Source organism: Streptomyces sp. NPDC059743, assembly GCF_042732975.1.
Classification (GTDB): Bacteria; Actinomycetota; Actinomycetes; order Streptomycetales; family Streptomycetaceae; genus Streptomyces.
Genome location: NZ_JBHWGS010000016.1, coordinates 1 through 57190 on the forward strand (window position 1 = coordinate 1; position 57190 = coordinate 57190).

Genomic DNA, 57190 nt, shown 5'->3' on the forward strand with positions numbered 1-57190 from the left:
CATGCCGGGCACGCCGATATCCTGCGCGAGAGCCTCGACGGCCGGACCGGGTTGCGCGCCGAACACGAGAAGCAGATCGACGAGGAAGCCCGTGCTGCCTACTGCGCGAAGATCGAGCAGGCCGCCAGGTCGGCCGCACCAGTCAAAGCTTAGAAGTTGTCTCACGTGACTTGATGTTCGTGCGGCATGATGCCGGTCGTGGGTGCTGATCTGTCGAAGCGTCTGGTTCCTGATGAACTCTGGGAGCTGGCCGCCCCGTTGCTGCCGTCGTTCGCTGCTCGTCCGCAAGGTGGTGGAACCGCTCCGTGTGACGAGCGGGCCGTGTTCACGGCAGTGGTGTACGCGCTGACCAGCGGCTGTGCCTGGCGGCATCTGCCGCCGACGTTCGGCACGTCGCCCGCCACCGCGCATCGCCGCTTCACGGTATGGACCGAGGCCGGCCTGTGGCGCCGGCTGCACCGGGCGGTGCTGGACGAACTCGGGGCCCGGGGCGAGGTGGACTGGACCTCGGCGATCGTCGACGCGGCCTCCGTCCGCGCCAAAAGGGGGGATCGCTGACTGGGCCGAACCCGGTCGATCGCGGCAAGAAGGGCAGCAAGCTGCACGTGCTGTCCGATGCCCGGGGCATCCCGCTCGCCGTCGGCGTGTCCGGCGCGAACATGCACGACAGCCTCGCCCTCAAGCCGCTCATCCGCGGCATACCCGCCGTCCGGTCCCGCCGGGGACCACGGCGGCGCCGACCCGTCAAACTCCGCGCGGACAAGGCGTACTTCTCCGCCGAACACCTGGCCTGGCTGCGCGAGCGCGGGCTCGTCGCGCGCATCGCGCGGCCCGGCATCGAGTCCGGCGAACGCCTCGGTCGGCACCGCTGGAAGATCGAACGGTCGATCGCCTGGCTCTTCGGCTACCGCCGCCTCACCGTCCGATACGAACGAAAGGACTCGCACTTCCTCGCCTTCCTCGGCCTGGCCGCCGCCCTGACCTGCTACAAGAAGCTCGCGAAACTTGCCACGTGAGACACCCTCTTAGTGTCAGGTATCACGCGTCTACTGGTTCTGCAGGGGCGATATTTCACAGCGACGATGGCGCTCAGTACGCATCGAAGGATGTCGCGAACGTGTGCCGTGAAAACGGCGTGACCAGATCACGCGGGGCGGTCGGAACCTCGGCGGACAAGGCCGGGGCCGAATCCTTCAGCGCAAGCCTGAAACGGAGACATCACAGGGAAGGAAACACTGGCCCGGAGCGCGTGAGGCCCGTCTTGCCGTGTTCCGGCGGGTCACTCGCTACTCGCCCACTGACGAGAACCTGTACCGATCTCAATCCGGGGGACCACCACAGCAAAGAAATCGCCCTTCGCACTCATGGGACGAATTCTAATCAGATCCGCCGGCCCAACCCCTAGACTATTCCTGGCACATGCTTGCATGATCCTCTACGTCGACAGGTGTTGCCCGGCAGGCGCAGGGGCGTGGACGGCGTCCGGCCCGCCACCTGCTGAGTACGCCGCAGCGTCTCCTGCGGTCGCAGTCTCATGCCAAACCCGGAAGACCCCCACTCGTGCAAGATCGCCCCAGTCATGGTCACGGCATCCCCTGCAGATGGGCAGGGGCAGTCTGCTCGTTTGGGAGCCGTGTCAGTCATCTCCCTGCATCTTCCCCGGTTCATGGCACGGTTCGAACCGAGGATGAGCGGCGTCGTGGGCGAAGACTCATCGCGAATCCCCAATCCCGACGCTGCCCGACAACGCCGCCGACACCGCGCAGTTGCTCCCTTCTGTCTGTGCATGGATCGCTCGGCATCCGAAGGCCGGCCCGCGGTCCCTGGCCACCCGACCCGGAGCCGTCCAGGCATCGGCTGCACCGACCCTCATCTTCAGTCCTGACGGTTCTGGAGATCAATCACGATCCGAGCCGAAGACTCTCTCGCGGGCGTCCTTCCCTGAGCGGGGCAGACGCCGGAGCAGAATCATGCAAGAGGAAGGGAGGATAGTTCTACCATTTCTCCAGGTCAGAGCGATTCAATGGAATCACCCGTCCTCCTATGGAGCGGGAAATTGCCTGTCCACCTGCAAATCCCACCACATCGCAAGGGTCACAGCATGAAGACGGTTCTGATCACTGGTACCTCATCCGGATACGGGCGGGCGACCGCCCTCTACTTCCACTCGCAGGGGTGGAACGTCATCGCCACGATGCGCACGCCGCGTGCGGACGTCCTGCCCGAGTCGGAGCGGCTACGCGTCGTCGAACTCGACGTGACCAAGCCCGAGTCCGTCACCGCCGCGTTCGAGGCAGCGGGGCCCATCGACGTCCTGGTCAACAACGCGGGTGTCCCGTCGATCAGCGTGTTCGAGGGCACCCCCATGGCCCGGGTGCGGGAAGTTTTCGAGACCAACACGTTCGGCGTGATGGCGACGACACAGGCGGTGCTGTCCCAGTTCCGCGAGCGCGGCTCCGGCGTGGTGGTCAACGTGACCTCCAGCGTGGTGCTGGGACACATGCCGCTCTCGGCCGTCTACAAGGCGAGCAAGATGGCCATTGAGGGGTTCACCGCATCCCTCGCGCTCGAGCTCGCGCCCTTCGGTGTGCAGGCGAAGACCGTCGAGCCGGGAGCCTGCCTGACGACAAACTTCGCAGCCAACGCGATGAACGGCATGCCGCTGGACGAGCTGGTTGCGGCGCCCTACGCACCGTGGGCGAAGAAGACCATGGACGGCTTCACGGGCCAGGACTTGTTCACCAAGGAGAGCGACGTCGCCGAGACTGTATGGCGAGCCGTGCACGACACGACCGGCCAGCTGCGATTCCCGGCCGGTCCCGACGCGCTCTGGCTCGCCCAGGCAAAGTGATCAACCAGCTCCAGCGGGCCGTCGCGGCCGAAGGTGTCGACCTCGGCATCTTCGCGACCGCCCTCGTCGAGGCGAAGCTGTCGCGGCCTCCGTACCTCACGGATCCCGTCGTCGCACAGTTTTGACCAGCAGTCGGCCCACTGCGGAATCCGCTACCACCTGGACACGGCACGGCTCTGAGACATCCGTACACCCAGGAAACCGAGGCCGTGCCGACCTCGCCGTCGCCGGAGCGAGACCGGCGTGATACCGGTCAGCGCGTCGCTGCACGCGCGGGTCGATCTCTCCTGAGCGTCGGCCCGCGCAATCTGCCCGCGCCACCTCATCGGCAACAGCGTCATCCGCCTCCTGCGCCACCCCGACCGCTGCCATGGATCTCTTGAACGCACCCTGCTGCCCCGACCTGTGTCGACCCGGCAGAGGCCGACGCGGAGATCAAGTAGCTGCCCGAAGCGGGGTGGCCAGGGGCGCGGGCGGCCTTGCGGATCTGGGCCGGGGACCCGAACCGTTCCAACAACGTAAGCGCGGCCGGATGCTGCGACTGCGGCCCCCGTACTCGTTCCAGCGGGGGGATCCTGGGTCAGCCGGCCGTGGAGCCGGTTCGCAACCCGGGTGGCCTCGCCGGCCATGTCGTCATCGAAGCCGACGATCATCTCCAGCTGGGCGACCGTCTCGTCCTCACCGTCGATACGCGGCTGCCACTTACGCGGCGGCGGCGTCCACCAAGCCGTCCTCGGCGTGGCCCGGCTGCGCGACCTGACCCTCGCCGGGTAGCCCCACCTTCAGCTAGCGCCACTCCCACGCCTTCTTCGACGTCCAGTCGCGTCCCGGCCGATCATGGTCGTGTCATGCGCTTTGTGCGTGCGCCGTGGCCGTGGTGGCGCGGATGGGCAGGTGGCCGTCGCGCAGTCGGCGTCCGTTGCGTCCGTTGTTCACCGCGACGAGCTCGGCGAGGATGGACAGGGCGCTCTCGGCGAGGGAGGTTCCGCCGAGGTCGAGGCCTGCCGGGCCGTTGAGGCGGTCCAGTCCCGGGATGTCGGCCAGGCGTCGCAGGCGTTGTGCGTGGGTGGCCCGGCTGCCCAGGGCGGCGATGTATCCGGCCGGGCCGGCCAGGGCGGCGCGGATGGCGCGGTCGTCGATGCGCGGGTCGTGGCTGAGCGTGATGACCGCGTCGTCGGCGTGGAGCGGGTGGCGGGTGATCCAGTCGTCGGGCCAGGCGCGGATGGTCGTGACGGTGTCGGGGAAGGCCCCGGCGGCGATGTGGCCTGGCCGGGGGTCGAGGACAACGGTCCTGCGGTGCAACGGGCCTGCCAGGGTGGCCAGGATCGCTGCGAGATCCGTGGCACCGACCAGCAGCAGCCGCGGCCGTCTCGTCAGCTCTTCCACGAAGGCGGGTCCGTTGTGGGGCAGTTGATCCGTGCCGGCGGCCACCGACCAGGTGTACGGGGGCTGAAGAGCGACCCGTACCGCGAGTGGACGGTCCTCGGCCAGTGCCGTGGTGATCGCGGAGTGAACCGGCTCGGGCGGCGCGGCGGCGATCTGGACCCGCAGTTCTCCGGCACAGGCCGGCGTGTCCTCCCAGGGCAGCGGGTGCTCTGGTTCCCGATGACGGCTTCGGCTTGCCGGCCCGTCGTTGCGGGTGAGAATCTCCGCAACGCCCCACGCCCGTACCCAAAGCAAAGAAGACACGACCCACTCGTCAGACTCAGGATCGCCGGCTGTCGGGGCGTCCGCATTCCCTGCAGAGGAATTCCGTATCACCCTCCACGCTTTTCCTCTACGTGTACGAGCACCGCGCCGGGCAGTACCTCGTCGGTCGGTCGATCTGTCCGTCACCGGCCACTTCGCGAAGGGCGATCGAGGAGTTCATCGGACGCGTCGCCGGCAGTGAGGGCGGGCGGTGCGGTGTCGTTGTGTGCGAGGGCACCGAGAGCCGCTTGCACGTCGGCGATGACCGGCGGCTGAAGCAGCAGGCCGAAACCAGGGCCGGATGTTCCGGCTCCATGTCGGGTTGGTGGGGTGTGGGGGCTGGTCGGCATGCGCGCGTGCTTCACGGCAGGAAGCGGGCGTTCATTCTCAGGCTGGAGAGAATCGTGCAAGGGCCCGGGAGCATCTGTCTAACGTTTCCGCAGGTCATGTGGGTTGAATGGAGTCACTGGAATCCAGGAGCAAGCCACTGGGCTCGCCCTCCAGGACACACATTCACATTCCTCCGCCCGCAGAAGAAGGTAGTCATGAGCGTCAACTACGGATTCAGCGCCACCCTGACCGCGAAGCCCGGGCTGGGCGATGAGTTGGTCGGTCTGCTGCTGACCGGGCTGGATGAGGGCAGCCCGGGTGCGAGTGAGTACTGCGTTGTCTACCTCGTCTCCCGTTCCGCCTCCGACTCCGACGTGGTCCATGTCATCGAGGGCTGGACCAGCGAGGAGGACCACCACCGGGTCTTCGCCGGTGAGGCCGCCCAGGCCATCGTGGCGCGGATCGACCCGCTGCTGGCCAAGGAGTCCGAGTACACCGACCACGTACCGGTCCGCGGCAAGGCCACCTTCTGAAGACGGCCGGCCGGTTCTTCCTCGGCCTTCGCGATCCGGCCCTACGGCTCCGCGAGTCCGAGGATCCCTCGGGTCCGGCGGCTGCGCTGCTGCCGGATCCCAGCCCGCCTGCGGGCACGGTCAACCGGCGACAGCACGTGTTGACCGGCCCGCTTCCTTCCCGATCACCTGGCACAACCCGACGAAAGGTACCCGCCATGGCCTCGACACGACCCGGCCTGGATTCCGAACTGCGCGCGCTGCTCGCCGACATGCCCCTGCGGTCCGAACTCGACTCCGAAGCGCTCGCACAGATCCGCCCCTACTCGTCGATGCCGGTCGAGCCCCTGCTCGTAGATCGTGCAGTCGAACGGCGTGACGTCACCGTATCCGCCGCGGACGGCGCGCGGATTCCGCTGTCGGTCTTCAGCCCCGCCGGAACCGAGAGCTCCACCGGGGCACCGTGCGTCTACTGGATGCACGGCGGCGGGATGGTCATGGGGGACCGCTTCTCGCAGATCGACATTCCGCTGGAGTGGCTGGACCTGTTCGGCGCGGTCGTCATCTCCGTGGACTACCGGCTGGCGCCGGAGGCCACCGGCACAACCCTGGTCGACGACTGCTACCAGGGACTGCTCTGGATCGCCGAACACGCCACCGAACTGGGCATCGACCCCGCCCGCATCGTCGTCGCGGGCGCCAGCGCCGGCGGCGGCCTCACCGCCGGGGTCACCCTCCTGGCCCGCGACCACGGCACGCCAGCGATCGCCGCCCAGGTCCTGATCGGCCCCATGCTCGACCACCGCAACACCACCACCTCCAGCCGGCAGTACTCCGGCACACCCGGCGTCTGGACCCGCGAGATGAACGAGTTCGGCTGGCGCTCCGTACTCGGCGACATCGAGGACGACCAGGTGCCCGTCTATGTCTCACCCGCGGTGGCCGACGACCTCTCAAACCTGCCGACCACCTACATCGACGCAGGCTCGGCCGAGGTCTTCCGCGACGAGGACGTCGACTACGCCACCAGGATCTGGGCAGCCGGCGGCCAGGCAGAACTGCACATCTGGGCGGGAGGCTTCCACGGATTCGACGCCCTGTTCCCGAAGGCCGCGGTCTCCGCCGAGGCGCGACAGACGCGCAACGACTGGCTCACCCGAGTCCTGACCCCCGCCCCCGCCAGCGAGACCGAGAAGGACTGAAAACGTGGGGGCCCGACAGCCCCGCACCACAGTCAACGACAAGCCGGCCGACGGATCGAGCGCCGGCCGACTCCGATGCCCCGCCGCCGAGCGACATCGCCTCGCGTCTCCTCACCTCGCAGTGCCTGCAACCAGCGTCCATCAATGACGCCCGCTGTTTCCCGACACGCACCACGAACGTTCTCCAGCACCCTCCCGGAAGATGCCGTAGGCATGGGAGATGTCGGTGGAAAAGCCCTCTGTGACGACGCTCTCCCAACGCATCCGCATTCGGCAAGTACGGCGGCCACAGAATCTCAAACCACGCGCCACCACATGCATAACCGCATGACACCAGATACAGAACCAGATCTCCTGTTCTCGCGCAGTCTGTGGCACCGGTCACCGACACGCATACACCCCCGTCCACGACATCGCACTCCACAAACGGATCCTCACACTCCCACGCGTGCAGCCCCAACCCGCTTATACCGCCCAAATAGTCAAATACCCTCACGAGGACAAAACGCTTTTTAGGTATTAAAGGTGAGTGCGGGAAGCCGGACGGCGAGGCCTGCGGGATCAGGCAAGCATCCGCCAGCTTTAGGCAGCATTTTCTCCCCCCGAGCTGGTTAAATTTCAATCGACAACCGCCCGTCCAGTACGGCCAGTTGGCTTGTGTGGGCGGCTCGTACGTCGATCGGACCCGTTCGAAGCGGCACAGATCGACTTCGAATAGAAGGAGGTACTGCTGTGAAGCGAACAAAACTCCGGACAGTTAGTCTGGGGCTCGCAACGGTTGTTGCAAGCCTCGGCCTCATGGTGCAGCCCGCCACCGCCTCGGCAAGCGTCCAACCCGTCTCGGCAAGCACCGGGGACGCGGGGGTCATGGGGACCGTCTACTATATCAAATGGAACGGTTACGAAGGGCAGATCGATCTCTCGCCTGGTAACGGTAAGGAAGCCTGGGTCTGGGCTTATAACGGCGGCAGGTACCCGGTCGAGGTCCGCTACCAGTTCTACAGCGGCAACGTAGCGTCGACGGTCACCACTCTGTTCCCCGGCGAATCAAAGGCGCTGGACAGCAACTCGGACATCTGGCGAATGAGGTTCACTGAAGCCAACCCCTTCGCGAGGGACAACAAGGATTCCGGCTGGCTCGGAGGAAGTAGTTAATGCCGACGGCGTTTGACTCAGTGTTCGCGGCCTGGAGTTTCGCGGCTGCGGAGGTCTGGAATAAAAGAGATTCCTCATGACCTCCACTTGAGCCTGCAGAGCCGCCGAGTATGGCTTTGGAAGCTGAGCCAACAATAGGCACCGGATCCGACGAAGACGATCAGGCAGGCACGCTACGGGGGAGCACGAATTTGAGTTTCGTACCACCAAATTCATGACACCCACGGTGGTCTGTTCGCGCAGCAAACTGAACTACGGGTCGCCGTCGGTCTGAGAGTACGGCGAAGCCCCGTCAACTCCCTCCATGAGAGTTGATGGGGCTTTCGATTTGAAAACGGCCTCGGACATGGATACCGAGGCCGTCCATCCATGCCCCGGCCCGCCGCACCGTCAGCTCGAGGTCCTTGACGCTCACACTGACCTTGCCATCCCGCACGGTCTCATCTGCATGCGCAGCCATCGCGGTTCCGGCGACGGCGAGGCCATGAAGATCACCCGTACCGGGCCGGCGGCAGTGCGCACCCCGGCAGGGCGGGTGTCGTTGCGCGGGCACGCCGACGCGCGTCAGGTACGGCGATGCCGACCAGATCGTCGGCGGAACCAAGGCCGTAGACCTGGTCCTCCCTCACCTCACCGGCACCCCGCCCGCCATGTCTGCCCTGGCCTCGACCACGATGGACTACACGGAGCAGGAGGCGGAGGGCCTAATGGTGGACGCCGTACTACTGGACCCCGGCTTCTCCGTGCACACTTGCGCGCTCATGCCACCCGCAGGGCTCGCCTGGCTGGAGACCGCCCCCATGTCTCCGCCCGTGGAAGTCGCCGTACGGGCACTCGCCGGCGACGGGGACGACCGGCTCTCCAACCTGCCCCCGCCGCAGCAGATCACCGCGATCGCCGATCCGGCCGACGCGGTACGGCACCTGCGACAAATTTGCGCCGTCGCCTCCCGCCCCTGACCACCAGGCCCGTCCCGGCAAGGCCCGGAGCGGTCAGGGCTTCCAGCGGTGGTTTGTTGACGGCGGGTCATGGCCGCAGTGGGCCGGTAGCAGAGGAACGTCGCCTCGCCGCCTGGGAGCTGTGATGACTCGCCGTGTACCGTGTCCGCCCGCTCCAGGCCCGCTGGAAGCATACGCTGCACGCTTCGATGACCTGTTCTCCACCCTGGCACAGCGCCGCGGCTTTCGGGAGTATCTCGCGGGGCTCCTGCTGTCGCGGGACCGCAACAAGACACTGACCTGCCTGGCTGGCACCGAACCCGTCGTCGGTGCCCAGCACGCCTCGGTGCAGCGCCTGCAGTTCTTCCTGTCCGAGTCGACGTGGGACCACGAGCAGGTCAACACCCGCAGGGTGGAACTGCTGCTGACCGATCCCGCGACCGCGCCGCACCCTGGCGGCGTGCTGGTGATCGACGATTCGGGGGACCGCAAGGACGGGAAGATGACCGCGCACATCGGTCGGCAGTGGCTGGGCCGCCTGGGCAAGACCGACAACGGCATCGTGACGGTGACCACCTGCTGGGCCGACGAGAACCTCTACTACCCGCTGCACGCCGTGCCCTACAGCCCCGCCCATCACTTCCCCAAGGGCAAGAGTGACCCCGGCTTCCGCACGAAGCTGCAGATCACCGCCGAACTGGCCTGCACAGCCAAGGCCGCCGGAGCGACCTTCCGAGCCGTGGCCGCCGACTGCGCCTACGGCGACCAGGACGGCTTCCGCAGACAGCTCGCCGCGGCGGGACTGCCGTTCGTCATGGCCCTCAAACCGAGCTACGGCACCTGGGCCTACGGCAAGGACACCTACACCCCCGCCGACGCTGCCCGCGCCCTGACCTGGAGGGACCCCGAGAATCCAGGGGACTGGACCCCGGTCGAGCGGACCTTCTGCGACGGACGTGCCGAGACCTGATGGGCCGCCGACGCCCGCCTCGGCTGGTGGGGTCCCGACGGCAACGTCCGCCTGGTCGTCGCGACCACCGACCCGGCCGCACTGCCCGCGCAGGCCACCCACTTGATCTCGCCGTCAACAAACCACCGTTAGTAGGGCTTGGTCAGGTTCGCTCTGTGGTGGTGTGTCTGTTTGATCGGGTGTGTCGTTGAGCGGGTGTGATGGGTGGGGAGTTGGCTGCGGTCCGGTGTGATCTGGAGGACTTCGCGGCGGAGGTGTTCGAGCCGTTCTCGCGGGCGGATCAGCGTCGGTGGGGCGGGGTGTATCTGCGGGGATTGCTGCTGGACGCGGCAGTACATGGGCACTGCGGGCAAGGTCACCAACTGCCAGGCCGGGGTGTCGCTGCACCTGGCCTCCGACCGTGCCTCGGCGGCCGTGGACTGGCGGCTGTTCCTGCCCGAGAGCTGGGACCACGCCTCGCCGAAGGCGGACCCCGCCAGGACAGCCCGCCGCGCGCAGTGCGGCATCCCCGCCGGGGTCGGCCATGTCGAGAAGTGGCAGCTGGCCCTGGACATGATCGACGAGACCCGGTCCTGGGGCATCGATGTCCCGGTCGCTGTCGCCGACGGCGGCTACGGCTACGGCGATACGGCAGCCTTCCGGCTGGGCCTGGAAGAACGCGGGCTCAGTTATGTGGCGGGAATCTCCACCACGACCACCGCCCACCCGCACCAGGCACGGCCGCACACCCCGTCCTACAGCGGCCGCGGCCCGAGGCCCCAACCCGTCTGCCCCGAGCCGGCCAGGACCGTGAAGAACCTGGTCATCGCGGCCGGAAAACAACCTGCCCGCCGACACACCGCCAGCCACCCTCGTGCGCACCGCGAAACTGCGCCGGCGCATCGAGCACGACTACCGCGAGATGAAACAAGCCCTGGGCCTGGCCCACTTCGAAGGACGCACCTGGAGAGGCCGACACCACCACGCCACCCTCGTCTCCGTCGCACACGCCTTCTGCACCCTCCAGCGCATCACCCGGTCCCCAAAAGAGACGGCGCCAGCCTGAACCTCTACCGGGTCGCTCGCGAAATACAGCTTCTTCTCGCGGTCTGGACCGGCGCCTGCCCCACATGTCACCGCAACACATCAGAACCCATACCAACCTGACCAAGCACTACTAGGCCGTGTTTCAGAAGTAGCGTCGTCCGCCCGCAGGGCGGGCCCCGCGGCGTCCGGTGCGTGCGATCGCAAGGCGGAGGATCGCCCGTGTACTGGACGTACTCGGGCGACTCCGACAACGCAGCGAGCGTGCGTGCCGGGCGTCGCGGGGCAGACGGGACTTCTGAAACACGGCCTAGTACTTGCTGATCTCCCAGAAGCGGAAGACGGTCGAGGCGTCCAGGGTCCACTCCAGGCCGGAGATGTCGTCGTGCGTCACCGCGTACTGCTTGCCCTGCCACAGAGGCAGGATCGGCAGGTCCTCGGCCACGTGGTCCTGGAGCTCGCCGAAGGACTCCTTGGTGGCGCCCCGTTTGGCGTGGGCGGCGGTGTCGGGGATGATCCGGCCGGTGATGTCGTTGTTCACGTAGCCGTTCTGCAGGACGCCGTCCTCGCCGAAGAACGGCTGGGTGAAGTTCTCCGGGTCGGGGTAGTCCGGGACCCAGCCCTTCACGTAGACGCCGAGCTTGCCGGCCGCGATCTCTTTCTCGTACTGCTCGAAGGGCAGAGACCTGACCTCCGCGTCGATCAGTCCGCTCGCGTTGAGCTGCTTGGCGATCTCCCGGAACTCGCCGTCGGTGGCGGGGCCGTAGCGGCTCGGCGTGGACCACAGCGTGAGCTTCACCTTGTCGGTGACGCCCGCGTCACGCAGTGCCTGTTCAGCTTTGGCCGGCTGCGGGGCGCTGCCGTACACGTCGAAGAACGCGGTGTTGTGGGCCGTGATGCCGGCCGGGATGATCGAGTACAGGGGGATGGCCGTGGAATGGTAGACCTCGCTGACGAGGGCGTCACGATCCAGCAGGTACGCGATGGCCTTGCGCACCGGGAGCTGTCCGGCCACCGGGTCCTTCATGTTGAAGACCAGGTGCTGCACCTCGGCGCTGGTGCCTTCGACAACTTCGATGCCCCGGTCCGCCGCGGAGGTGGAACCTTCCAGCTGGGAGATGTCCCGCGCGGACAGTCCGCGGTAGGCGACATCGATGTCACCCTTCTGCAGCGCGGACGCCAGCTTCTTCTGGTCGCCGTGGAACAGGTCGAGGGTGATGCCCGAGTTCTTCACCCGCGCCGTACCCCGGTAGCCGGGGTTGACCGAGAAGACCGCCTTCGACGTGTCGAGGGAATTCAGCATGTAGGGCCCCGACCCGACGGCCTTGCCATCCTCACGCAGGCTGTCCGCCGGGTACTTGCTGTGGTCCACGATGGAGCCGGCTCCCGAGGCGATCTTGTTGGGGAAGGTGGCGTCGGGAACCTTGAGCTGGAAGACGACCGTTCGCGGGTCCGGGGTGGTGATCTTCGCGATCGTGGAGAGCAGCGGCGCGGGGCCGGCGGGGTCGTTGATCCTGATCGCCCGGTCGAAGGAGTACTTGACGTCCTCGGAGGTGAGGCTGTTGCCGTTGGTGAAGGCCAGGCCGTCGCGGAGCGTGCACCGGTAGGTTCTGCTGCCGTTCTCGAACGCACAGGACTTCGCCGCTTCGGGCTGGGGGGTCGAGCCCCCTCGGGGAAAGCTGAGCAGGGACTGGAAGACGTTGTTGAACAGCAGCCAGGACCCCGGGTCGTAGCCCGAGGCCGGATCCGCTGCCAGGATGTCGTCCGACATGCCCACGACGATTGAGTTGTCGGGCTTGTCAGTGCCTCCTCCGGTCTGGAAGCCGCACCCGCTGAGCAGGGCCACCGCGAGACCAGCCCCGATGGGAGCACTTGTCCACCGTTTGCGTACGTTCACAGAACTGCCTCATGCTTTCTGTCGGCCGTGCGAGGGCTCGCGCGTGGCCGGAATTGATCTGGTCCGGCGTGGCGACCGCCTCGGCGTTTTCCGTACCCGATGCCGCCGTGACCTTCAGCTGGATCTCGTTGTAGCGGCTACTCAAGACGGCCAAGGAATCGGCCAAGTCCGCAAGGTCACCATGTGCCTCCATCAAGCCCATGCAGAGCCTTCCTCGACGCACCCCTTCAAGAGCATCCAGCTGGGCCTGCGCATTGTCGACGTCCGTCAAGATCCGCTGCGCCAGTGGTACTAGCAGTTCCCCAGCAGCCGTGAGGTGCACCACTCGGGTGGTGCGATTGAACAAGACGGCTCCTACGTCCTTCTCCAAATTCGCGATCCGCTGGCTCAGGGATGACTGGGTGATGTGGCTCTGCGCGGCCGCCTGAATGAAGCTGCGCGCCTCCGCGAGGGCCAGAGAATCCCTTAAACGTCGTATTTGCATTGCTAGCAAAAATCTCCGTGAACACAGGAATACGTGGCTCCCCAGGCGTGGCCCGACTCGTCGGCAAAGCCACGTCACTGCTATGGGAAGTCAATCCGATGAGGCTTACACCTCTGGTGACCACCGAAAGCCCTTCCTCGGCACAGCGTGCCTCACATGAAGTCGTGAGGCACACCTGGCCCTTCCCGGCTCAATACTGGTGACGGTGGTCATGGTGCGGTGCTTCTCCTTACGGTGGTCTGAATGACGAGCGTCCGTGTTGCCCGAAAAGGCATCACAATCGGTGTTGAATCCAGAGACAGGTTCGCCTATTTGGAGTTCCCTACGCTTCTGTCATCGGTTATGGAACTGCCCCGTCTTGTCGGATTCGGCGGCGGACGGACGTCGGGCATCACGCGCGTTGCCCTGCGAAAATAATCAGCCGGTTGAGGTGGAGACAGAAAGAAGCGTATCCAACCCGGGGGGAGAAAGTGCTGCCCAAAATTGCCGGATGCTTGCCTGATCCTGCTGGCTTCCCTCCGGCTTCCCCGTGGCCGCCGAGTTCACTGCAACGCTTAAAGAGCGTTTTGTCCCGGCGGAGGTGTTTGGTAAGGCCGCGCCCGGCCACCGCAGCACAGACGTTCAGGTGACCGCGCATCCCTGTGCCGGAGAGAGCGATTCGACGCGCCGGCACCTGGGTCATACCCCTGGTTCCATGATCGACCGATGTTCCCACCGGAGCCGGCCACCACATCGGCTACGGCAGCCCGTCCCAGCTCAGCCGGAAATACCGCCGCCGTCTCAGCACGCAACCTTGGGAGTATCGATTCCCGCGAAGGTGGTGAAACGATTTCTTCTGCATCTTTACCGGTGGGGTGTAAGCCCTGCTGCGTTCGCTGCCCAGCGAATGACGTCCTGGCTTGGCGGTGCGCCGAACTGACGGCGATATTCCCGGCTGAACTGGGATGGGCTTTCATAGCCGACACTGTAGCCAATATGTGCGATATCTTTAGGGTGGGACGCCAACAGAAGACGAGCCTCGTGGAGCCGTATCTTCTTTTGGAACTGTATGGGGCTCATCCCTGTAACAGCTTGAAAATTACGGAAGAAGGCGGAGGAACTCATACCAATGAGTTCTGCCACGTCCTCCACTCGGAACGAATCTCTATAGTTCTCCCGAATCCACTGTACGGCTTTGGAGATGTGGGAAAGCTTGCTGTCGGCGAGACCGATCTGGCGGACCGTCGCGCCCTGCTCGCTGGTGATCAGCCGCCACAAGATCTCCCGTTTGATGAGCGGTACGAGCATGTCCATGTCGCGAGGTTGATCGAGCAGGCGCAACAGTCGCACGACGGCATCGAGGAGTTCATCGGACGCGTCACTTACAGCGATGGCGGGCGGTGCAGTGTCATTGTGCGGAAGAGCGCCGGGAGTCGCTTGCATTAGCACGTCGGCGACGGTCGACGGCTGAAGCAGCAGGCCGAAACCCAGGGCCGGATGTTCCGGGTCGCCCTCCGTGAAGTGGCCGGTGACGGGCAGATCGACCGATGCGACGAGATACTGCCCGGCGCGGGCGTTTGGCGCCTTGAGCGATCAGCGCCATGAGCGTTCCGGTCATCGATGCCGACGGCGAGTCAGACTTTTCCGCGCGCCCGATCAGCACGCCCTCAATGGAGGTGGTTCCGTCGGCTTGGGCGTGACGGGCCAGCAGGGCGCGAAGCTCATTCAGCAACATAGCTTGATTTAAACATTCCGGTAGAGGCCGAGTCCAGCAATCTATCCTCAGGAAAGAGTGCCGGAGAGGGAAAGGAAGGGGCCGATACAGAACCCGACTGTGGGTACTCCAGACCGCCAACCTGCCCGCGTGTCGGCAAGTATGCATGAGTCGCCACCGAGAGCGGGGAGTACGAACGCGGATCCCTCGTGAAGCGCCGCGAGAACGGCACGCCCCTTCGGGGGGGGGGGGTACGTAGCCGCACTTCTGCTGTGCCGCTTTAGGCACGCATCGATCCCAGCAGAGAGAAGTGAAGCTTGCCGGAACGAAGAGCTCGGTTAGACATACTAAATTTCTCAACCAATCAGGGGCGGGAAATAGTGCAATGGTTCCGCGATTTAGCCCCGTGTCCGTTTGGCGGTTCAATGAATAAGTAGCCCGAAACACCAGGTCGGGCACCGATCATTCTGTCCCAGAGAGACCTCGTGGTCGACAGAGGCGGTCCCGTGGGCACACCACCGGAATCCGCATTCCCATGCAATTGCGCTCACCAGGAAAAAGGTAGAACAATATCCGGGTCTCCTTGCAAGGTTCTCTTCCATCCTGGGGAGTACCGGCCTGATGCCCCGCCACGCCAGGAAAGGAATCCCCGTGGTGGTGAGGACGGCAGGGCGCAGGGATGTGGCACCCTAGGCTCGCCGCCCTCTGTTCCAATCCAGATTGCCGGCCTGTCAAGAATTCTGATGACAACGCTGGAGGGCGCCCGCGGTTCCTGACCCGGCCGCGCTACTCGCGCCAGAGCCAGGTGGTCCGCTCGTACAGCGGCCGGAAGCCGGTGCGCAGCATGTTGTGGAGGGAGGTGTTGTGGTCACCGGGAGATTCCGCTCCGGTCTCAGCCACGAGCCATCGGCAACCTGCCGCCTTGGCTGCCCAGGCACGGATGGCGAGCAGTGCCGAGTGCGCGCCGCGGCCGCGGCCTTCCGGGAGCGTCGCTCCGCCGAACATGTCGGCACAGTCTCCGTTGATGAAGATGCTCCCGACGGCGATGATCCGCTCACCGTCCCGAACGGCGTACTGTTGCCAGTTCGGCTTGCCCACACAGGATGCGGCCATGTCGATCATGTCGGGCATGTCAAAACCGTAGGCGGTCATCATGACGGTGGCCCACTCGTTTGCCTGGTGTGGTTCGACCAGTCCGACGTGCAAGCTGGGATCGAGCGCGGCGATGCCGTCGCCCGCGGTCAGCATGGTCTCCGTGTCGCAACCCAGCTTGACGTAACTACGTCCGTTCGTGAGGTCCAGCTCGGCGACGGTCGAGGCCCAGTCCGGTGGCAGCAACGGCGGCGCGATCATGAACGCGCCCTGGGACACACCCTGCTTGCGGTAGAAGTCGCAGACCTGTGCCAGAACGTCGGCGGTGATCGCCTCGCCGTCGCCGAACCCGCCGGCCCGGTTGAAGAAGCGGCTCGGGTCCTCGCGGACCGCCAGTGCGAGCACCGAGCCGATACCCAACGAGTCGATACCCAGCGCCTCCCGTACCGGCGCCGGCGCGCCGGCCACGAAGTCGACGTATGCCCCGATCTCGGTCTGCTCGGCCAGGCTGAGCGGCACAGTGGCTTTCACTTCCGGTTTCCCATCTCTTGTTCGTGTATGAACTCCAGCACAGCGGAGGCGAATTCGTCCGCCTGCTCGATGTGCCCAAAGTGGCCGCTGTCGCGCAGCTCGCACAGCCGTGCGTCCGGCATTCCGGCGTGCATCTCGTACGCGAAGCGGGGCGGGCAGACGAAGTCGGAGGTGCCGACGATCACCAGTGTCGGCACGTTGATCGTGCCGAGCCGGTCCCGTACGTCCCAGCTGGCCGGGAGCCGGTTCGGGTCGTGGGTGACCGGCAGGGCGAGCTCGCCTACCCGTTCCACCGTCTTGCGGTAGTCGGCGAAGTAGGCGGGCAGGATGCCGTTCATGTAGCGCCCGAACGACTCGTCGTCGGCGATCTCCATCGTCTGTGACAGATGGACCGCATCCCACATTCGGCCTGCCTCGACCGCCTCCGGCCGATCCGCCCAGCGCTGGGCAAAAGACGCCATCTCCTTGGTCGCGGCCGCTCTCTCGTCCCGCCCGTTCGCGGGCACGGTGTCGTGGAGGATCAGACCATCAACACGGTCAGGGTGGTCGAGGCCGAACTGGAGGGCGACGAAGCCGCCATGTGAGTGGCCGAGGAAGTACCCGGTGGGGGCGCCGATGTCGTCGAGTACGGCTTCGGCGAAACGCGCATAGCGGGACACGGAGTAGTCACTGTCCGGCAGCAGGTCACTGTCGCCGGAACCGACCGGGTCCAGGTACACCAGCGTCAGTCCGCGTTCCAGCCCGGGTATCCGCAGGTACCCCGGGTGCACACCCGGACCTCCGGAGTGCACAAGGCACACGGGACCCTCACCGGCGATGCGGTACACCTGCCGCACGCCGCCGACAACGACGGTCCGTGCCTCACCTACAGCGGCCCCCGCACGCCGCCCGGCGCCCGGGACTGTGGTTGTTGCTCTCATACCCACAAGATGCGGTGAGGACCGGGAAAGTTCGATCGCTCCCCGGACTCGTTTCAGCGGCGGCGCGGATGGTAAAGGCGCACCTTGGTGACGCGGCCCCGGTCGAGGAAGTGCACCCACACGACACCCGGTGGGCAGTGGAACGGGTTCTCCCGCGGGTTGAGCAGGGCAGCCTCCCAGATGACCACCTCGCGGCTGGCCACCACGTTCCGCAGCTCGTGCCGTACTCCGGCGGACACATCACGATCGAACGCGGCGGGCAGGTAGTCGATGCCCGTGCGTTTGCCCGTGGGCCATGTCACATCCGTCTGTGGTGACCACCGGTCGGAGAGTGCCGCGGCGAGTTCGCCGCGGTACGCAGACATCATGGTTTCCTCGGCCAGCTTGCGGTGCTGTGCGTTCAGGGCGGTGGCATCGTCGTGCACCCGATCGGCCGAGTTCAGCAAAGCACCCGCCAGCTTCGTGCGCGCCTGGTTGAGCCGGCTGCGCACGGTGCCGACCGGCGTGGCAGACAGCGCCGCGATGTCCTCGTAGGACGTGACATCGGTGAAGTAGCGCAGCATCGTCACCAGCCGCAGGCCGGGAGACAGGTCCTCCAGCGTGGTCCAGAGCCAGTCCCGCAGCGCGTGTCGGTCGAGGACCTCCGCCGGGTCCGGTGGGCCGCCCGACTGGTCCATCGCGACGGCCTGTGCGGGTTCGGCTATCGGAACCGCCGACATCTTGCGCAACTGCGCTCGACATACGTTGCGCACCACCATCCGCAGCCACGGACCAACCGCATCCGGATCCCGTACATCCCCTATACGGCGCAGCGCGATAAGCACCGCCTCCTGCACAGCATCCTCGGCGTCCTGGCTGTGACCCAACAAGCCCAGCGCGACCGCGTGCATACCCGCTCGGTGTCTGGCGAGGAGCAGGCCAAGACAATGGGCGTCGCCCAAGTGTGCTGCGCGCACCAGTTCGGAGTCCTGAGGCGCTCCGCTCTTCAGAAGGTCGTCCACCCCGCAATAGTACGCAAAGGCTTTACCAAATCCTCGTCATGTGCGATGCCTGGGGGATGCAGCGGCCGGCCCCAGCCCCTGTCCAACTGGGACGCACTAGATGTCGTAGCGGCCCGGGACGCCGAGGTTGACGTGCTTCATCGGAGATAGCCTGGTGGGTCCTCGTGCAGGACGTCGTGCCCACGCTCCAGCGCGGGCAGCGCCCGCAACTCGGCCTGGATGTGAACAAGTTGTGAGGCGCGCCGATTGATGCGTCAGCCCGCACATGTCCATCAGCCTGTGCGGCAGCTCCTCGTCCGCCCAGAACTCCCCCGTGACCGCCACCTGCACCGACGCACGCGGCTCCTCGATTGAATCGGCGCACGATGCGTTCATGTACTACGGCGCCCAGTCCACTCGCCCACAATCTGCGATCAGCAAGGTTCCCGCCTATATCGACACCACCGACGGATCCGGCCATGAGCCATGGCTAGCTCTGTTGCAGTACTAGGACTCGCGTTTAACCGAGGTGTCCAGAGGCGACACGGCCTGCGAGTTACAGCCACCAGCCCGTCGGCGGAAGCACAGGAAGCGGGGATATGAGATGGCTAAGGGATGCTCGGACTCGCGGAGCCGTAGGGCCGGATCGCGAAGGCCGAGGAAGGACCGGCCGGCCGTCTTCAGAAGGTGGCCTTGCCGCGGACCGGTACGTGGTCGGTGTACGCGGACTCCTTGGCCAGCAGCGGGTCGATCCGCGCCACGATGGCCTGGGCGGCCTCACCGGCGAAGACCCGGTGGTGGTCCTCCTCGCTGGTCCAGCCCTCGATGACATGGACCACGTCGGAGTCGGAGGCGGAACGGGAGACGAGGTAGACAACGCAGTACTCACTCGCATGCCCGGCCCGACGGGGCCACCGCCATCAACGGCGTCCTCGTCTCGAAGGTCGAACGATCAGATCCGTCGATGCCCTCAATGTCCGGCACAGTCCTGGCGGTCATCGCCCAGGGCGCCAAACGCCGTGCCCTGGGTGACCGGGTATACGACTACGGGCCCGGGCAGTACCTGGTCGCGTCCGTCGATCTGCCCGCCACGGGGCAGTTCACCCGGGCTGCCCCCGAGGAGCCGGCGCTGGGGTTCGGTCTCGTGCTGGAACCGTCCGCCATTGCCGAGCTGCTACTTGAAGCCGGATCCGGAGACACGCCCCGCGCCAGTGGCGGCGCACCGTCGGGAATCTCTGTGAGCGACGCTCCGCCGGCACTGCTCGACGCGGTCATCCGGCTGCTGCGCCTACTCGACGAGCCCCACGACCTGGCCGTACTGGCCCCGCCAGTCAAACGTGAGGTCCTGTGGCGTCTGATCAGAGATGAGCAGGGCGCGACGGTCCGGCAGCTCGGCCTGGCCGACAGCAGCCTCAGCCACGTCTCGCGCGCCGTGCGCTGGATCCGCGAACACTACGCGCAGCCCTTCCGGGTCGAAGACGTGGCGCAGCGTTCCGGCATGAGCGTCTCCGCCTTCTACGGCAATTTCCAGGCAGTGACCGCGATGAGCCCTATCCAGTTCCCAAAGCAGATCCGGCTGCAAGAGGCGCGGCTGCTGCTCGCCACCCACCCCGGCGACGTCACCGGAGTCGGCCACCGTGTCGGCTACGACAACCCCTCCCAGTTCAGCCGGGAATACCGCCGCCAGTTCGGCGCACCCCCGAGCCGGGACGCCGCCCGCATGCGGAGCGCCGTACGCACACCCGCAAGCGTCCTTCCCTGAGCCGAGCATGCCGCACAGGAGGATCGTGCAAGGGTCAGCGAGGATCGGTCTACGTTTTCCGCTGGTCACAGCGGTTTGATGGCAACGCTGGCTCTCCTGCAGAGCAGGAAAATGCCGCCCCGTCCCTGGATCCCATCCAACCGCAAGGTCACAGCATGAGTGAAACGGCCCTTTTCGCACGTGAGTTTCTGCGCAGCCCTCTCCGGACGGCTTCCTTGATCCCGAGTTCGGCCAGCCTCGTCGAGCGGCTCGTCGCCGCTGTGCCGGAGCGAGGTGAGCCCGTGGTGGTGGAACTCGGTCCAGGCACAGGACCTGCCACCGAGGCGATCCAACGCAAGCTGGCAGGCCGTGGCCGTCACATCGCGGTCGAGCTGAATGAGAAGCTTGCTACGCATCTGGTTCAGCGGTTCCCCGACACCGAGATAGTCACTGGCTCTGCCTGGGATCTCCCCCGCATCCTCGCTGACCGGGGCGTGCACACGGCGGACGTGGTGGTGAGCAGCCTGCCCTGGTCGGCGTTCACCGGCCCGCACGGCCAAACCCTCGTACCGAAGATCGCTTCGCTTCTCTCCGAGAGCGGCGTGTACACGCAATTCGCCTACACCTTCGCCCGCTGGGCACCTCCGAGCCGTGACCGGCTCGCGCAGTTGCGGCGAGTGTTCGAAGAAGTGGTCGCGGGCAGGACGGTGTACCGCAACCTGCCTCCCGCCCTGGTGTATTCCGCCCGCAGACCGCGCATGCGGTGAAACGGACGTAGCGCTTCACCTCAAGCCGCGCGACGGTATCCGCTTCACCGGGCCAAAACTGACATCCCACGTGATCAGGGCCCTTGGCGTCAGCGTCAGCCTGCAAGAGCTCCAAGATCCGCTTCCACGTACCGTTGCGCTGCCGGCGCCGAAACAGGTCGGACGCCCGATCCCAGGGCCCGTACCGTCCAGGCGCCTCTCGCCACGGCGCATCAGTCCGAGTCCGCCACCGTATGCCGTCGATCAACTGTCGCCGCGTCCAGATCGGCGGCCGACCCGCCTCCTGCCCAGCGGCAGCAACCCCTCAAGCCGAGCCCACTGGCTGCCCGTCAGATCACCACGCCCCACGAGACATGACCAGCTTTCGCAACAGACCCTGGTCATAGCTAACTGCGCGGACGTGGTGCCAGTTCGAAACAACGGAGTCCGTCAACTCTTCAGGGCCCGGGGCGAGGACATCCCGCTTACTCGGCTTGTGATACCGCTGCGTGTGATTGACGAACTTGATCGGCAAAAGTACGGTCAGGGTGACCTCGCCCGGAAGGCCGCTACGGCTATTCGCTACCTGGAGCGCATTCTCAAGGACTGCCAACCCGGTCAGGGCACCGTCCTCGATTACTTGCCTACGTAGTAAAGGCTCAAGTAGATGCCGATGACGCTGGAAACATGCCTCCTTTCCTTCTCCTACAGGCGGCCTCATCAGGGCAATGCTTGACCTAGGAATCGCTGGCGGATGCCGTGGACGGATCCAGCTCCAGGTCGCTGACCAGCGTAAACGCGGGTGGCGTAATGCGGAAGCAGTGACCAGGTCCGGATAGAGGTTCGCCTCTATCCGGACCTGGTGTTTTCCGAAGCCATACGTTCCTTGTATGCCGAGGCTGCGGTAGACGGCGGCCTTAGCTCCGGGAGCGATGGAACGACTACCTCACCCGCCAGGGCATCCTCATCACCAGGGGCGCGGCCGGTTTCAGCGTCGGGCGGGGCCACTGTCGATCGGAAGGCGGAAGAGCGTGTACGGCTTGCGCCGGAGATCGACGCCTCCGTGGTAGACCGCCTGACGGTTGAGCTGGTTGGCCATGACGTAGAGGTAGTGGTTGTAGGCGACCGACAGGGTGTCCGGCCAGATCAGCCGGTCGTCGCGGACGAGGACGCGGTACTGCCCGTCGGTTTCACGGCGGACGAGCGCGTTTCGTTCGATGTCACCCCCGTAGACACGTCCCGCGCTGTCCGTCTCCAGACCGTCGGACATGCCCTTCCTGCCGAGATCGCGGATGGTCGCCGCGACCTGTGCGTCGGTCCGGCGGAAGTCGGTGAGCGCCTCCGTGCTCACGGCGTACAGGGTGCGGCTGGAGAGCGGGCAGTAGTACAGCCACTTTCCGTCGGGGCTCAGTGCGATCCCGTCGGCACCGACGTTGATGGGGCTGGTGGGCCCGTTCGCCGGCCGGTTGAGCAGGGGTTGTCCCTCGACCGTGGGCACGAAGTCGGGAACGGGGCGGGTGGAGGGGTCGTTGTTCAGCCGGCGCCGGGACTCACCGGTGGCGAGGTCCACGACGATGAGAGCGTTCGGACCGTCCGTGGACGCGTCCGTGAGGTACGCGGTGCCGGCCTTGCCCCGGGTGAGGTCGAAGCGGACGTCGTTGATGAAGCTGCGGGGCCCCGCCACGCTGGCGGGAAAGACGATGGTGCGGACCACCTTGTTCGTCCGCAGATCCACCGCGACCAGCTTCGGGCCCCCGACGGGGGCGTCGGCCCATTCGATACGTCCTGTGTCCACGACCCACAGCCGGTCGGAGGCGTCGACCACGACGCTCTGGACGCCGAGGAAATGCCGGACGGGGTCGCCGGTGTCGGCGACGTTGATCGCCTGGTCCGGGTAGGGGACAGGCTTCCCGTCACGGATCTCGGCGACCGAGTAGGGGACCTTGTCCCCCCAGTGCGGAAAGTTCACGAAGATCCTGCCGGTACGCGAGACAGTCACCCCGGTCGGCATGGCACCGTAGAACGAGGCGACGGGCTCCAGCCGCTCACCGGCTGCGCCGCCACCGAACGCCTTGGGGACGGCCCGGGGCGCGACGGCCGTGTCGAGGGTGCAGCCGGACAGCAGCAGTGTCAGAGCCACGGGGGCCGCCGCCGAGACGAGGACACGGCGTGCGGCAAGGGTGCGACGTCGTAGAAGCATGTCTCCGCCCTTCTGTGAAAAGGCGATCAGGATGCTTGCTCCTCCACCAGCAACGCTTCGGCCGAGCTGTTCTCGGGTGAACGTCGCCGAGCCTGGCTCCGACGTTAAGACGCCGACTCGTCGACGGCAAACGCTCAGCCACCGATCAACGGCCCAGTGTGACCGGAGGGCATCGATTGGGCGCGCTTCGTCTGGGCGCGCTTCGTCTATGCATGACGAAGGCGCGTACCTCCGGTGTTCGTCAGCGACTTGGTACCAGTGACGCGGAAGCCGAATCAGCCCTCCGCCCCCGACGCCGGGTGAGCCGTTCGCTTCCCGGTCATGGTGGACCGGGCGCGGGGTCGGGCGTTCGCCCGTCGTCGGCTCGGTCCGAGCCGGTTCAGCGAGCGACGACGACCTTGCCGGTGGTGCGGCCGGACTCGACCAGCCGGTGGGCCTCGCGCATGCCGGTGGCGGAGAAATCGTCGACGGTCGTGGTGAGGGTTGTACGGATCCGCTTGCCGTCGACCAGTCCGGCGACGGTCTCCAGGAGCTTTCCCTGCTGGTTCATGTCCTCGGTCTGGTACATGGACCGGGTGAACATCAGCTCCCAGTGCCAGGCGATGCTCTTGGGCTTGAGCGGGAGCAGGTCGAGTCCCTCGGGCTCGTCGATGGCGGTGATATGGCCGAAGGGCCGTACGATCCGCGCGAACGCCTCGATGTTCCCGCGTGAGTGCGGGGTGAAGAGGTAGTCGAGTCCTTCGGGGGCTACCTCGCCGGCGGACTCCACAAGACGGTGGTGGTCGACGATCCCGTCGGCGCCGAACTGCCTCACCCACTTCCGTGACTCCGGCCGGGTGGCAGAGGCCAGCACACGGAGCCTGGTGAGTTCCTTTGCGAGCTGGATCATGACCGACCCGACGCCGCCGGCCCCGCCCAGCGCCAGCAGGGTCCCGGTGGAGCCGACGGTCAGCCCGAAACGCTCGAAGAGCGTCTCCCACGCGGTGATCGTGGTCAGCGGCATGGCAGCCGCCTCGGCGAAGCTCAGAGAAGCGGGCTTACGGGCGGCGATCCGCTCGTCCACGGCGTGCATGGTGCAGGTGTGCGATGTCGTCTCCATCCACGCGCCGCTCGTACCCGCCACCGAGGAACTGTTCGACGGCGAACTCATCGGCTCGATGAAGAAGGGCTCCTACATCGTCAACCCGGCCCGGGCGGAGATCGTCGACCGCGACGCGATAGTCCGCGCCCTCAAGAGCGGTCAACTCGCCGGATACGCGGGCGACATGTGGTTCCCCCAGCCCCCGCCGGCCGACCACCCCTGGCGCACCATGCCCCACCACGGGATAACACCGCACATATCGGGCTCGTCGCTCCCGGCGCAGGCCCGGTACGCAGCCGGAACCCGGGAGATCCTGGAGTCCTGGCTGGAGGGCCGTCCGATCCGTGACGAGTACCTCATCGTCGAGGGCGGCAAGCTCGTCGGTATGGGAACTCGCTCCTACAGTACCGAGAACACCAAGACGTGATGGCCATCGTGGGTCTGGGGTCGCTTGGCGTTGCTGGGTGGACAGCAGGTCGCAAGATCGCCACCGTGGGCTGGGCACAGCAGCTGACAGGCACGGGGTTCGAGCTCAACGACAAGGCGCCCTGGGGTCTGGGCGCGGATCCAGCTCCAGATCGCTGACCAGCGTAAACGCCGGTGGGGTAATGCGGAAGCAGTGACCAGGTCCGGATAGGGGTTTGCCTCTATCCGGACCTGGTGTTTTCCGGGGTTGTACGTTCCTTGTATGCCGAGGCTGCGGTAGACGGCGGCTTTGTCCTGCGGTGTGGCGCCGTTGATCGCAGTGGCGATGTCGCCGAGGCCGGTGATGAGTGCCTTGATGTCTCGTTTCGATGAGGCCGCCTTCCGGGATATGGCTCGCAGGCGTTGCGCCTGCCGAAAACCTCATCCGCCCAGTTCAGGCGGCATGTTGGCACTCGTGGAGGATGCCGCCGAGTCGTTGGCTTCGTCGTATGTCGAGGTGGGTGATCTGCTCGGGATCGGTGATCGGCGTCGGCAAGGGGTGCAGCGGGCGGGTGTTGGCGATGCCCTGATGGGGCCGGTGGGAGTTGTAGAAGTCTTCGAACTCGCTTAGCGCGTGGAGCAGATGACGCTGGTTCCAGATCAAGGTGCGGTCCAGCAGCTCGCGCCGGCAGGTCTGCACCCATCGCTCCATGATCGAGTTCATGCGCGGCATCCTTACTCCGCTGAGCACTGTCTCGATCCCCGCATCGTTGAGGACGGTGTCGAACAAGGCAGGCGTGCTCGATCACCGCGAACACATACATCCGTGCCCCGGACAGGGTGACCGTTCCCAGGAAGTCGCATGCTAGCAGGGCGTCGGCCTGGGAGCGCAGGAAGTCCGCCCACGTGCTTGTAGCGCGTTCGGGTGCCGGGTCGATCCCGGCCTCCTGGAGGATCTCTCAGACGGTGGAGGCGGCCACCGTGACGCCCAGAACGAGGAGTTCGCCGTGGATGCGGCGATATCCCCAGTCGGAGTTCTCGCGGGCGAGTCGCAGCACCAGCAGCCGGATGGAGCGTACGGTCCGCGGTCTTCCCGGGCGCCTGGGCCGGGAGCGGGCAGCGTGGCGGCATGCGACCCGATGGCGGTGCCGGCGCAGTACCGTGTCGGGGCGCACCACCAGCCGTATCCTGCGCAGCACCTGCGAGGGCAGGCGGTGCAGCAACGCCGCCAGGAAGGCCCGATCGCTCGGGGAGAACCGAACCTTCTCGCCACCGAGTTGGCGCTCCAGCACCGTGATCTGATGGCGCAGGGCGAGGATCTCCGTGTCCTTGTCCCGGTCACTCATGGGCCGCAGGCGCAGCACGGCGAACGCGTTCGTCACGGTTCGCAGCAGCACGACCAGCCATCATGCCGGGTGATCGCCAGCCGTGCGAGAGTACCGATTCGGGTGTCCGCGCTCGAGACCCCGCGCATCCCGCATACTGGCTCCCACCTGGGCGGATGAGGTTTTCGGCAAGGGCACCGTCGGACATGTCCGGTCTCCCCTCCGGGAGGTGCCCTTCCCGGCCTCATTGTGTCGACCATGTTCCGATGCCTGAGAAGGCGGTCGCGTTCACACCTGGTGTTCGTCGTCCCGACGATCCTGACGACCCCAGCGCCCCCGGCGCTGCCTGCTGTAGCGCCGGTCCCAGCGGTCCTGGCGGTCCCGCCGGTCGCGGTATTCCCGGTAGTCGGAGTAGCCTCCGCGCCCTCCGGCGCCCCCACCGCCCCGGCCGTAGTGGAAGACCCCGTAGACCACTATGGCCGCAGCCATCCACCAGATGGGGTTGACGAACCCAAAGCCGAACAGGACGAGGACGAGAACAAGAAGCAGGATAATCATTGCGGGCCTCCCGGAGCGGAACTGGGCATCGCCGCCGGGGGCCGGGGCCGCACTGAACAGTGTAGTCCTGTCTCAAGGTTGCGGACAGCATCCGATACCGGCGCCCGAAACCGGGGCCTGGATGGCTACTTGACGCCTGTTCAGGAACATTCCAGAGGGCTAGCGTTCCAAAGGCCGCCCCGGTCCCTGGCAGTGCAGTGGTTGTCGCGCTCCTCCGGGATCGCACCCTGCGCATCGCTGCCGATGCGCCCCATGCGGGCAGGAATCCCCGCCCGCCGGTGTTCCATGCCATCGCAACAGGCGGTCCACATGTACGCGCTGATCGTTTCGGCCACGTCCCCTTTTGTTCTGCTGGTCGGCGTCCTGGGCTTGTCCTGGTGGGAGGACCACATCCTGCCGTCGGACGAGCCGTCCGAAGTTCCTGTCGAAATCCCCCTTGAGGCTCCTTTCATCCCAACGCTCCTGCGCATCCCACCTCGACCTGCTCACGGGCCGACGGCCGGCCTATGACAGTCACCCTTCCCGTTTCGCCCGGACCCGGCGAAGCCCGGGGAATTCCCCGCACCTCGGAGGCCCGGCAATGCTCTTCTGGACCCTTGTTCTTCTGCTAATCCTGTTCGCGTTCGGGAGCGTCGGCTTCGCCATGGCCGGGCTCGGCCATGGCAGCAGGCGTACCGGCGCACGCCGCTACGGCCGCAGCCACAGCTAGGGCGTCTCACGGGTCACGGTGCGGCCCGAAGATCGAGCGCGGCCGCATCTTTCTTGGCGTCACCACCGCAGCGGTCTTCATCCGGCTCCGCTCATGATCCACCGGAGACGGCCTACCGATCCCGCGCGCAGAGGTCTATGGTGCCAACTAAGCCCCAGCCCCCGGCGACCTGACCGTACGGCCGCAATGGGTGGAGATCATCGCAGTGGGCACCCTGGAACAGGACACCTTGAGCCGTGTCGGGACCGGCACGGATTCCCGCGTACGACAGGTCGGCCAGGAGCCGGTCGACGGCTCGTCGGTGATACCGGAGATGTGCGACCGGCACGCGCGGACCCTTCGCTCATGGGCGCCGCTTCCTGGCGAGCCCGATGCCCTGTGGCACTGTCCGGCCTTTCCGCCCCGTCGGCGGCCCGGCAACTGCACTGAGTCCTGATCGTCGGACGCACCGCCACCCCGTACGCGCGGTCAGCGGAGTACGCCGTTCGTCTCTCCGCCGAACGCACCCCCGAACACGAAGTCACAGGCGTGCCACAGCAGTACTCAACACGAAGGTAACGACGTGGCGATTGCCGCACAGTCCACAGGAGCCTCCATACAGCCGAGCGCTGTCAGGCCGTCAGCGCAGGTCCGCTCCCCTGCTCATGCTTTCACCGGTCGACTCCCGTGGATCGAGAACGCGGGGAAGATCGCGTCGAAGGACGCCCGGGTTCTGTCGAAGCTGTTCTTCGACCGGCTCCGGGCACTGGAAGAAGGCACGCCCGCTCACCAGTACGCGCGCAACACGCTCATCGAGATGAACCGGTCCCTCGTACGGTTCGCCGCGAGCCGGTTCCGTAACCGGGGCGGCGGCGACATGGAGGACATCGTGCAGGTCGGCACGATCGGCCTGATCAAGGCGATCGACCGGTTCGATCTGTCCCGCGAGGTCGAGTTCACCAGCTTCGCGGTCCCGTACATCACCGGAGAGATCAAGCGGTACTTCCGCGACACCACCTGGGCCGTCCACGTACCCCGCCGGCTTCAGGAACGGCGGGTCGAACTCGCCAGGGCCAAGGAGCGGCTGGCCATCGGCCTCGGCCGCGAGCCCACGGTGGCGGAACTCGCCGCGAACCTGTCGCTGAGCGAGGAACAGGTCATCGAGGGCATCGTCGCCGCCAACGGATACACCGCCAGTTCTCTCGACGTCCCCGCCGAGAGCAGTGACGACGGGTACGTCAACAGGGGCGGCCGTACCTATGCCGACACCTTCGGTCACATCGACGCGGCCATGGACCTCGTCGAGGACTTCCACGCCCTCGCGCCCCTCCTCGGCCGACTCGACAACCGTGAGCGCCGCATCATCGAAATGCGCTTCGGCCGGGAAATGACCCAGTCCCAGATCGGTGTCGAACTGGGCGTCTCCCAGATGCACGTCTCACGCCTCCTCTCGCGCACGCTGGCCCGGCTCCGAACCGGCATGCTCGCAGACCGGTAACCGGCGGCTGTCAACCGACCATTGGGAGGGTGCACCGCCGTGGCTTGGGGGCCGCGGCGACACCAAGGAATGTGGCAGCGCCGTGACCGCGCCAGGGGGCCAGGTCACGGCGCTGCCACCCTTTCTGTACAAGTTCCGGTCTGTGCAAGTTCCGGCTGCGACTTCTCGGTGCGAGCCCCCTTGAGCCCGGCCGACCACCGCGCCTTGCGAGCGGCGTCTATGCTGAGGCTCAGACATCTCAGCCCCCGACTTCGCCCGGACCTTGGCCCCGGCACGGGCACTGGTTCTCCGGAACCGACCAAGCGGACGCCCCCACCGCGGCCTCACACCCTGGGCCGCCAGGACGGGAGGTGACCGCCAGTGATCAGTCCCGGGATGACCGAGATCCTGCGACTCCTTCACGCGCGGGCCGGACCGCGGTTCGCCGAAGACTGCGCCTCCGTCCTCGGCATGGATCATCTTGTGGTCTCCCTCGTCGTCGAAGGCCAGGTCACCGAGCAGCTCTGGTCCTCCGGCAGGACGGGCTCCGTCTTCGAGGACCTCCAGTTCACACTCGGCGAGGGCCCTGGCCCGGACGCCCTCCGTACCCGCGTGCTGATCCTGGAGCATGACCTGTCCGCGGTACGGGCCGACCGCTGGCCCGCCCTGCTCCCGGCCATGACCCACCTGCCGATCCGGGCCGTGTTCTGCTTTCCACTGTCCCTCGGCGGCATCACGGTCGGAGTCCTCACCGCTTTGCGTTCCACCCCCGACCCCATGACGGGACAGGAGATGGACGACACCCTGGCCCTCGCCACGGCTCTCACCCTGCGATTCCTCGGCGGCGACGGCGTACAGCTCGAATCCTGGATCGATCCGCGGCCCGACGGCGAGCTGCACCGCGCCGTCGTCCACCAGGCGACCGGCATGCTCAGCGTCCAACTCGGACTTCCACTCGGCCGGGCACTGCTGCGACTGCGCGCCTACGCCTACGCCCACGACAGGTCCATCATCGAGGCGGCGGAGTCCATCGTGTCCAGGCAGGTCCGTCTGGACCACGACAGCCCCGAACCCGACTCATCCGAAGAAACGAGGGGATGACTCCCATGTCCCGCGAACAGCAAGTGTCAGCGGTCTTCGTGCAAGTCGCGGACTCCCTGATCGACAACTTCGATCTCCTCGAATTTCTCGACCAGTTGTGCGCGCACTGCGTCAGCCTTCTCGATGTCACCGCCGCCGGCATCCTGCTGGCCAACGAGAACGACACCCTCCAGACCATCGCGGCCTCCGACGAGAACACCCATCTGCTGGAACTCTTCGCCCTCCAGCACGATCAGGGCCCCTGCGTGGAGTGCTACCGCACCGGCACTCCACGCACCAACATCGACCTGAACAGCCCCACCGCCACCAGCGCCTGGCCCGCGTTCGCCACCCGGGCCCGCCGAAGCGGCTTCCACACCGCTCATGTTTTCCCGCTCCGCCTGCGCAACCGTGCCATCGGGGCGATGAACCTCTTCCACGCCAGCCAACAGCCTCTGAGCCCCCAGGACGCCTCACTCGCTCAAGCCCTCGCGGACATCGCCACCATCGCCCTTCTCCAGCAGCGCGACCTCGACCAGGAACAGACGGAAAAGGCCCAACTGCAACGGGCCCTGACTACGCGCATCACCATCGAACAGGCAAAAGGCATCCTCGCCGAACGCTGGAACACCAGCCCCGACACCGCGTTCACCGCCCTGCGCGCCTACGCCCGCGCCCACCAACTCCGTGTATCCGACTGCGCCCGCCAGATCATCGACCAGACCCTCGACACGGACCACATCCCGCACCCGTAGGACCACGCGCAGGATCACCTGTGAAATCCCCGCAGGCCCCTGTCACCGCTCGTGACCGTTCGTTCTATTCGTCACCCTCCTGCTCGGACCGGGGTGCGGTGGCGTGATCTGCCGGAACGTTCGGGCCGTGGAAGACGGTCTGTAAACGTCAAAGGGAGCCGAGCCACCAGAACATCAAGGCGAAACACCGTGGCAGAGCCTGCACGGCGGCCTGGTGGAGGTGGTGCACCAGGTGAGCGCCTGGGCCGCTCGCGGGGCGGGTTCACCGCCAAGCTCCACCTGAGCGCGGACGGCCGCTGCCGTCCCCTGTCCCTCATCGTCATGGCAGGACAGCGGGCGGACTGCACCCGGTTCGAGCCGGTTCTGGAGAAGATCCGCGTCCCTCGCCCCGCACGGGGCCGACCTCGCAAGAAGCCCGTCAGCCTGGCCGCCGGCAAGGCATACGGTAGCGGCCCGCGCCGCCAGTACCTGCGGCGCCGGGGCATCCGGCACTCCATCCCGGAGAAGACCGACAGCCAGGCCGCCCGGCAGCGCAAAGGCTCACGCGGAGGACGGCCACCGGGCTTCGACGAAGACCTGTACAAGAAACCCAACGCCGTCGAACGAGTGGTCAACAGGCTAAAACAGTCCCGGGCCGTGGCCACCAGGTATGACAAACGTGGCTACGTCTACCTCGGTACCGCCACAGCGGCAGCCCTCATCAACTGGCTCCGCACGTGATCGCCCGGACAAGTCCTAGTCCAAATAGGCACCGGACAAAAGCAGCGTCAAACCCGAGCGCGATCAGGCCCCTGTTCGACGCTGGGGTGGGTGGTCCGCTGCGGGTTGTCGATCATGGCGTCGAAGTCGGCCCGGCTGGTTTCGGGCTCCAGCCACTGGTTGCCGCAGGGGCAGCGGACCCAGACGTGGCGGCCGTGGTTGATCAGGAGCCAGTCCCGGCGGGCACGGAGGGCCGAGCACCTCACGGGGATCCCGCGCAGAGCCGGCTCCTGCGGGTGGCCGACACAGCGGGGCGATGTTCGACCTCAGGAATCTTTGACCGATATCTCGGGCGGATCCAGCTCCAGGTCGCTGACCAGCGTAAACGCCGGTGGGGTAATGGTTCGTGTCCCCCCTCGGACACTTTCGCAACGCACATGGATGGTGACGGTCGAGTTTCGGCCGTCACCATTTCTGTTTCGTGGTCAAGTACAGACGGGCTCGGGCGACGGTTGAGGGCGACACAGCGAGGTCGAGGCGTTCGCGCCGTACGTGAACACCTGCGTTCGTCCGTCGGGCCGATGCGTCGACGGACCTGCCGCGGACGTCTCACGGAGCCCGGAGGTGGGTCGCCGCGAGGTCGGCGAACTCGCTGATCAGACGGCTGCGACGCGTAGCGTCCCAGGCCAGCGCGACGCGGCTCGGGCCGATGTCGGCGATCGCGATCGCGGTGATGTCGGGGCGGTGGTAGAAGCCGGCGGTCGACTGCGGCAGGACAACGACGCCGCGCTCGGCGGCGACGTGCTCCAGCTTCTCCTCGACGGCCAGCGCGGCTGGAGGCTCACTCGGTGCGGTATCGCCCGTCATCGCTTGCCATTCGGGGACTGCGCCGTAGGGCTGGAGAAGTGTTTCACCGGCGAGGTCGCTCAGGTGGAGCTCGCTCTTGCATGCCAGGCGATGCCCGGTGGGCAGCACAGCGACGCGGGGTTCGTCGAACAACGCCGTGACCTTCAGTCCGCGCTGGTCGATCGGCAGGCGTACGCAGCTCACGTCTGCCCGCCCGTCACGCAGGACTTCCACCTGGTCGGCCCAGCTTGTCCGCAGCACATCGACCGCCATCTGCGGGTGAGCGGCCGTCAGCGCGCGGACGGCGCCGGTGACGATCAGTCCGGGCATGAAGGCGACAGTGAAGCTGTCGGCTCCGCGGGCGGCCCGTCCAACGCGGCGGCGCAACGCCTCGGCGCCGGCCAGCAGCGGTGCCGCGTCCGTGTACAGGGCCTCGCCGGCCGCAGTCAGTTCGGTACGGCGCCTGTCGCGCGTGAATAGCTGGACGCCGAGTTCGGCCTCAAGCGCCCGGATCCGGCGCGAAAGTACGGGCTGGGCGATGTGCAGATCCCGGGCCGCGCGTCCGAAGTTCAGCTCCCGCGCGACGGCCGTAAAGTACCGGATCTTGCGAAGGTCCAGGTCCGTGTACGCCTCCTGGGCACCTGTGATGCCTCGAAGGTATCACAGCGGTCACAGAGGGTCTTGGACACTGACCGGGTTCGGAACGGATCGTTGAGGTCGGCACACGGAAGAGCTACGGAAGAGCTGGAGAAAGGAGCCACCGCCATGAGCTTCAGCGGACAGCGGGTCGTGGTGATCGGCGGGACGTCGGGCATCGGGCAGGCCGTCGTGCAGGCGGCAGCCGAGCGCGACGCACAGGTCGTGGTCGTCTCCGCGCGGCAGGCGAGCGTGGAGCGCGCCCTGAGGGAATTGCCACCCGGCGCGACCGGCCACGCGGTCGACGTACGTGACGCCGACGCGCTCGACGCCGTCTTCGGGCGAATCGGCGAATTCGATCACCTGGTGTACACCTCGGGAGAGGCGCTGACCCTCGCGCCGATCGCGGATCTTGACGTGGATACCGCCCGCCGGTTCTTCGAGATCCGGTACTTCGGGGTGCTGGCCGCGGTGCGGGCGGCGATGACGCGGCTGAGCCGGGACGGGTCGGTGACGCTCACCGGTGGCTCGGCGGGCCCGCGTCCGGCTCCGGGTTGGGCGGTGGCCGCCAGCATCTGCGGCGCGATGGAGGCCCTGACCCGCGAGTTCGCTCTCGAACTCGCCCCAGTCCGTGTCAATCTGGTGCGTCCGGGCGTGGTCGAGAGCCCATTGTGGTCGGCCCTGGGAGAGAGGGACCGCGACGCGCTGTACCAGGCCACCGCGAAGACCGTGCCGGTCGGGCACACCGGCCGGGTCGAGGAGGTTGCGCTCGCCTACCTCTACTGCATGGAGCAGACCTATGCCACCGGCGCGATCATCGGTGTGGACGGCGGCGCGGTACTGGTCTGAGGTCTCGCCTCAGGCCCATTCCGACACCGGGCGTTCGCCGAGCCGGGCTCTCTCCACGACCGTCTGCCCCACCGAACGTCGCAGACCCCGCTCGACAACCGCTCGGTATCGGTGCCGGGCCGCCAACGCGCGCCCTGCCCCACTGCGGGGCTTGCCCGCTCGTGTGCGAACCGCCGAGTTGACGCCTGGGCCCGGCAAACAGGCTACTCCTGGACGATGGCCATGGACTGCAGCCGTACCGCGTCCTGCCCTGGTGGGGCGCCGAACATCCGCCGGTACTCACGGCTGAACTGCGAAGGGTTGTCGTAGCCGACGGCGTATCCGATCGCAGCCACGTCGCTCGGCGCGGAAATGAGCTCGATTCGGGCCTTCTGCAGCCGGATCTGCTTCTGGTACTGCAGCGGGCTCATTGCGGTCACCGCGCGGAAGTGCCGGTTCAGGGTGGACACGCTCGTGCCGATGGCCGAGGCGAGGTCGTCGATGCGGATCACCTGGTCGTACCGGGCCCTGATCCACCCAGTGGCGCCGGCGACGAGGGCGAGCCGGCTGTCCGCCGCCCCCGCCTGCCGGATCAGGGCCCCCTGAGGCCCGTTCAGCAGCCGCCAGTGGATCTCCCGCCGCACCCCGTCCCCCAGCACCCGCAGATCACGCGGGTCCTCCAGCAGCCGCGTCAACCGGACCAGAGCGTCCAGGAGTTGGTCGTCCGCGTGGCTGATCGCCATGCCAGGCCCGTCGTGCGGCCTGATGGAGGTGGGTCCGCCGTCCACGAGTAGCTGCGCGATCGTCGAGGGCGCGAGCCGCAGTCCGAGCCCGATGAACGGCTCTTCGCGGCTGGCCCGGAAGATCCGTCCGCTCAGCGGGAGGGCGACGGTCACCACCACGACCTGGCCGGGATGATGCTCGAACACATGCTCGCCAAGAGCCGTGCGCTTCGCCCCCTGTACGACCAGGCCGAGCATCGGCTCGGTGATTGCGCTGATCGTCTCGGTCCTGTGCTCACTGGCCACGACCTGCACGTCCTCGACCCATCTCGGGCCGGGATGTCCCGCGGCGAGCCGAGTGATACGCCGACCGAGTTCCTCCAGATGACTCACCCTTCGAGTGAACCACGACCGGTGGGCGCAGGCCCACCACCATCGCCGCAAGATTGAGCGGATCGTGCAAGTCATCGGGCGCAATGGGCTAGGTGTTCGGACCTTTCGCGGTTTGCATGGAGAGGTACTCGAAACCGCTTCCACAGGGTGTGAAGCATTCCCCCAGCACGGAGGACCACGATGTCACTCGATTCCTACGTCACCCTCGGCCGCTCGGGTCTGCGGATCAGCCCCCTCACCCTGGGCACGATGACGTTCGGCAATGACTACGGGTGGGGGGCCAGTCCGGAGGAATCGGAGAAGATCCTCGCGACCTACCTCGACCGCGGCGGCAACTCGATCGACACCGCCAACATCTACACCAACGGCCACTCGGAGAAGATAATCGGCGACTACCTCGCCGGCCGGTCGTCGCTGCGGGACCGACTCGTACTCGGCACGAAGTTCTTCTGCAACCTCTACCCGAACGACCCGAACGGCGGGGGACCCAGCCGCAAGGCGATCGTGCAACAGGTGGAGAACTCGCTGCGCCGCCTGCAGACCGACTACATCGACATCTACTGGCTGCACAACTTCGACCCGGTCACACCGGTCGAGGAAACGCTTCGCACGCTGGACGACCTGGTCAGCGCCGGCAAGATCCGCTACGTGGGCTTCTCCGACGTGCCGGCCTGGGCGACCGCCGAGGCAGCCACCATCGCGCGGCTGCGAGGGTGGGCCCCGATCATCGCGCTGCAGTTGCAGTACTCCCTCCTTGAGCGGACCTCGGAGGGCGAGCTGATCCCGATGGCCCAGTCCCTGGGCATGGGCGTGCTGCCGTGGTCTCCGCTGCACGGAGGCATGCTGTCGGGCAAGTACTCCAGCGCGAACCCGACCACCACCGACACCGCCCGCACATGGGCCGCCGCGCCGACCGAGGCCGAGCTTGTCGTGATCGACGCCGTCAACGCTCTCGCGGAAGAGGTGGGTGCCACACCCGCCCAGACCGCCCTGGCCTGGACGCAGGGACAACCCGGCATCACCTCCACCCTGATCGGCGCGCGCCGGATCGACCAGTTCGAGAACAACCTCGGCGCCCTGGACGTGGACCTCACCGAGGCACAGCGCGCCGCGCTGAACGAGCTCTCGGCGCCGAAGCTGAACTTCCCCGCCGAGAACAACCGGCAGTTGGCACGGATGCTGCAGTTCGCGGGCGCCACTGTGGACGGCAGTCCCTCGGCCGCCTACCCGTCGCTGGTCGAGAACGACACCCGCTACTGACCGCCGCTCATCGGTCAGGGGAGACAAGCCATGACGCGGCAGTTCGCAGGCAGGATCGCGCTGGTCACCGGGGGCGGCTCGGGCACCGGACGCGCCACCGCCCTGGCGCCGGCCGCCGAGGGCGCGCTGGTGACGGTCGCGGGGCGCACCGAGGACACCTTGAACGCGGGGTGCACCGCGGACACCTTGAAAGAGACCGTGGGGCTCATCGAGGCCGACGTCGGCAACGCCCGGTACGCCGTCGCCGACGTGAGCGACGAGCCGGCGGTCCGGTACGCCGTCGAGACCGCGGTCGGCGACACCGGCCGTCTCGACTTCGCGGTTGAAGTCGCTCCTGGCGGCCCATCCGGTGGGCAGGATCGCCCAGGCGCACAAGATCGCGGACGCCGCGGTCCGGCTGTGCTCCGAAACGACCACGCAGCAGATCGGCGTGCCGGACAACCCGCGCCCAGCGGGGGTTTGTGAAGGGACCCACGCAGGGGCCCACGCACTCGCCCGCATCCGACGGCCCCCTCCTCGGCCACCACTCAAGGAACTCCCATGAGCAGAAGCACACCCGCGTTCAGCGAGTCAAAGCCCCTGGAAGCCAGGAAGAACGCGACCAGCACCGCGATCGGCCGACTGCTGGGGCTGCCGGCCAAACGGAACAAGGTACGTGTGGAACGGGCCGTCAACGTGCCGATGCGGGACGGGGTGACGCTGCTCGCCGACCACTACATCCCCGTCACCCATGAGCCGGCACCCACCATCCTGATTCGTTGCCCCTACGGCCGGGGATTCCCGTACGACCTGATGACGGGCCTGCCCTTCGCCGAGCGCGGCTACCACGTCCTGCTCCAGAGCACCCGCGGCACCTTCGGCTCCGGCGGCACGCACAGGCCGGGCGCCGACGAGCCCAACGACGCGCAGGACACCGTCGCGTGGTTGCGTACCCAGGACTGGTTCGACGGAAGGCTCGCGACGGCCGGCGGCAGCTATCTCGGCTTCACCCAGTGGGCGCTCGCGATGGACCCGCCCCCCGAACTGACCGCGATGGTCGTGATGATCGGCGTACACGACCTCGGCCTCGCCGGCTACTCGCAGGGGCCGCTGGATCTGTTCAACATACTGAGCTGGTGCGATCTGCTGTCGCACCAGGAACAGGTCGGCCCGATGCGGGGCCTGCTCAGGATGGTGCGGGCCGAACGGCGACTGGCCCCGGTGCTGAACCGGATGCCGCTGCGCGGCGCGATGGACGACACCAGCGGCAAAGCCACACCGTGGTTCGACGAATGGGTCGACCACACGGACCCGAACGATCCGTACTGGGAGCCGTACCGCATGGCTGATGCCCTCCAGCGAAGCACCGTGCCCACGTTGCTGATCGGCGGCTGGCACGACTTCTTCCTGACCCAGACGCTGCAGCAGTACGCGTCGTTGCGCTCGCGCAACGTCGACGTCGACGTCGCACTGACTATCGGCCCATGGACCCATCTCAACGTCGACAACAAGATCGCCATGCCGCAGGCCATCGCGTGGCTGGACGCCCACACCGCGGGCCGTGCGCCCGTACGCCGTGACGCACCGGTGCGCGTATTCGTGGGCGGCGCCAAGCAGTGGCAGGACCACCAGTCCTGGCCACCCGACGACGGCCGGAGGACGACCTGGTACCTGCAGAAGGACGGCAGGCTGGCGGACTCCCCGCCCACCGCGGCATCGAGCACCACGGGCTTCCGCTACGACCCCAAGAACCCCACACCCTCGGTCGGCGGCCGCCTGATGGCGCTCAGCGGCGGCGCGCAGGACAACCGGAAGCTCGAAGCGCGCGACGACGTCCTTGTCTTCACGACGGATCCGCTCACCGCTCCCTTCGAATTCCACGGCGCGCCGGTCGTGGAACTGCACATCACCTCGGACAATGCCGACGCCGACCTGTTCGCCCGGATCTGCGATGTCGACCCCGTCGGCCGCTCGGTCAACGTCACCGACAGGATCGTCCGCTGCACCGCCCAGGACACGGCCCCGGGCCATGTCAGGACGGTACGGATCACCATCGACCCGGCGGCCCACCGGTTCCTGGCCGGGCACCGCGTCCGGCTACAGGTCTCCGGTGGCGCGTTCCCTCGATTCGCCCGCAACCTCGGCAGCGGCGAGGCCCCCGGGACCGGTACGAAGACCCGGACCACCACGCACCTCATCCACCACGACACGGCGCATCTGTCAGCCCTCACGCTGTAGGGGCAGTTCGACCCGGGAGCCGGACCGTCCGCTGCAGCAGCCGCTGAAGCCGGCGTGCTGTCCCCAGGGCGGGGGCCGGGGCGCAGGGCCGCCGGATCACCGGTGGCCCGGGCCGGGCGCGGGTGGCCGACGGCGCGTCAGCTCTGGTCGCGGGCCGCGCCGCCCGCCTCGTCATACTCGGCGAAGACCTCGCGCGCCACGGCGTAGCTGTCGAACGCGCGGGCGACGCCCGCGTAGACGGCCATCTGGATGAAGGCCTCGACGATCTCCTCCTTGGTCACGCCGTTGCGCAGCGCGATCCGAAGCTGGCCGCGGAGCGGCTCCAGGATTCCCAGGCTCGCCGTGATGGTGACGGAGACCAGCGCGCGGGAGCGCAGGTCGAGGTGATCGGTGCGGGGCCAGGCGTCCTTGAAGGCGTGCTCGGTCGCGATCCGGGTGAAGTCGTAGGCGTTGGCCGGCTCGGACGGCCGGGGGTCGACGAACGGCGCCAGGCTGAAGCCGAGGATCCGCTCGGCATTGTCCAGGGCGCGGGTGTAGTCAGGGGTGTGCTCGGTCATACCGCGATTCTGCACCCGTACGACGGGGTGGCAGTACACCGGAAGCCCCGGAGCACTGCCACCCCGCCGTCGCACGGTCGCGCATGAGTTCATGGAACCTGCTGGAGAAAAGGTCGGGTCATCGCCCTGGTCCGCCCCGGTAGTCCGGCCGACCTGACTGGTGCCGATCCCGTCGGCGCTCAGTCGCCGGCCGTGGACGGCAATACCGCCCACATGCGTGCCACCCGGTCCTTGAGCAGGTAGCCGATGCCTGCTGCGCCCTCGGCCAGCAGTTCGGCGGCGTTGGTCTCTTCGACGTACTGGGAGAGCATCAGCACGGGCAGACCGGGCAGTCGTCTGCGGGCCTCGATCGCGGCGCGCAGGCCATCATCGCGGAAGCCGGGTGGGAGTCGGACGTCGAGGACCGCGGCGTCGGGACGGTGTTCCAGGAGGAGCGGGAGGATGTCCGGGCCCGTGGACGCGGTGGCCACCACCTCGTGTCCGACGTCGTTGAGCAGCAGGATCAGGCCCTCTCGGAGCAGCGCGTTGTCCTCGGCGATCACGAGCCGCATGGCAGGTTCACCTCGATGGTGGTTCCGGCTCCGGGGCGGGAGTCGAGCCGTGTGGTGGCGTCGAGGGCGGCGACCCGCTGGCGGATTCCGGCAAGTCCGCTGCCCGCGGCGGGGTCGGCTCCGCCGTGGCCGTCGTCGCGTACGAGTATGCGCAGATCGGCTCCGGTGTGGTGCACGGTGACCTGGGTGTGGGCGGCATCGCTGTGCCGGGCGAGGTTGGTGAGGGCCTCGGCGACGGTGAAGTAGGCGGCGGCTTCGACGGCGGCGGGTCACTTCCACCATCCCGCCGCGGGTGGACTACGACCTCACGCCGTTGGGACGCGGCCTGTACGACCTGCTCTCCGGCGTCCGCGACTGGGCAGGGGAGAAAGAACATCGAGGATGTGAACGACGCCCGGAAGCGCTACGACACAGGAGCACGCCGCCCCCCAGCCGTAACGGTACGGCCGCGAGCCGGTGCAGCCGTGGGCACACTGCCGACGCGAGGGCCTCACCACTCAAGGCCGGTGAGACCCTATGGCGTGTGACGGGGCAGGGTGTGCGGACGGGCCCGATCGCGTGAGTGCAGTCGGGCCATGGCGAACACCGGCTACGTCAGCCGCAGCGTGCCCCGCAGCACCAGCGTGTACGTATGGTTCGTGTCGGTCCTCGGACACGAACCATTACCCCACGGGATGATGCGGAAGCAGTGACCAGGTCCGGACAGAGGTTCGCCTCTGTCCGGACCTGGTGTTTTCCGGGGTGGTAGGTGCCTTGTATGCCGAGGCTGCGGTAGACGGCGGCCTTCTCCTGAGGCGTGGCCCCGTGGATCGCAGTGGCGATGTCCTCGGGGACCTCAAACATCGCATCGGCTTCGGGAGGGGAGTGCATCTTGGAAACGGCAGCGCTCACCCTACGTACCGGCGGCGGAACTGGAGCTGGCTGAGCAACTACCTTACGAGGCCCTCTCGCTGAGTAGCTGTGCGCCGCTGCGGTCGGCGGCGATGCGCTGGACGGTGCGGGCGAAGGCGATGACCTCGGGCCGTGCGGTCTTCGGGAGCCAGCCGAGGGCCAGCGTGGTCGCGGGCAGGTCCGCCACGGGGACGGCGACGACCTCCCGTGTCAGGCGGTCGGCGGCGGCCGAGCCGACGACGGCGATGAGCCGGCCCAGTGCGACCCGGTCGACGATCTCGTCCAGGCCGATGGGCGGGCAGCGTTTCAGGTAGGCGGGCTCCTGGCGGAGGTCGGCGGTGCTCACCACCGCGCGACGGGCAAGGGGATGGTCGTGCGGCAGGAGGGCGACGGGGTATTCCTCTGCGACCTCGGTTGTCTGCAGGTCGGTGAGGTCGGCACTGTCCATGCAGAGGATGGCGACGTCGGCCGTTCCGTCGCGCAGCGCGTCTGCCTGGTCGTCGGTGAAGACGAGCTCGGGTTCGACCCCGTCATGGGATCGCAGGACCTGCGCGAGCAGTCCGGAGCCGGTGCCGGGACGGACCGCGATGACGAGCCGTGCGGGGCCGGCCGCCCGCCGGGTGTGCTGCACCGCGGCGTCCAGTCCTCGCAGCAGTCGGCGGCACTCGTCGAGGAAGACGGCTCCGGCGGGGGTGAGCTCCACGCGGCGGCTGGTGCGCTCCAGGAGGCGCACTCCGATGCGTCGCTCCAGCCGGGACACCGCCCGGGACAGCGGCGGCTGCGCCATCCCCAACCGTTCCGCCGCCCGGCTGAAGTGCAGTTCCTCGGCCACCGCGACGAAGTACACGAGCTCTCGGGTTTCCAACTGATCCATACCTCCAGAGTATCGCTTGGTGTCGGAACGGTCATGGCTCCCCGAGCTGCTCGCTGCTTCGATTAAGAGAGCTGCAGCGGGGTTCTCTCCCCGCCGGAGAGCGCTCCGCCGGGCATTGGCCGGGTGTCCCGGATGCGGCGATGAGACAACGAAAGGAAACAGCTCTCATGAGCGACGAGCGCAAGGTGCAGGAAGTTCTGGCCCGCTACGTCCGGGCGACGGACCGGCGCGACGGCAAGACGCAGGGCGCCCTGTTCACCGACGAGGCGATCGTGTCGATCCAGCTCAAGACCGGCCCCGACAGCTACGAGCCGTTCGGCGAGCCCCTGATCGGCGGGGCGGGCGTGGAGTACGCGGTCACGAACATCATGTCCCCGCACCCGGAGGGCGGCTCCAGTCACCACACCACGTTCGACCACATCATCGACGTCGACGGTGACGACGCCCACCTGAACGCCCAGTTCGTCGTCTACAAGGTGCAGGCCCTCACGCGCCCGGCCGACGGCCGGCCTGCCGGGACCTTCGGGCCCCAGGCCACCATCCGACCCGTCGAGTCCGGCTACTACGACACGGACCTGCGCCGGATCGACGGCGAGTGGAAGATCGTCAAGCACACCGTGCTCATGGACATGCCGATCGCGGTTCCGGGGGCCTGATGCGCGCCGTGGTCTACCGCCGCTACGGCGGTCCTGAGGTCCTGGAGCCCGCTGAGCTGCCCGAGCCCAAGACCCATGTCGACTCGGTCCTGGTCCGGGTGCGGGCGGCCGCGCTGAACCCGGCTGACTTGGCGATACAGGCTGGGGCGCTCGACAGTGCCGTCGAGACGTACTTCCCGGTTGTACCTGGCTGGGACATCGCGGGTGTGGTGGAGCGCTCCGGTCCCGGGGCCCCGGAGTTCGCCCCGGGGGACGAGGTCATCGGGTACGTCCGCGGCGATGTGCAGCGCGCCCACGGTGGCCTGGCCGAACTCGTCTCCGCCGACCCCGGCACCCTCGTGGGCAAGCCCTTGAGCATGGGCTTCGCCGAGGCGGCGGGCCTCCCGCTGGCGGGCCTGACCGCGTACCAGGCGATCGTCCACACCCTGAAGGTCCAGTCCGGCGAGATCCTGCTCGTGCACGGCGCGGGCGGCGGGGTGGGGTCCCTCGCCGTCCAGATCGCACGGTCCCGCGGAGCCAGGGTCATCGGCACCGCCTCGGCCCACGACCACGACTTCGTGCGCACGCTCGGCGCGGAGCCGGTCGCCTACGGCGAAGGGACCGTGGAGCGGGTGCGGGAGCTTGCTCCGGGTGGCGCGGACGTGGTCTTCGGCGCCGTCGGCGGTGTGCTCGCCGCGACGGCGGCAGCCGGTCGCCGCGGTGCACGGATGGCGTCCATAGCCGAGATCGGTACTCCGGGCGTCACCTCGGTGTTCTGCCGCATGAATCGCACCGATCTCACCGCCCTGACCGAGCTCGCCGAGACCGGCCGGCTCACCGTGCGGGTCGGCGCCACCTACCCCTTGGAGCGCGCAGCCGACGCACAGCGCGCGCTCGCCGCCGGCGGAACCCGCGGGAAGGTCGTCGTCGAGATCCGCTGAGCCGTCAGCTCGGCCTCGTCCTGGTCCCACTGCGCCCTCGCTCGTCTCGGCGCACCCCCTCTCTTCGGTGACCGCACTGCGGGCGCGATGTTCCGGGGTGCGCCAGGCGCGTAGTCGATCACCCCTCAGCAAGCCGACCGCAACACGTGGTCACTGTCCCTGGGACGGACTCACATGACAATCGCTACATCTCGCCGCCGCGCCGTGCGGACGACCATGATCGCCCTGGTCGCTGCGGGGGAGTCGGCCTCGTCGGCGTCGGTATCAGCAACGCCGCCACCAGCGGACCTCCGCCGGCCGCGGTGGCGACCCGTGCCGACGACTCCGCTCGCGCCGACGTCCAGCAGGTCCTGGCGCGCTACGTACGCGCCACCGACCACCGGGACGGCGCATCCCTGTCCGCGCTCTTCACACCACAGGGCAAGGTGGACGTCTCCGCCAAGAACGCCAAGGGCGGCCATCAGCCGGTCGGATCGCGGATCGTCGGCCGGACCGCCATCGCCGACGCGGTCACAGAACGTCAGAGCCCACTGGGAGGGCTGCGCTCCGAGCACCATGTCACCTCCGACCCGCTCGTGGAGATCCGCGGAAACACCGCGCACCTGAACGCCCAGTTCCTGACCTACGCCGTGCACGGAGCCGCCGAACCAACCACCGGCCGACCGGCAGGCACAACCGGCGCCCAAGGCGTCATCAAGCCCTTCGAGGTGGGCTACTACGACCTCACCTTGCAGCGGGTGGGCTCCGGATGGCAGATATCCCACCTCCGTGTCCTGCACGATCTGCCGATCGCACTCCCACGGGGTTGAACCACTGCCCCGGCCGTAACCCACAGCGCCCTCCAAGCAGATATCGCCGGCCGTCATGGACCGCTTGGACGGAACGCATTCTGATTCTTGACGCTGTGGGGACCCGGGATCCCGCACGTACCTGCCGCGAGAGTTTCAGAGACGCACACTGCATGGCGAATTTCGGTGGAGCGCGGGCCGCCGTCGTGGTGGCCGTCCGCTCCCGCAGCCGCGCGCCTGCGGTCGATCCTGGTGCGTCTGTCCGTTTCTGCATATGGCCTGACCGCGATATGCATCACTGGCTCGGGCCCGCTGCGTACGTTGGAAAGTGAGTGCACGGGACAGCCGAATGGACCCTCGCCGGAAGGAGTCGATCGCTGTGCGGTTGGTCGTGGGTATGACGGGAGCGACGGGTGCCGTACTCGGGGTGCGTTTCCTGGAGAACCTTAAGGCTGATGCCGGACGTGGAAACCCACCTGGTGGTTTCTCGGTGGGCCCTCAGCACGATCGAGTTGGAGACCGGCCGGTCGGTGCGGGATATCAAGGAGCTGGCCGACGAGGTGTACGCACCGGACGATCAGGGGGCACGGATCTCCTCGGGTTCCTTCCGTACCGATGGCATGGCCGTGATTCCGTGCACGATGAAGACGCTGGCCGGTATCCGGGCGGGTTATGCGGACGGGCTCGTGGCGCGGGCCGCGGACGTGACCATCAAAGAGGACCGCACGCTCGTCCTGGTCCCCCGCGAGACGCCGCTGAGCGAGATCCATCTGGAGAACATGCTCGCCCTGCGCCGCATGGGCGCCCGCATCGTGCCGCCCATGCCCGCGTTCTACAACTTCCCGGAATCCGTGGGCGACATCGTGGACCACATCACCGCCCGCGTCCTGGACCAGTTCGGCCTGCCCGCGCCCGCGGCCAAGCGGTGGGACGGGATGAGAGCCGCCCGCGCCCTCAGGCCCGTCGAGTGACCCGCCGGAGCCGGCCGCGGCTCGCCCCATCCACCTATCGCTCTGGAGCTCCCCTTGCCGTACGACGACCTCCGCGTCTTCCTGGAGACGCTCGACCGAGAGGGCCAACTCCTCCGTGTCACGGAGGAGGTGCTGCCCGAGCCGGACATCGCGGCCGCCTCGAACGCGGTGACGCGGCTGGGCGACCGGGCCCCGGCCCTGTACCGGCTCAACGACGGTGACGGCGGCTTCTACATCGACAAGGCCGCCGTGGTCTCCAGGGACCCCGACGACCCGCACGACAGCGGCAAGCAGAACGTCGGCATCTACCGCCTCGAGGTCAAGGGCAGGCGCAAGCTGGCCATTCAACCCGTACCCATGCACGACATCGCCCAGCACCTGCGCAAGGCCGAGGAACGCGACGAGGACCTCCCCGTCGCGATCGCCGTCGGCAACGACCCGATCATCTCGATCGTCGCCTCCACGCCCCTGAAGTACGACGAGAACGAGTACGAACTCGCCGGAGCGCTCCTCGGCAGCCCCGCACCCGTCGCCACCGCGCCCCTGACCGGCCTGCCCGTGCCCTGGGGCTGCGAAGTACTCATCGAAGGAGTCATCGAACGCCGCAAGCGGGAAATCGAGGGCCCCTTCGGCGAGTTCACCGGCCACTACTCCGGAGGCCGCAGGATGCCCGTCCTGCGCATCGACCGGATCTCCTACCGCACCGACCCGATCTTCGAACACCTCTACCTCGGAATGCCCTGGACGGAAGTCGACCACCTCATCGGTCCCAACACCTGCGCCCCGCTCTACAAGCAGCTCAAGAGCGAGTTCCCCGAAGTTCAGGCGGTCAACGCCACCTACACGCACGGACTGGTGGTCATCGTCTCGACGGAGAAGCGGTACGGAGGCTTCGCGAAGGCGGTCGGTACGCGGGTGCTGAGCCTGCCGCACGGACTCGGTTACGCGGCCACGGTCATCATGGTCGACGAGGACGTGGACCCCTTCAACCTCCCGCAGGTCATGTGGGCCCTCTCGACCAAGATGAACCCCTCCAGCGACCTGGTGCGCATTCCCGGACAGCCCATCATGGAACTCGCCCCGCAGCCGGACCATCCCGGGATCATCGACAAGCTCGTCATCGACGCGACCACCCCGGTCGGCCGGGACCGCCGCGGCAGCTACGGAAATCAGGTCCACGACCTCCCCGAAATGCGCGAGTGGCTCGGGAAACTCCAGCGCATCGCTGCGGATGTTGCCGCCGCCGCGCAGGCCCAGGAAGGGAATCTGATGGACGACAATCTGCGGCCTTCGTCGAATACCTCGTTCTGACCACGTCTGGCCCGGCCAGGGTCACGACCCAAGGAGATCATCATGGCAGTCAACCCAAGTCGTCCCGAAGTCGCCACCTCCAGGGGCGCAGTCCGCGGCACCGTCGAGTCGGGCGTCCACGTCTTTCGCGGAATTCCGTTCGCCCAGCCGCCCGTCGGGGCTCTTCGGCTCGCCGCACCCGAGCCGGTGCTCCCGTGGGACGGTGTGCGCGACGCGGACACCTTCGGCCCGAGCGCACCGCAGTCGCAGATGCTCTCCCAGGCACAGGCCGATGCCGCCGCCCCCGAGGGATCCGGCGGCGCCCCTGCCGAGGCCGACGACCGGGGATGGCTCACGCTGAACGTCTGGACCCCGGACCTCGGCGCCGCGCGCCTTCCCGTGATGGTCTGGATCTACGGCGGCGGATACACCCAGGGCAGTGGGGACGAGCCGATGTACGACGGGGCCCGGCTGGCCGGTGAGAACGGCGTGGTCGTGGTCAACATGAACTACCGCGTCGGAGCGGAGGGTTTCGGTGTGTTCGCCGGCGCTCCCGCCAACCGCGGACTGTTGGACCAGGCGGCCGCCCTCGCCTGGGTGCGGGAGAACATCGAGCCGTTCGGCGGGGACCCGGACCGCGTCACCGTCTTCGGCGAGTCGGCCGGCGCCGGTTCGGTCGCCGCCCTGCTGGCCGTGCCCCGGGCCCAGGGCCTGTTCCGACGCGCCATCGTGCAGAGCATGCCGAGCCACTACTACAGCCTCGACCTCGCCGAGGGCCTCGGCCGCGGCATGGCCGGCCTGGCGGGCGTGCCGGCCACCGCCGCCGGTGTCGCCTCGATCGGACCGCAGGCCATCGCCGACGCGACCACCGCACTCGCCCGGCAGATGGCGGCCGATCCCGGACGGTGGGGAGCGGAGGCCATGCGGGCGGTCAGCCCCGTCGTCGACGGGGACGTCCTTCCCCGGTCCCCGTGGGAGGCACTCGCTGCCGGGCAGGCCCGGGATGTGACGGTCCTCGGCGGCCACACCAGCCACGAGTGGTTGACCATCATGGCCGCGAGCGGCCAGCTGGGCGGCATGGACGACACCGTTGTGCAGGCCGAGTTCGACAGGCTGACCCCCGACGGGGGCAAGGCCTACCGCGCGGCCTTCCCCGACGCACAGCCGTGGCAGCTCTTCGAGAAGCTCCTGACGGACTGGGCCTTCCGCGTTCCGCTCGTCCAGCTCCTCGACGCGCACGTGGCCGGCGGCGGTACCGCGTACGCCTACGAACTGGCCTGGAAGACCTCGGTCTTCGGCCGACCGCTGGAGGGATCCCCGCACGGGGCCGACGTCCCCCTTGTCTTCAACACCTTCGGAGCCGGCCCCTTCGGCGGTGAACCGACCCAGGAGGAGAAGGACCTGTCGGCGCGTATGCGCACGGCATGGACCTCGTTCGCCGCCGTGGGCGACCCGGGCTGGGCCGCCTACGGTACCCAGGACCGCATCACGCAGGTCTTCGACCTGAAGGACAGCGTCGGGCCCTACACCGGACAGAGGAACCTCGGCCTGTGGGCCCATAAGGCCTTCGGCGCGGTCCCCGCACCCAAGGGCTGACCGGCACGGGGTACGGCCGCGGGGACGTGCGGCTCGGCCCCGATCCGCCGGAATCGCGGAACGCGGCCCGGACCGGACGAGCCCCACGTCCGGCCCGGGCCGTACCCGTCCCCCAAACGCTCCCTGCACAGGCTGGGGTTCACACCATGGACACGATGAGGAAGGGCGAAGTCGCCGAGCTCGCCTTCTGGCCGACGGCCGGCGCACCTCCCGGAGTGGAGGTGTTCCGCTGCTCCACACTGCCGCACCGGGCGGAACGCCACGGCGTCGACCGGCGCTCCGCACTGCGACCCGACTTCCACCAGCTCATCTCCGTACGCTCGGGCACACTGCGCTGGTCGGTGGACTTCACCGACCACGTACTGACCGACGGCCACTGGCTCTGGATCCGCCCCGGCCAGGTCCGGTGCCATTTCTCGGAGCCCCGGCCGAACTGGCGGACCGACGAGGTCGCCGCCGCAGGGTGCCGCAGCGCGGCACCCTGTCGTGTATGCGTTCCGGAAGGAACTATGTATTCGAGGTCATTAATGCTCCTTGGCCTCGCCGCACATGAGGTTCTCAGCCTCGATCTCGGATTGCGACAGTTCCTCGTCGATCCCGCATTTGAAGAGTCCGGAGTACGTGAATGGTGACCAGGTATTCAAGGTCCCACGTACGGGCTTCCCGTCGGACCTGCCGCATCCGTACACGAACGATGCCTCGACCAGGTCCACTCCCACGACATCCACCAGCACACCGGAGAATTTCCCGAATTCGGTCTTCAGGACTTTATCCTCATTACTCAGGGCGAAGGACGCGCCGACTTTTTCGAGCTGCAGCCCAGTCTTTTCCTCGAGGGAGGCGACAGCGGCCTGCGGGTCCAGGTCCTTGCCACCCGGGGAGGTTGAGATGCTGGCTCGTATGGAGCGGATCGGAATTGCCTCGAAGCGGGCGCGGACAGTCTTTCCTGCGGGAACATCGAACCGCTGACCGTCCGAAACGGCGGCCAGTACCTGGCGTTTCGCCACCTTCCCCCAGTGGAACTTGCCCTCCTGGCAGGTCCATTTTTCCGGGTCGGACCGCTTCGCGGGCGACTCACGGGTCGATGGCGCGCCCGAAGTGTGGGTTGCTGCGCTGGAAGTGCAGGAAGTGACCATCAAGACTGCAGCAAGCGATGTCGCCACTCGAAGCGATGTACTCATGGGGTCTCCAGTCTGGTGCGAGCTTACTCTGAGGTGTGGAGGGGTCAGCATCCCTTGTTGACCGCGAGCTTCGCCAGGGCGTCCTTGGGCTTCACATCGCAGCGATAGGCGTCCGTGTAGTTGATAGTGGAAAAACTCTTCCCTTTCGCCGTGTATGTCTTTACGTGGTACACCTGACTCTTGCAGTGGTAGCCGTACTCGACGCCTTGCACATGGCGTCTACCATGATAGAAGACCCAGGTGTGCCCCGTGGGCAGATTGGTTTCCCGCGTGTACGACTTCGTCTTTGTTTTGCTTCCAAGGCCGGTAATGCTTATCCCCGTGTCAATTTTGGCGTCGGCGATGAACGCTGCCTTTGCCTTGACGGAGGCATTGGCTGACACCGTGACGCTGGCCTCCAGGTGCGTTTGCACCTCTTCGACGATGGTGTACTTCTGCGTGACTCCTGTGTGATTCCCGATGTGATCCAGGTGCGTCAGTTTCCAGGACTTCGTCGTGTAGTCCATGATCCGGTAGTCGGGGCACTTCCCGTGGGCAGTGTCGGCATAGGCGGACTGCCCCGGCATCAAGAATGCCGAACACAACAGGGCAAGGGCGAAAACGAAAGGGAACTTCTTCATGCGGAATCGATTTCCTCTGCGGAAGAGAATGAAAAGGGATGGAATTCCCCACCGGCTGCACCTGGGATTTGTTCCGGGTGCAACCGGCGGATTGGCTTCTCTATCCTCTGACCAGGTCTTGCGTGTCAAAGAGGTAGGGATTCACGCGGCTTGCTTCGCTCTCCTGGGCTTCCATGGGGGTGAGGTAACGGCCGAGCGCCGGGCTGTAGAAGCGGCCACCGATCAGAAGCGTGCCGACGAGTTGGCGATCGGCCAGGGCGGTCTCGCCGAGCCAGCCGTAGCGCAAGGTGCTGTCGGTGAGTCCGGTGTCGCTGTAGGCGTGGACGGTAGTGGCGCCGTCGACGGTGGCGAGTGTGACGGCGGTGTCGCCGTGCACGTCCATGAGTTGCAGAGTCACGACCGCGCTGTCGACGGTGGCGACAAGGTTGCCGTCAGGATCCCTCAGATAGCGGCTTGTCGTTGTGCCGTTGCTCGACCATGAAGGAGTGGTGGTGTCGTCGTCGTAGTGGTTGACGACCGCCTCTGCCGCGGTCCACGACCCGGATACCTTGGTCTCGATTGCGGCAGTGGCCAGGCGGCCTTCGGCGTCGAGAGTCCAGGTCTCTCGGTCCGTGCCACGGGTGAGCTGGTTGGCGCTTCCGTCGGCGTAGTGGACCAGGTCTGTGCCGTCGGCGAGTGCCGTGGTGTCGCCGAAGGCGTCGTAGGTGTAGCCGCTCCCCGAGATCTGGTTCTGCGCGTTGTAGGCGTAGGTGTCCTTGGTGGTGGCCGAGGAAGTGTCTCCGCAGGTTGCCGTGGTCGTGGTCACGCTCGTACGGTTGCCTGCCCCATCGAGTGCGTAGGCACGAACAGTGCACGTGCTGTCCGCCTCGTTTTCGTCGGTGCGGGTCAGGCGCCCAGCACGGTCGTAGGTGTAGTCCACGTTGACTGTGGTTCCAGCGGTGCGGGTGTCATGCGCGGTCTTCTCCCCGATGGTGTAGTCCGCGCCGCTCAGCAACTCAGGAACCCCGGCGGAGGATGCGTAGAGCCTCTGAGTGACAAGCCCCAGTTCGTTGTACGAGACCTTCAAGCTGCTGTCGTCCGGCAGGGTCTGGGACTCCAGCCGGCCTTCGGCACCGTAGATGAAAGTGAACGCCCCGGCGCCGGAGTCGGTCATCGTGACGACCGCATCGCCGGAGCTCGTGGCCGAGTAGGCGTAAGTCGTGGTGGAGGCAGCTGAGTTCTTCACCGAGGTGCGGCGGTTGGAGGAGTCGTAGTCGGTCGTCGTGGTGTTGCCTGTGCCGTCGGAGTAGCCGGTCAATCGGCCGAGCTGGTCGTAGTTGTAGCCGACAGTCCTGCCATTGGCGGAGACCGTGGACTTCATCCCGTTGCCCGGGTCGTAGGTCACTGCCCGATCCGGCATGGCGGCGCCGGTGTTGGAGGCGACGTGCGTGAGCACAAGTCGGCCGGCATCGTCGTAGGTGTAGGAGGTGGTGCGGTCGGTGCTGCCTGACGTCCGGACCACCTTGGCGGGGCTGCCCCAGCGGTCGTAGGTGAACTGCTCAGCGATTGCTTCGGACTTGTCGGTGTCGGACACCGCGCTGGTTACGGTCCCGCACACCATGCCCGCCCATTCGGGGTGGCCGGAGCAGGTGCCGCTGCCTGCGCCGTCCCAGTAGGAGGTCGTGACGACCGTGTCCCCGGGAACGGTGGTGGCGCTGAGCCTGCCGTCCGAGGTGTAGGCAGTCGTCGTGGCCAGTGTGAGGCCTGTTGGATCGACCGTCTCCTTGACCGGGCTGCCGGTGTCCCAGTTGTACTGCGTGGTGGTGACTGTGATGTCACCGTCGTTCGGGTAGCCGGAGACCTGTGCCCCGACAGTGGTCGTCGTCGGCAGACCGCCTGCCTGAGCGCCGCTGGGGCGATCCTGGTCGTAGGTGTACGTGGTGTGCTTGCGCGCCGCGACCTGCTCTCCCGCGGGCAGGTCCGTCGCGTTCGCGCCTCCGCTGAGGCTGTGCTGGATCTTGATCAGGTGCAGGGGGCCGGTTTCGGACAGCAACAGGCCATTCGCATCGTAGGTGCTCACCGTGGAGAGGCGCTCGGCGCGGACGTTGGTGCTTTCTTCGCCGATCTGCAGCAGAGCCAGTTCCGCGGTCGCGTCCGCGGCAGTGCCCAGGGCAAGCTCGCGGTTGGCTGCGGTCAGCTCGTGAACGATGTTTCCGTTGCCGTCATATTCTCTCGTATAGATGTGTCCTCCGGGCGACGCCGTGTTCAGTTCGCGGCCCTCCGCGTCGGCGTAGGCGATTTCCGCCCTGGTGTAATCACCGCTGTCGAGGAGCGTTCCGATGGGCCCTCCCGGCACGCTGTCGGCAGGGAAGACCGCGGTGGCATCCACCGGCACAGTCTGCTGGCCCCACCTCGCCACTTCCGGGCCCGACATCTGGTAAGGCGCGTTACCCCCGCTCAGGGGTACGTCGTAGACCAGGGACACGGTGCCTGTGTCCGGGTTTCCCTCGATGCCGGCACGGGAGGCGCGGGTCAGCATGCCGTCCCCGGCGGTGTCACTGTCACCTGCACGGGCGTAGGTGAAGTTCCATGCGCGCTGGCCGGGCGGCCCGTAGGACGTCACTCGATCGACGGTGTCGTAGCCGTAACTGGTCTTCAGCTGCGGGCTGATCCGTGGGTCCCACGCCTGCCTCAGATGGCCACTGGTGTCGTAGGCATAGGCGGCGACAGAGGTCTTGGTCGTCTTCGTTGTTCCCGGGTCCGCGGCGTGCAGCAGGATCTTGCTGACCTGTCCGGCGAAGTCGCTGTAGTCGGACTGCGTCGCCGTCGTTGATGTGGCGTAGACGTATTCGATGATCCGGCAGTCTGCGGTCGACATATCCCGGTAACAGTCGTCCGCGGCGCCGTTCTTGGTGGAGGTGATCACGTACTTGGGGCGGGCCGACACCGCATCGCCGTTGAAGACCGCCTGGGAGACGGCGACCTCGCTGTCATCGCTCAGATGGGCGACGGTGTCCAGGACCCAGGTGCCCGGGGTGCTGCTCAGGGCGTAGCTGGAGATGGTTCCGTAGCCGTCGGCCAAGGTGAAGGTGTTTCCGCCAGTGCTTCCGGTGAGGGTCAGTCCTTCGACGTCGGCAGAAGTCCACGTCGCGCCGGAGGCAGTGAACCGGGCGGAGGTCTCGCCGTCAAAACCGACCAGCTCCACCGCCGTGCTGGATTGCTTGACCACCTTGGCGTAGCCGGCGTCCTGGACATCGGCGCCGTGTCCGGCGATCCAGCCCGGACCGAAGATCTCCGAGGCGTTTTCGTCGTCCGAGGAGGCTCGGGACGCGGCTGTGCGCATCACCTGCTGGCCAAGGAGATCGACATCGGTTTCGGTGATCTTGTAGTTCCCTGTCAGCAGATTGACTGTGCCGGGGCCGATGTCCTTGGTGGGGCCTTGTCCTGCTGCCCGGTCGAGCGTAATGGTGGCCGCCGGGGAGTAACCCGATGCACTGTCGCCCGAGAGGCTGACGCGCACCTGAAGGTCGGAATCCACACCAACAGTGGCTGCGACGTTCCAGGTCAGCGCGGCCGACTGTCCACCGGCCATCGGCACCGGCCAGATCACGCCCGAGCCATCGGTGGCGGCGACGTCGTCTGCAGGGATCTGGGCCCAGTCGCCCTCCTCGCCGAGGCGGTAGTACCAGGTTGCCTTCGTGTAAGTGGCCAGACCACGTGCCTGCAGGGTCACTCGGCGGGCTGTGGTGATGCCGTCCTTCGGGGCGACGACTGCCGCGCCGTCGCCTACGCCGAAGCTGTAGGACGTGGTGCCGGTGGACAGGTTGCCGCCAGAGTCGACGGTCCGGGCGTACAGGGTGTGCCAGCCGTCGGTGGGGCTGATGGAGACGGTCAGTGGGTCGCCGCCAGTCCCGTCGGCGGTGTCGTCCACACGCTTGGGTGTGGTCGGGTCGTCCAGGCCCCAGTTGAAGCCCTGGCCGTCGGTGGAGGTGGTGTCCAGGGTGCAGGTCACTGGACCGACGGCCGCTGCCGTCCAGGTGTCCTGGCCGTAAGTGTCACAGGTCACTGAGGGGGTGGCCGGCAGCGAGGTGTTCAGGACGAAGGCGGTGTAGCCGGACCAGCTGCCGTAGTCGATGTTGTCGTGGCCACGGACGCGGTAGCGCAGGTGGACGCCGGCCGGGAACGCGGAGGCTGACGGGATGGCAAGCGTCGCGGTGGCGCCGGAGACCACCGAGGCGGAGGTACCGATGTAGGTGTAGGCGGTGTCGGCGTAGGCGGGGTCGGCGGTGACCTCGAACTGGCTCTTGACCGTGGCGCCGTCAGGATCGGTGACCTTGGCCGTCAGGGTCGGGGTCAGTGACCTGACGTACCGTGTGCCGTTGTAGGCGTTCACCACGCTCGGCGCGATGGCCGCGGAGGAGGTGGTGGCATAGGAGTTGTAGGTGGCGGTCAGCTTCGGTGCGTAGCCGGAAGTGGTGTAGTTCGCCGAACGGAACCGGCGCCAGGTCAGCGAGTCGGACTCGCCCGCGCTGTTGATGCGCAGGCCGTAGTTGGGCAGACCGTCGGCCCATGCCTGGACGATGCCGTCGATGTCCCAGTTCGACCAGTTCGCCGGGCAGGAGGAGCTGTAGCCCCAGGCTCCGGTGTTGATCACCTCGCCCACCGAGGTGGTGGTCGGCTGGGTGCCCCATGTGACGTCGGAGGAGGACCAGTCGGCGGTGATACGCCGTGCACGAGTGCCGGCCCCGGGGCTGCAGGAGGAGGAGTAGTACGAGTACAGGGCAAGGTTGGTGTCGGTGATGTGCTTGCCCTTGAACTTCGACACGTCGAACTTCAGGTACGACCGCGCGATGTGCGAACCGCTGTCGTAGGTGCCCGACTTCAGCTCCTGCGAACCCTGCTGGGAATCGGTGTAGTCCGGGGTCTGCACCCACGTGTCCGTGGTGACCGCGAGCGTGGAGGTCGGGTCGACGGTGACCGGGTAGGTGGCCGTGGCCAGGAAGTCCGCGGCCGGCGTCAGCACCAAGGTCTGCTTGCCGTCGCCATCGGTCTCGACCTTGGTAGCGACCTTGGCCTGGTGCTCCGGCTCGCCAGAGGTCTCGTTCTTGGTGGAGTCCCACATCATCGGGGCCGATGCCTCGGCCACCAGCTTGCCCGAAGAGTCCTTCAGCAGCAGATGCCCGGACTCCGCCTGGGACAGCTTCAGCCCGTCCAGGTCCATTCGGATCCGGTAGGACACCGGTCCGTCCGGCTGCTGGTCCAGGACCATGTTCTCGGTGAAGCCCTGCGCCAGCGCTGTGACCTTCAGCCTCTGTCCGCCGCCCAGGTCGTAGGAGGCGGTGTTGTCCTTCACCGTCGGAGTGGGCAGCTCATCCTCCCATCCCAGGCCGAAGGACTTGGTTCCCTTCGTCACCGACGCGAGGGAAGTGTCGCCACCGTCGGAGACCGCGATGTCAGCTGCCGTGGCCTCCGGCGTCAGGTTCGAACCGGTGTCGGACAGCGACACGTCGATGTCCTTCCACACCCCGTCCTGCTTGACCCGGATCGGCCCCGCGTAGGCGGCGGTCTGCAGCTCACCGCTCGGCAGTGCCCAGGTCGTCGAATCCTCGGTCCGCGCGGACAGCACCTCGATCTTCCGGCCCTGCAGCCGCGCCATCAGCAGCGCCGACGCCTCATCCTGGGCCTCGGCTTGTCCCTCTGCTGTCGTCGAGGAGGCAGCCAGGGGCGACTCGGCGGTCGCGGCGGCCAACTGACCAGTGGACGCCGTCACCAGCGCCGTCTCCATCGCCAGTACCAGCGACACCACACCCGCTACTCGGCGCATCTGTCTGCGAGCAGAGGGATGCAGTGGCGCGAACGGGCCCGGTGGCCCGCCTTTGAACCAGAGAACCATCACATCTCCTTCAAGGGATCTCCATGGAGATCAAGGAAGAGATGTCTATCCGGCCAAGACTCCCCGGCAGCGGTCAGGGTCGGCTGGCGGAAGTACTGGCGCGGGCGAACGGTCTGCCCAGTACCAATATGACCCGCTCTCGGTGATCTTGCTCCAGGCCCCTGCCCGCCACCCGAACCGCTGAAGGTATGGAAATCACAAAGCGATACCTTGATTCAGATTTTGCATTTGTCGCCCAATTAAGACATTTGCTGACAAATCAATTTGCTTGACCTCGGTCCATCGATCGGCTATCCCCTGACGACCGGTCATGGATGTCGAGACAAGGAACCCCGCCCCGGGAGTGGTGATGCGCCGTACGAGTGCCGATCAGTGCCGCAATCGTGCCCACTGCACGTCCATGTCGCCGGTTTGTGTCCCCCCTCGGACACGATCTTGCGTACACGGACTTACGTACGCGGAAGAATGGGGTTGTGACTCAACGGTCACAGCCCGATTTTTTGCGTCGTATGTGAGCGTGAGGCCGAATGCTTGGTGGACGGGGGCTTTGCGGTCGGGATTGGCGGCGAGGAGTCTGACCCAGTCGGTACAACGGCTGGGCGTCTCGGCAAGCAGCTGGTCAAGTGGTCACAGTCGGCCGGAGCGTGGTCCGTGCGAACTCCGCCATGCCGGCCGCGAAGCCGGTTGCCGGAGTCCAGCCCAGCTCCTTGCGCAGTCTGTGGGAGGACGCGGTGATGTGGCGGACATCCCCAAGGCGGTATTCACCCGTGATGACGGGCGCGGGCCCGCCGTGGGCACTCGCCAGTGCGGCGGCCATCTCGTGGATGGTGTGCGGTTCGCCGCTGCCTGTGTTGAAGGCCGTGAGCGCGCCCGGCGGTCGGTCCGGCAGCGTGGCCAGTGCGAGGGCGTTGGCCGCTGCCACGTCCCGGACGTGCACGAAGTCCCGTCGTTGTCGGCCGTCCTCGAAGACCCGGGGTGCCTCGCCGCGTTCCAGGGCGGAGCGGAAGAACGAGGCCACCCCCGCGTACGGCGTGTCCCGGGGCATGCCCGGACCGTAGACGTTGTGGTAGCGCAGCGAGACGGCCCGGCCGTGGGTCGTCCGTGCCCAGGCCGCCGCGAGGTGTTCCTGGGCGAGTTTGGTGGCCGCGTAGACGTTGCGCGGGTCGGTAGGCGCGTCCTCGTCGACCAGTCCGGTGACCAGTTCGGCCCCGCAGTGGGGACAGCGCGGCTCGAACCGGCCGGCGTCGAGGTCGGCGACCTGGCGTGGGCCCGCAACGACTCGGCCGTGTCGGGAGCAGTCGTAGCGGCCCTCGCCGTAGACCACCATCGAACCGGCCAGAACGAGAGCGCACACTCCGGTCTCGGCCATGGCGGCGAGCAGGGTCGCCGTGCCCAGGTCGTTGCAGGAGACGTATACGGGGGTGTCGGCGAAGTCCGGGGTGAGCCCGACCATCGCTGCCTGGTGGCAGACCGCGTCCACGCCGCGCAGAGCGGCCACTACGGCCTCCCTGTCGCGGACGTCCGCGCGGATCATCTCTGCCTCGGCCGGTAGCGGGAGCGCCCCGTGGGCGGACGACAGCAGGGCGTCCAGGACGACCGGCTCGTGTCCGCGGCCGATCAGGTCGGTGACGATGTGCGAGCCGATGAAACCCGCACCGCCGGTGACAAGGATGCGCATGGGACGGAGCCTTCCGGAGTTGGTGGATGGGTGGTATCGCCGGTCTGCCCGATCACTCGGACGGGCCGTCGGGCGCCGCGGGCTTTGAATCGGTGTGCGGACCGGGTCGGTCGCGGAACGCGAGGGACGCCACGTACCAGACGGCCGAGGCCGCGAAGAGGGCTGCGGTGACGAGCAGCCAGCGGCCCAGGAAGACATCGGCACTCAGCCCTGTCGTGACCGTGTATCCCGGAACCCGGCGGAGTACCAGCGGGTACCAGACGAGCAGCAGGAGCAGGGAGACAAGGCCCGGGACCCGGACATGGTTGATCAGGGCCGCCCGGTCGGAAGCCCGGTCCGTGGACGTGGTGGCGCCCGCCGGTAGCAGTCGCCGCACCGCGCGGTCGAGGAGGGTGTAGAGGGGCAGCAGGACCAGGTCGTGCACCAGGGCGGCGCCCACGAACCAGACGGCGACGGCCAGGGCGTTCGTACCCAGCAACCGGACGCCCGCGTACGCGGTGAGGGCGAAGGAGCAGAGGATCAGCAGCAGATGGAGCGGGGAGCCGCCGTAACGGGCACGGAAATACCTCACGAGACGGCTCCCGACTCCGTGGCCGGGGTCGTTCCGAAGGTGAGGGTCGTGACCCATTTGGTGTTGTGGACGCCCGGGTTGGCGGGGACGATGATCCGCGCCGGATAGCCGTGGTCGAGCGACAGGTCGGCGCCGTTGACGCGCAGCGCGAGCAAGGAGCGCGGATTGCGGACCTGGTTGTCCCGCAGGACCGTGGAGCCGAAACCTCCGCTTTGCAGGGAGTCGACCCGGACCGAGGGCAGGTTCTCGT

46 protein-coding genes and 14 pseudogenes (1 of these 60 cut by a window edge) are annotated in these 57190 nt (G+C 67.2%); 32 read left to right on the forward strand and 28 right to left on the reverse strand.

Annotated elements, in window-relative coordinates; all coding sequences use genetic code 11:
* The 5 genes and pseudogenes from ACFV6H_RS26720 to ACFV6H_RS26740 form a co-directional block, all read left to right on the forward strand.
* Window positions 1–153, forward strand: a pseudogene (locus tag ACFV6H_RS26720) (type I restriction endonuclease subunit M); the annotation flags it as partial.
* A gap of 45 nt (window positions 154–198) precedes the next feature.
* Window positions 199–1016 (forward strand): IS5 family transposase gene (locus tag ACFV6H_RS26725; protein ID WP_385546740.1). Its coding sequence is split into 2 segments (ribosomal slippage): window positions 199–541 and window positions 541–1016, totalling 819 coding nucleotides; the frame shifts between segments, so codons are not numbered across the junction.
* 41 nt (window positions 1017–1057) lie between these two features.
* A pseudogene (locus ACFV6H_RS26730) lies at window positions 1058–1293 on the forward strand (IS3 family transposase); the annotation flags it as partial.
* Window positions 1294–2101: 808 nt separating this feature from the next.
* On the forward strand, window positions 2102–2851 hold the full coding sequence (locus ACFV6H_RS26735; protein ID WP_385546743.1) for an SDR family oxidoreductase: 750 nt from the start codon (window positions 2102–2104) through the stop codon (window positions 2849–2851).
* Window positions 2848–2976, forward strand: a complete 129-nt coding sequence (locus ACFV6H_RS26740) for a hypothetical protein (protein ID WP_384988226.1) — start codon at window positions 2848–2850, stop codon at window positions 2974–2976. Before ACFV6H_RS26735 ends, ACFV6H_RS26740 begins: the two co-directional genes overlap by 4 nt.
* Window positions 2977–3320: 344 nt before the next feature.
* Here the strand turns inward: ACFV6H_RS26740 and ACFV6H_RS26745 are convergent.
* A pseudogene (locus ACFV6H_RS26745) lies at window positions 3321–3540 on the reverse strand (IS110 family transposase); the annotation flags it as partial.
* Here ACFV6H_RS26745 and ACFV6H_RS26750 point away from each other — a divergent pair.
* Window positions 3479–3625, forward strand: coding sequence for a hypothetical protein (locus ACFV6H_RS26750; protein ID WP_385546747.1), 147 nt, complete (start codon window positions 3479–3481; stop codon window positions 3623–3625). The pseudogene ACFV6H_RS26745 and the gene ACFV6H_RS26750 overlap by 62 nt on opposite strands.
* A 72-nt stretch (window positions 3626–3697) precedes the next feature.
* On the opposite strand, the gene ACFV6H_RS26755 is transcribed toward ACFV6H_RS26750, so the two are convergent.
* Window positions 3698–4540 carry an XdhC family protein gene (locus ACFV6H_RS26755; protein WP_385546750.1) on the reverse strand — a complete coding sequence of 281 codons (843 nt, stop codon included), beginning with the start codon at window positions 4538–4540 and terminating at the stop codon, window positions 3698–3700.
* A gap of 545 nt (window positions 4541–5085) precedes the next feature.
* Here ACFV6H_RS26755 and ACFV6H_RS26760 point away from each other — a divergent pair.
* The 6 genes and pseudogenes from ACFV6H_RS26760 (at window position 5086) to ACFV6H_RS26785 (ending at window position 10692) form a co-directional block, all read left to right on the forward strand.
* The gene (locus ACFV6H_RS26760; RefSeq protein ID WP_384975526.1) at window positions 5086–5403 is read left to right on the forward strand and encodes a putative quinol monooxygenase; all 318 of its coding nucleotides are present in this window, start codon (window positions 5086–5088) and stop codon (window positions 5401–5403) included.
* A gap of 197 nt (window positions 5404–5600) precedes the next feature.
* The gene (locus ACFV6H_RS26765) at window positions 5601–6584 is read left to right on the forward strand and encodes an alpha/beta hydrolase (protein ID WP_385546753.1); all 984 of its coding nucleotides are present in this window, start codon (window positions 5601–5603) and stop codon (window positions 6582–6584) included.
* Between the two features lie 732 nt (window positions 6585–7316).
* Complete coding sequence (locus tag ACFV6H_RS26770) at window positions 7317–7739, forward strand: hypothetical protein (protein ID WP_385546755.1); 423 nt, start codon at window positions 7317–7319, stop codon at window positions 7737–7739.
* A gap of 650 nt (window positions 7740–8389) precedes the next feature.
* Window positions 8390–8698, forward strand: a complete 309-nt coding sequence (locus tag ACFV6H_RS26775) for a hypothetical protein (RefSeq protein ID WP_385546758.1) — start codon at window positions 8390–8392, stop codon at window positions 8696–8698.
* 124 nt (window positions 8699–8822) lie between these two features.
* Window positions 8823–9647, forward strand: a complete 825-nt coding sequence (locus ACFV6H_RS26780) for a transposase (protein WP_385546761.1) — start codon at window positions 8823–8825, stop codon at window positions 9645–9647.
* A gap of 200 nt (window positions 9648–9847) precedes the next feature.
* A pseudogene (locus tag ACFV6H_RS26785) lies at window positions 9848–10692 on the forward strand (IS701 family transposase).
* A gap of 288 nt (window positions 10693–10980) precedes the next feature.
* On the opposite strand, the gene ACFV6H_RS26790 reads toward ACFV6H_RS26785, so the two are convergent.
* The 6 genes and pseudogenes from ACFV6H_RS26790 to ACFV6H_RS26815 all read right to left on the reverse strand — a co-directional run bounded on the left by ACFV6H_RS26790 (window position 10981) and on the right by ACFV6H_RS26815 (window position 18288).
* The gene (locus ACFV6H_RS26790) at window positions 10981–12567 is read right to left on the reverse strand and encodes an ABC transporter substrate-binding protein (protein ID WP_385546764.1); all 1587 of its coding nucleotides are present in this window, start codon (window positions 12565–12567) and stop codon (window positions 10981–10983) included.
* Window positions 12470–13051, reverse strand: coding sequence for a LysR family transcriptional regulator (locus tag ACFV6H_RS26795; RefSeq protein WP_385546768.1), 582 nt, complete (start codon window positions 13049–13051; stop codon window positions 12470–12472). The genes ACFV6H_RS26790 and ACFV6H_RS26795 overlap by 98 nt, the downstream gene beginning before the upstream one ends.
* 843 nt (window positions 13052–13894) lie before the next feature.
* Window positions 13895–14765, reverse strand: a pseudogene (locus ACFV6H_RS26800) (AraC family transcriptional regulator N-terminal domain-containing protein).
* A 765-nt stretch (window positions 14766–15530) separates the two neighbouring features.
* On the reverse strand, window positions 15531–16367 hold the full coding sequence (locus ACFV6H_RS26805; RefSeq protein ID WP_385546771.1) for an N-acetyltransferase: 837 nt from the start codon (window positions 16365–16367) through the stop codon (window positions 15531–15533).
* Window positions 16364–17287, reverse strand: a complete 924-nt coding sequence (locus ACFV6H_RS26810; RefSeq protein WP_385546774.1) for an alpha/beta fold hydrolase — start codon at window positions 17285–17287, stop codon at window positions 16364–16366. The genes ACFV6H_RS26805 and ACFV6H_RS26810 overlap by 4 nt, the downstream gene beginning before the upstream one ends.
* 53 nt (window positions 17288–17340) lie before the next feature.
* Window positions 17341–18288 carry an RNA polymerase sigma factor gene (locus ACFV6H_RS26815; RefSeq protein WP_385546777.1) on the reverse strand — a complete coding sequence of 316 codons (948 nt, stop codon included), beginning with the start codon at window positions 18286–18288 and terminating at the stop codon, window positions 17341–17343.
* A 265-nt stretch (window positions 18289–18553) separates the two neighbouring features.
* Between ACFV6H_RS26815 and ACFV6H_RS26820 the strand changes: the two genes are divergently transcribed.
* Window positions 18554–18778, forward strand: coding sequence for a hypothetical protein (locus ACFV6H_RS26820; protein ID WP_385546780.1), 225 nt, complete (start codon window positions 18554–18556; stop codon window positions 18776–18778).
* A 169-nt stretch (window positions 18779–18947) separates the two neighbouring features.
* On the opposite strand, the pseudogene ACFV6H_RS26825 reads toward ACFV6H_RS26820, so the two are convergent.
* Window positions 18948–19160: pseudogene (locus tag ACFV6H_RS26825) on the reverse strand (putative quinol monooxygenase); the annotation flags it as partial.
* Between ACFV6H_RS26825 and ACFV6H_RS26830 the strand changes: the two are divergent.
* Both ACFV6H_RS26830 and ACFV6H_RS26835 read left to right on the forward strand, forming a co-directional pair.
* A pseudogene (locus tag ACFV6H_RS26830) lies at window positions 19160–20029 on the forward strand (AraC family transcriptional regulator N-terminal domain-containing protein); the annotation flags it as partial. The pseudogenes ACFV6H_RS26825 and ACFV6H_RS26830 overlap by 1 nt on opposite strands.
* A gap of 281 nt (window positions 20030–20310) precedes the next feature.
* Window positions 20311–20775 carry a class I SAM-dependent methyltransferase gene (locus ACFV6H_RS26835; protein ID WP_385546783.1) on the forward strand — a complete coding sequence of 155 codons (465 nt, stop codon included), beginning with the start codon at window positions 20311–20313 and terminating at the stop codon, window positions 20773–20775.
* 175 nt (window positions 20776–20950) lie between these two features.
* Here ACFV6H_RS26835 and ACFV6H_RS26840 read toward each other — a convergent pair.
* The 3 genes and pseudogenes from ACFV6H_RS26840 to ACFV6H_RS26850 all read right to left on the reverse strand — a co-directional run.
* Window positions 20951–21022 (reverse strand): annotated as a pseudogene (locus ACFV6H_RS26840) (hypothetical protein); the annotation flags it as partial.
* Window positions 21023–21742: 720 nt separating this feature from the next.
* Window positions 21743–22894: an L-dopachrome tautomerase-related protein gene (locus tag ACFV6H_RS26845; RefSeq protein WP_385546786.1), complete on the reverse strand. Its 1152-nt coding sequence runs from the start codon at window positions 22892–22894 to the stop codon at window positions 21743–21745.
* A gap of 439 nt (window positions 22895–23333) precedes the next feature.
* Window positions 23334–24053 carry a zinc-binding dehydrogenase gene (locus tag ACFV6H_RS26850; RefSeq protein WP_385546789.1) on the reverse strand — a complete coding sequence of 240 codons (720 nt, stop codon included), beginning with the start codon at window positions 24051–24053 and terminating at the stop codon, window positions 23334–23336.
* On the opposite strand from ACFV6H_RS26850, the pseudogene ACFV6H_RS26855 reads away from it, so the two are divergent.
* Window positions 23980–24462, forward strand: a pseudogene (locus ACFV6H_RS26855) (NAD(P)-dependent oxidoreductase); the annotation flags it as partial. The gene ACFV6H_RS26850 and the pseudogene ACFV6H_RS26855 sit on opposite strands and share 74 nt — an antisense overlap.
* Window positions 24463–24894: 432 nt before the next feature.
* Here the strand turns inward: ACFV6H_RS26855 and ACFV6H_RS26860 are convergent.
* A pseudogene (locus tag ACFV6H_RS26860) lies at window positions 24895–25786 on the reverse strand (integrase core domain-containing protein).
* 267 nt (window positions 25787–26053) lie between these two features.
* Complete coding sequence (locus tag ACFV6H_RS26865) at window positions 26054–26323, reverse strand: hypothetical protein (RefSeq protein WP_385546792.1); 270 nt, start codon at window positions 26321–26323, stop codon at window positions 26054–26056.
* Between the two features lie 580 nt (window positions 26324–26903).
* On the opposite strand from ACFV6H_RS26865, the gene ACFV6H_RS26870 reads away from it, so the two are divergent.
* From ACFV6H_RS26870 to ACFV6H_RS26890, 5 genes are all read left to right on the forward strand, one after another.
* Window positions 26904–27032, forward strand: a complete 129-nt coding sequence (locus ACFV6H_RS26870; protein ID WP_385546795.1) for a hypothetical protein — start codon at window positions 26904–26906, stop codon at window positions 27030–27032.
* 595 nt (window positions 27033–27627) lie between these two features.
* Entirely contained in the window at window positions 27628–28509 is an 882-nt protein-coding gene (locus ACFV6H_RS26875; RefSeq protein WP_384975579.1) for an RNA polymerase sigma factor SigF, read from the forward strand.
* 375 nt (window positions 28510–28884) lie between these two features.
* Entirely contained in the window at window positions 28885–29589 is a 705-nt protein-coding gene (locus ACFV6H_RS26880) for a GAF and ANTAR domain-containing protein (RefSeq protein ID WP_385546798.1), read from the forward strand.
* On the forward strand, window positions 29586–30323 hold the full coding sequence (locus ACFV6H_RS26885) for an ANTAR domain-containing protein (protein WP_385546801.1): 738 nt from the start codon (window positions 29586–29588) through the stop codon (window positions 30321–30323). The genes ACFV6H_RS26880 and ACFV6H_RS26885 overlap by 4 nt, the downstream gene beginning before the upstream one ends.
* A gap of 189 nt (window positions 30324–30512) precedes the next feature.
* The gene (locus ACFV6H_RS26890) at window positions 30513–31043 is read left to right on the forward strand and encodes an IS5 family transposase (RefSeq protein ID WP_385546804.1); all 531 of its coding nucleotides are present in this window, start codon (window positions 30513–30515) and stop codon (window positions 31041–31043) included.
* Window positions 31044–31631: 588 nt separating this feature from the next.
* Here ACFV6H_RS26890 and ACFV6H_RS26895 read toward each other — a convergent pair.
* Complete coding sequence (locus ACFV6H_RS26895; RefSeq protein WP_385546808.1) at window positions 31632–32198, reverse strand: LysR family substrate-binding domain-containing protein; 567 nt, start codon at window positions 32196–32198, stop codon at window positions 31632–31634.
* A gap of 114 nt (window positions 32199–32312) precedes the next feature.
* Window positions 32313–32516 (reverse strand): annotated as a pseudogene (locus ACFV6H_RS26900) (LysR family transcriptional regulator); the annotation flags it as partial.
* 117 nt (window positions 32517–32633) lie between these two features.
* Between ACFV6H_RS26900 and ACFV6H_RS26905 the strand changes: the two are divergent.
* Window positions 32634–33353 carry an SDR family oxidoreductase gene (locus ACFV6H_RS26905; protein ID WP_385546811.1) on the forward strand — a complete coding sequence of 240 codons (720 nt, stop codon included), beginning with the start codon at window positions 32634–32636 and terminating at the stop codon, window positions 33351–33353.
* A 203-nt stretch (window positions 33354–33556) separates the two neighbouring features.
* Here the strand turns inward: ACFV6H_RS26905 and ACFV6H_RS26910 are convergent, their stop codons facing one another.
* Window positions 33557–34447: an AraC family transcriptional regulator N-terminal domain-containing protein gene (locus tag ACFV6H_RS26910; protein ID WP_385546814.1), complete on the reverse strand. Its 891-nt coding sequence runs from the start codon at window positions 34445–34447 to the stop codon at window positions 33557–33559.
* 180 nt (window positions 34448–34627) lie between these two features.
* On the opposite strand from ACFV6H_RS26910, the gene ACFV6H_RS26915 reads away from it, so the two are divergent.
* The 3 genes from ACFV6H_RS26915 to ACFV6H_RS26925 all read left to right on the forward strand — a co-directional run bounded on the left by ACFV6H_RS26915 (window position 34628) and on the right by ACFV6H_RS26925 (window position 37924).
* Window positions 34628–35707, forward strand: coding sequence for an aldo/keto reductase (locus ACFV6H_RS26915; RefSeq protein WP_385546817.1), 1080 nt, complete (start codon window positions 34628–34630; stop codon window positions 35705–35707).
* Between the two features lie 30 nt (window positions 35708–35737).
* The gene (locus tag ACFV6H_RS26920; RefSeq protein WP_385546820.1) at window positions 35738–36172 is read left to right on the forward strand and encodes an SDR family NAD(P)-dependent oxidoreductase; all 435 of its coding nucleotides are present in this window, start codon (window positions 35738–35740) and stop codon (window positions 36170–36172) included.
* A 75-nt stretch (window positions 36173–36247) separates the two neighbouring features.
* Window positions 36248–37924, forward strand: a complete 1677-nt coding sequence (locus ACFV6H_RS26925) for a CocE/NonD family hydrolase (RefSeq protein ID WP_385546823.1) — start codon at window positions 36248–36250, stop codon at window positions 37922–37924.
* Window positions 37925–38061: 137 nt separating this feature from the next.
* Here the strand turns inward: ACFV6H_RS26925 and ACFV6H_RS26930 are convergent, their stop codons facing one another.
* From ACFV6H_RS26930 to ACFV6H_RS26940, 3 genes and pseudogenes are all read right to left on the reverse strand, one after another.
* On the reverse strand, window positions 38062–38481 hold the full coding sequence (locus tag ACFV6H_RS26930) for a carboxymuconolactone decarboxylase family protein (protein ID WP_384088518.1): 420 nt from the start codon (window positions 38479–38481) through the stop codon (window positions 38062–38064).
* A 212-nt stretch (window positions 38482–38693) separates the two neighbouring features.
* Window positions 38694–39032: pseudogene (locus tag ACFV6H_RS26935) on the reverse strand (response regulator); the annotation flags it as partial.
* A pseudogene (locus ACFV6H_RS26940) lies at window positions 39020–39301 on the reverse strand (sensor histidine kinase); the annotation flags it as partial. The pseudogenes ACFV6H_RS26935 and ACFV6H_RS26940, both read right to left, overlap by 13 nt.
* A gap of 23 nt (window positions 39302–39324) precedes the next feature.
* On the opposite strand from ACFV6H_RS26940, the gene ACFV6H_RS26945 reads away from it, so the two are divergent.
* Complete coding sequence (locus tag ACFV6H_RS26945) at window positions 39325–39594, forward strand: hypothetical protein (protein ID WP_385546826.1); 270 nt, start codon at window positions 39325–39327, stop codon at window positions 39592–39594.
* A 372-nt stretch (window positions 39595–39966) separates the two neighbouring features.
* On the opposite strand, the gene ACFV6H_RS26950 is transcribed toward ACFV6H_RS26945, so the two are convergent.
* Window positions 39967–40797: a LysR family transcriptional regulator gene (locus ACFV6H_RS26950; RefSeq protein WP_384975497.1), complete on the reverse strand. Its 831-nt coding sequence runs from the start codon at window positions 40795–40797 to the stop codon at window positions 39967–39969.
* A gap of 167 nt (window positions 40798–40964) precedes the next feature.
* On the opposite strand from ACFV6H_RS26950, the gene ACFV6H_RS26955 reads away from it, so the two are divergent.
* From ACFV6H_RS26955 to ACFV6H_RS26980, 6 genes and pseudogenes are all read left to right on the forward strand, one after another.
* A complete protein-coding gene (locus tag ACFV6H_RS26955) occupies window positions 40965–41453 on the forward strand; it encodes a nuclear transport factor 2 family protein (RefSeq protein ID WP_384975496.1) in 489 nt (162 codons plus the stop codon).
* Window positions 41453–42373 carry an NADP-dependent oxidoreductase gene (locus ACFV6H_RS26960; RefSeq protein ID WP_385546830.1) on the forward strand — a complete coding sequence of 307 codons (921 nt, stop codon included), beginning with the start codon at window positions 41453–41455 and terminating at the stop codon, window positions 42371–42373. Before ACFV6H_RS26955 ends, ACFV6H_RS26960 begins: the two co-directional genes overlap by 1 nt.
* 302 nt (window positions 42374–42675) lie before the next feature.
* Window positions 42676–43182, forward strand: coding sequence for a nuclear transport factor 2 family protein (locus ACFV6H_RS26965; RefSeq protein ID WP_385546833.1), 507 nt, complete (start codon window positions 42676–42678; stop codon window positions 43180–43182).
* 358 nt (window positions 43183–43540) lie between these two features.
* A pseudogene (locus ACFV6H_RS26970) lies at window positions 43541–44132 on the forward strand (UbiX family flavin prenyltransferase).
* 54 nt (window positions 44133–44186) lie between these two features.
* A complete protein-coding gene (locus ACFV6H_RS26975) occupies window positions 44187–45443 on the forward strand; it encodes a UbiD family decarboxylase (RefSeq protein ID WP_385546836.1) in 1257 nt (418 codons plus the stop codon).
* Between the two features lie 42 nt (window positions 45444–45485).
* A complete protein-coding gene (locus ACFV6H_RS26980) occupies window positions 45486–47018 on the forward strand; it encodes a carboxylesterase/lipase family protein (RefSeq protein ID WP_385546839.1) in 1533 nt (510 codons plus the stop codon).
* Window positions 47019–47157: 139 nt separating this feature from the next.
* Here the strand turns inward: ACFV6H_RS26980 and ACFV6H_RS26985 are convergent, their stop codons facing one another.
* The 7 genes from ACFV6H_RS26985 to ACFV6H_RS27015 all read right to left on the reverse strand — a co-directional run.
* The gene (locus tag ACFV6H_RS26985) at window positions 47158–47370 is read right to left on the reverse strand and encodes a hypothetical protein (RefSeq protein WP_385546842.1); all 213 of its coding nucleotides are present in this window, start codon (window positions 47368–47370) and stop codon (window positions 47158–47160) included.
* Between the two features lie 172 nt (window positions 47371–47542).
* Window positions 47543–48199 carry a hypothetical protein gene (locus ACFV6H_RS26990; protein WP_385546845.1) on the reverse strand — a complete coding sequence of 219 codons (657 nt, stop codon included), beginning with the start codon at window positions 48197–48199 and terminating at the stop codon, window positions 47543–47545.
* Between the two features lie 44 nt (window positions 48200–48243).
* Window positions 48244–48819 carry a hypothetical protein gene (locus tag ACFV6H_RS26995; protein WP_385546848.1) on the reverse strand — a complete coding sequence of 192 codons (576 nt, stop codon included), beginning with the start codon at window positions 48817–48819 and terminating at the stop codon, window positions 48244–48246.
* A gap of 100 nt (window positions 48820–48919) precedes the next feature.
* A complete protein-coding gene (locus tag ACFV6H_RS27000; protein WP_385546851.1) occupies window positions 48920–54691 on the reverse strand; it encodes a DNRLRE domain-containing protein in 5772 nt (1923 codons plus the stop codon).
* A gap of 619 nt (window positions 54692–55310) precedes the next feature.
* Entirely contained in the window at window positions 55311–56369 is a 1059-nt protein-coding gene (locus ACFV6H_RS27005) for an NAD-dependent epimerase/dehydratase family protein (protein WP_385546854.1), read from the reverse strand.
* Between the two features lie 52 nt (window positions 56370–56421).
* On the reverse strand, window positions 56422–56940 hold the full coding sequence (locus tag ACFV6H_RS27010) for a hypothetical protein (protein WP_385546857.1): 519 nt from the start codon (window positions 56938–56940) through the stop codon (window positions 56422–56424).
* On the reverse strand, window positions 56937–57190 hold the 3' portion of the coding sequence (locus ACFV6H_RS27015) for a molybdopterin-dependent oxidoreductase (protein ID WP_385546860.1). It continues 1270 nt past the right edge of the window; only the last 254 of its 1524 coding nucleotides appear in the window; its start codon lies off the right edge, out of view; it ends in the stop codon at window positions 56937–56939. The genes ACFV6H_RS27010 and ACFV6H_RS27015 overlap by 4 nt, the downstream gene beginning before the upstream one ends.

Coding starts and splice junctions, on each gene's coding strand:
- ACFV6H_RS26780 (WP_385546761.1), top strand. CDS start 8,823: ATGACTCGCCGTGTACCGTGTCCGCCCGCTCCAGGCCCGCTGGAAGCA.
- ACFV6H_RS26930 (WP_384088518.1), bottom strand. CDS start 38,481: ATGACCGAGCACACCCCTGACTACACCCGCGCCCTGGACAATGCCGAG.
- ACFV6H_RS26865 (WP_385546792.1), bottom strand. CDS start 26,323: ATGATTATCCTGCTTCTTGTTCTCGTCCTCGTCCTGTTCGGCTTTGGG.
- ACFV6H_RS26760 (WP_384975526.1), top strand. CDS start 5,086: ATGAGCGTCAACTACGGATTCAGCGCCACCCTGACCGCGAAGCCCGGG.
- ACFV6H_RS26915 (WP_385546817.1), top strand. CDS start 34,628: ATGTCACTCGATTCCTACGTCACCCTCGGCCGCTCGGGTCTGCGGATC.
- ACFV6H_RS26750 (WP_385546747.1), top strand. CDS start 3,479: ATGTCGTCATCGAAGCCGACGATCATCTCCAGCTGGGCGACCGTCTCG.
- ACFV6H_RS26995 (WP_385546848.1), bottom strand. CDS start 48,819: ATGAAGAAGTTCCCTTTCGTTTTCGCCCTTGCCCTGTTGTGTTCGGCA.
- ACFV6H_RS26795 (WP_385546768.1), bottom strand. CDS start 13,051: ATGCAAATACGACGTTTAAGGGATTCTCTGGCCCTCGCGGAGGCGCGC.
- ACFV6H_RS27005 (WP_385546854.1), bottom strand. CDS start 56,369: ATGCGCATCCTTGTCACCGGCGGTGCGGGTTTCATCGGCTCGCACATC.
- ACFV6H_RS26850 (WP_385546789.1), bottom strand. CDS start 24,053: ATGGAGACGACATCGCACACCTGCACCATGCACGCCGTGGACGAGCGG.
- ACFV6H_RS26810 (WP_385546774.1), bottom strand. CDS start 17,287: ATGAGAGCAACAACCACAGTCCCGGGCGCCGGGCGGCGTGCGGGGGCC.
- ACFV6H_RS26925 (WP_385546823.1), top strand. CDS start 36,248: ATGAGCAGAAGCACACCCGCGTTCAGCGAGTCAAAGCCCCTGGAAGCC.
- ACFV6H_RS26870 (WP_385546795.1), top strand. CDS start 26,904: ATGCTCTTCTGGACCCTTGTTCTTCTGCTAATCCTGTTCGCGTTCGGG.
- ACFV6H_RS26980 (WP_385546839.1), top strand. CDS start 45,486: ATGGCAGTCAACCCAAGTCGTCCCGAAGTCGCCACCTCCAGGGGCGCA.
- ACFV6H_RS26895 (WP_385546808.1), bottom strand. CDS start 32,198: ATGCCCGGACTGATCGTCACCGGCGCCGTCCGCGCGCTGACGGCCGCT.
- ACFV6H_RS26775 (WP_385546758.1), top strand. CDS start 8,390: ATGTCTGCCCTGGCCTCGACCACGATGGACTACACGGAGCAGGAGGCG.
- ACFV6H_RS26765 (WP_385546753.1), top strand. CDS start 5,601: ATGGCCTCGACACGACCCGGCCTGGATTCCGAACTGCGCGCGCTGCTC.
- ACFV6H_RS26820 (WP_385546780.1), top strand. CDS start 18,554: ATGTCCATCAGCCTGTGCGGCAGCTCCTCGTCCGCCCAGAACTCCCCC.
- ACFV6H_RS26735 (WP_385546743.1), top strand. CDS start 2,102: ATGAAGACGGTTCTGATCACTGGTACCTCATCCGGATACGGGCGGGCG.
- ACFV6H_RS26960 (WP_385546830.1), top strand. CDS start 41,453: ATGCGCGCCGTGGTCTACCGCCGCTACGGCGGTCCTGAGGTCCTGGAG.
- ACFV6H_RS26990 (WP_385546845.1), bottom strand. CDS start 48,199: ATGAGTACATCGCTTCGAGTGGCGACATCGCTTGCTGCAGTCTTGATG.
- ACFV6H_RS26955 (WP_384975496.1), top strand. CDS start 40,965: ATGAGCGACGAGCGCAAGGTGCAGGAAGTTCTGGCCCGCTACGTCCGG.
- ACFV6H_RS26905 (WP_385546811.1), top strand. CDS start 32,634: ATGAGCTTCAGCGGACAGCGGGTCGTGGTGATCGGCGGGACGTCGGGC.
- ACFV6H_RS26880 (WP_385546798.1), top strand. CDS start 28,885: ATGACCGAGATCCTGCGACTCCTTCACGCGCGGGCCGGACCGCGGTTC.
- ACFV6H_RS26885 (WP_385546801.1), top strand. CDS start 29,586: ATGACTCCCATGTCCCGCGAACAGCAAGTGTCAGCGGTCTTCGTGCAA.
- ACFV6H_RS27000 (WP_385546851.1), bottom strand. CDS start 54,691: ATGGTTCTCTGGTTCAAAGGCGGGCCACCGGGCCCGTTCGCGCCACTG.
- ACFV6H_RS26920 (WP_385546820.1), top strand. CDS start 35,738: ATGACGCGGCAGTTCGCAGGCAGGATCGCGCTGGTCACCGGGGGCGGC.
- ACFV6H_RS26950 (WP_384975497.1), bottom strand. CDS start 40,797: ATGGATCAGTTGGAAACCCGAGAGCTCGTGTACTTCGTCGCGGTGGCC.